Annotated in this window: 66 protein-coding genes (2 of these 66 cut by a window edge); 21 read left to right on the top strand and 45 right to left on the bottom strand. The window is 64.2% G+C overall.

What is annotated here, in order from left to right:
- Positions 1-2, bottom strand: partial view of an N-acetylmuramidase domain-containing protein gene (locus tag NKH37_RS29120; RefSeq protein WP_353042124.1) — a 2-nt sliver only. Its footprint begins 1,126 nt before the window's first position; just 2 of its 1,128 coding nucleotides fall inside the window; its start codon straddles the left edge of the window (only 2 of its three bases are visible, at positions 1-2); the stop codon falls past the left edge of the window.
- A gap of 113 nt (positions 3-115) precedes the next feature.
- Here NKH37_RS29120 and NKH37_RS29115 point away from each other — a divergent pair, with 113 nt between their 5' ends.
- Positions 116-2,077: an acyltransferase family protein gene (locus NKH37_RS29115; RefSeq protein ID WP_353042122.1), complete on the top strand. Its 1,962-nt coding sequence runs from the start codon at positions 116-118 to the stop codon at positions 2,075-2,077.
- Between the two features lie 37 nt (positions 2,078-2,114).
- On the opposite strand, the gene NKH37_RS29110 is transcribed toward NKH37_RS29115, so the two are convergent.
- The 32 genes from NKH37_RS29110 to NKH37_RS28955 form a co-directional block, all read right to left on the bottom strand.
- Positions 2,115-2,876, bottom strand: a complete 762-nt coding sequence (locus NKH37_RS29110; RefSeq protein WP_353042120.1) for a LamG-like jellyroll fold domain-containing protein — start codon at positions 2,874-2,876, stop codon at positions 2,115-2,117.
- Between the two features lie 6 nt (positions 2,877-2,882).
- The gene (locus tag NKH37_RS29105) at positions 2,883-4,967 is read right to left on the bottom strand and encodes an SGNH/GDSL hydrolase family protein (RefSeq protein ID WP_353042118.1); all 2,085 of its coding nucleotides are present in this window, start codon (positions 4,965-4,967) and stop codon (positions 2,883-2,885) included.
- Positions 4,957-5,319 carry a hypothetical protein gene (locus NKH37_RS29100; RefSeq protein WP_353042116.1) on the bottom strand — a complete coding sequence of 121 codons (363 nt, stop codon included), beginning with the start codon at positions 5,317-5,319 and terminating at the stop codon, positions 4,957-4,959. The genes NKH37_RS29105 and NKH37_RS29100 overlap by 11 nt, the downstream gene beginning before the upstream one ends.
- Positions 5,319-5,699, bottom strand: coding sequence for a hypothetical protein (locus NKH37_RS29095; protein ID WP_353042114.1), 381 nt, complete (start codon positions 5,697-5,699; stop codon positions 5,319-5,321). The genes NKH37_RS29100 and NKH37_RS29095 overlap by 1 nt, the downstream gene beginning before the upstream one ends.
- Positions 5,700-7,112, bottom strand: a complete 1,413-nt coding sequence (locus tag NKH37_RS29090) for a hypothetical protein (protein ID WP_353042112.1) — start codon at positions 7,110-7,112, stop codon at positions 5,700-5,702. It abuts the gene before it with no gap.
- Positions 7,113-7,221: 109 nt separating this feature from the next.
- Positions 7,222-8,028: a phage tail protein gene (locus NKH37_RS29085; protein WP_353042110.1), complete on the bottom strand. Its 807-nt coding sequence runs from the start codon at positions 8,026-8,028 to the stop codon at positions 7,222-7,224.
- Positions 8,029-8,040: 12 nt separating this feature from the next.
- Positions 8,041-8,787: a putative phage tail protein gene (locus NKH37_RS29080; RefSeq protein WP_353042108.1), complete on the bottom strand. Its 747-nt coding sequence runs from the start codon at positions 8,785-8,787 to the stop codon at positions 8,041-8,043.
- The gene (locus NKH37_RS29075) at positions 8,780-9,856 is read right to left on the bottom strand and encodes a baseplate J/gp47 family protein (RefSeq protein WP_353042106.1); all 1,077 of its coding nucleotides are present in this window, start codon (positions 9,854-9,856) and stop codon (positions 8,780-8,782) included. The genes NKH37_RS29080 and NKH37_RS29075 overlap by 8 nt, the downstream gene beginning before the upstream one ends.
- A complete protein-coding gene (locus NKH37_RS29070) occupies positions 9,828-10,367 on the bottom strand; it encodes a phage GP46 family protein (protein WP_353042105.1) in 540 nt (179 codons plus the stop codon). The genes NKH37_RS29075 and NKH37_RS29070 overlap by 29 nt, the downstream gene beginning before the upstream one ends.
- Entirely contained in the window at positions 10,367-10,816 is a 450-nt protein-coding gene (locus tag NKH37_RS29065) for a phage baseplate assembly protein domain-containing protein (RefSeq protein WP_353042103.1), read from the bottom strand. Before NKH37_RS29065 ends, NKH37_RS29070 begins: the two co-directional genes overlap by 1 nt.
- Positions 10,813-11,874 carry a phage baseplate assembly protein gene (locus tag NKH37_RS29060; RefSeq protein WP_353042101.1) on the bottom strand — a complete coding sequence of 354 codons (1,062 nt, stop codon included), beginning with the start codon at positions 11,872-11,874 and terminating at the stop codon, positions 10,813-10,815. The genes NKH37_RS29065 and NKH37_RS29060 overlap by 4 nt, the downstream gene beginning before the upstream one ends.
- A 141-nt stretch (positions 11,875-12,015) precedes the next feature.
- On the bottom strand, positions 12,016-13,152 hold the full coding sequence (locus NKH37_RS29055) for a DNA circularization N-terminal domain-containing protein (RefSeq protein WP_353042099.1): 1,137 nt from the start codon (positions 13,150-13,152) through the stop codon (positions 12,016-12,018).
- Positions 13,152-14,951 carry a phage tail tape measure protein gene (locus NKH37_RS29050; protein ID WP_353042097.1) on the bottom strand — a complete coding sequence of 600 codons (1,800 nt, stop codon included), beginning with the start codon at positions 14,949-14,951 and terminating at the stop codon, positions 13,152-13,154. Before NKH37_RS29050 ends, NKH37_RS29055 begins: the two co-directional genes overlap by 1 nt.
- Positions 14,952-15,090: 139 nt before the next feature.
- On the bottom strand, positions 15,091-15,396 hold the full coding sequence (locus NKH37_RS29045; protein WP_353042096.1) for a hypothetical protein: 306 nt from the start codon (positions 15,394-15,396) through the stop codon (positions 15,091-15,093).
- Positions 15,397-15,398: 2 nt separating this feature from the next.
- On the bottom strand, positions 15,399-15,764 hold the full coding sequence (locus NKH37_RS29040) for a phage tail tube protein (protein WP_353042094.1): 366 nt from the start codon (positions 15,762-15,764) through the stop codon (positions 15,399-15,401).
- Between the two features lie 36 nt (positions 15,765-15,800).
- Positions 15,801-17,315, bottom strand: a complete 1,515-nt coding sequence (locus NKH37_RS29035) for a phage tail sheath subtilisin-like domain-containing protein (protein WP_353042092.1) — start codon at positions 17,313-17,315, stop codon at positions 15,801-15,803.
- Positions 17,315-17,521: a hypothetical protein gene (locus NKH37_RS29030; protein WP_353042090.1), complete on the bottom strand. Its 207-nt coding sequence runs from the start codon at positions 17,519-17,521 to the stop codon at positions 17,315-17,317. Before NKH37_RS29030 ends, NKH37_RS29035 begins: the two co-directional genes overlap by 1 nt.
- Before the next feature lie 3 nt (positions 17,522-17,524).
- Positions 17,525-18,280, bottom strand: a complete 756-nt coding sequence (locus tag NKH37_RS29025) for a hypothetical protein (protein ID WP_353042088.1) — start codon at positions 18,278-18,280, stop codon at positions 17,525-17,527.
- On the bottom strand, positions 18,277-18,708 hold the full coding sequence (locus NKH37_RS29020; protein ID WP_353042086.1) for a hypothetical protein: 432 nt from the start codon (positions 18,706-18,708) through the stop codon (positions 18,277-18,279). Before NKH37_RS29020 ends, NKH37_RS29025 begins: the two co-directional genes overlap by 4 nt.
- Positions 18,708-18,944 (bottom strand): hypothetical protein, encoded by a 237-nt coding sequence (locus NKH37_RS29015; RefSeq protein WP_352859788.1) that lies wholly within the window; start codon positions 18,942-18,944, stop codon positions 18,708-18,710. Before NKH37_RS29015 ends, NKH37_RS29020 begins: the two co-directional genes overlap by 1 nt.
- Positions 18,945-19,003: 59 nt before the next feature.
- Positions 19,004-20,059: a major capsid protein gene (locus NKH37_RS29010; RefSeq protein ID WP_353042084.1), complete on the bottom strand. Its 1,056-nt coding sequence runs from the start codon at positions 20,057-20,059 to the stop codon at positions 19,004-19,006.
- A 69-nt stretch (positions 20,060-20,128) separates the two neighbouring features.
- Complete coding sequence (locus NKH37_RS29005; RefSeq protein ID WP_353042082.1) at positions 20,129-20,908, bottom strand: hypothetical protein; 780 nt, start codon at positions 20,906-20,908, stop codon at positions 20,129-20,131.
- 66 nt (positions 20,909-20,974) lie between these two features.
- A complete protein-coding gene (locus tag NKH37_RS29000; RefSeq protein ID WP_353042080.1) occupies positions 20,975-21,403 on the bottom strand; it encodes a hypothetical protein in 429 nt (142 codons plus the stop codon).
- Between the two features lie 117 nt (positions 21,404-21,520).
- Positions 21,521-22,444: a S49 family peptidase gene (locus tag NKH37_RS28995; protein WP_353042078.1), complete on the bottom strand. Its 924-nt coding sequence runs from the start codon at positions 22,442-22,444 to the stop codon at positions 21,521-21,523.
- Positions 22,435-22,722 carry a hypothetical protein gene (locus NKH37_RS28990; protein WP_353042076.1) on the bottom strand — a complete coding sequence of 96 codons (288 nt, stop codon included), beginning with the start codon at positions 22,720-22,722 and terminating at the stop codon, positions 22,435-22,437. The genes NKH37_RS28995 and NKH37_RS28990 overlap by 10 nt, the downstream gene beginning before the upstream one ends.
- Positions 22,722-24,320 (bottom strand): phage portal protein, encoded by a 1,599-nt coding sequence (locus tag NKH37_RS28985; protein ID WP_353042074.1) that lies wholly within the window; start codon positions 24,318-24,320, stop codon positions 22,722-22,724. Before NKH37_RS28985 ends, NKH37_RS28990 begins: the two co-directional genes overlap by 1 nt.
- A complete protein-coding gene (locus NKH37_RS28980; protein ID WP_353042072.1) occupies positions 24,317-26,431 on the bottom strand; it encodes a phage terminase large subunit family protein in 2,115 nt (704 codons plus the stop codon). The genes NKH37_RS28985 and NKH37_RS28980 overlap by 4 nt, the downstream gene beginning before the upstream one ends.
- Positions 26,428-27,066, bottom strand: a complete 639-nt coding sequence (locus tag NKH37_RS28975) for a hypothetical protein (RefSeq protein WP_352649862.1) — start codon at positions 27,064-27,066, stop codon at positions 26,428-26,430. Before NKH37_RS28975 ends, NKH37_RS28980 begins: the two co-directional genes overlap by 4 nt.
- A gap of 141 nt (positions 27,067-27,207) precedes the next feature.
- Positions 27,208-27,744: a phage tail protein gene (locus NKH37_RS28970; protein ID WP_353042070.1), complete on the bottom strand. Its 537-nt coding sequence runs from the start codon at positions 27,742-27,744 to the stop codon at positions 27,208-27,210.
- Positions 27,745-27,838: 94 nt separating this feature from the next.
- Positions 27,839-28,675 (bottom strand): hypothetical protein, encoded by an 837-nt coding sequence (locus NKH37_RS28965; protein ID WP_353042068.1) that lies wholly within the window; start codon positions 28,673-28,675, stop codon positions 27,839-27,841.
- Between the two features lie 354 nt (positions 28,676-29,029).
- Complete coding sequence (locus NKH37_RS28960) at positions 29,030-30,817, bottom strand: DNA primase family protein (protein ID WP_353042066.1); 1,788 nt, start codon at positions 30,815-30,817, stop codon at positions 29,030-29,032.
- A 20-nt stretch (positions 30,818-30,837) separates the two neighbouring features.
- On the bottom strand, positions 30,838-32,151 hold the full coding sequence (locus NKH37_RS28955) for a P4 alpha zinc-binding domain-containing protein (protein ID WP_353042064.1): 1,314 nt from the start codon (positions 32,149-32,151) through the stop codon (positions 30,838-30,840).
- A 68-nt stretch (positions 32,152-32,219) separates the two neighbouring features.
- On the opposite strand from NKH37_RS28955, the gene NKH37_RS28950 reads away from it, so the two are divergent.
- Positions 32,220-33,257: a hypothetical protein gene (locus NKH37_RS28950; protein ID WP_353042062.1), complete on the top strand. Its 1,038-nt coding sequence runs from the start codon at positions 32,220-32,222 to the stop codon at positions 33,255-33,257.
- 5 nt (positions 33,258-33,262) lie between these two features.
- Here the strand turns inward: NKH37_RS28950 and NKH37_RS28945 are convergent, their stop codons facing one another.
- The 5 genes from NKH37_RS28945 to NKH37_RS28925 are packed head-to-tail and all read right to left on the bottom strand — an operon-like array spanning position 33,263 to position 36,395.
- A complete protein-coding gene (locus NKH37_RS28945; RefSeq protein ID WP_353042060.1) occupies positions 33,263-35,320 on the bottom strand; it encodes a DNA cytosine methyltransferase in 2,058 nt (685 codons plus the stop codon).
- Entirely contained in the window at positions 35,321-35,569 is a 249-nt protein-coding gene (locus NKH37_RS28940) for a hypothetical protein (protein ID WP_353042058.1), read from the bottom strand.
- The gene (locus NKH37_RS28935; RefSeq protein ID WP_353042056.1) at positions 35,557-35,850 is read right to left on the bottom strand and encodes a hypothetical protein; all 294 of its coding nucleotides are present in this window, start codon (positions 35,848-35,850) and stop codon (positions 35,557-35,559) included. Before NKH37_RS28935 ends, NKH37_RS28940 begins: the two co-directional genes overlap by 13 nt.
- On the bottom strand, positions 35,843-36,142 hold the full coding sequence (locus NKH37_RS28930) for a hypothetical protein (RefSeq protein WP_353042054.1): 300 nt from the start codon (positions 36,140-36,142) through the stop codon (positions 35,843-35,845). The genes NKH37_RS28935 and NKH37_RS28930 overlap by 8 nt, the downstream gene beginning before the upstream one ends.
- Positions 36,135-36,395, bottom strand: a complete 261-nt coding sequence (locus NKH37_RS28925; RefSeq protein ID WP_353042052.1) for a hypothetical protein — start codon at positions 36,393-36,395, stop codon at positions 36,135-36,137. Before NKH37_RS28925 ends, NKH37_RS28930 begins: the two co-directional genes overlap by 8 nt.
- 98 nt (positions 36,396-36,493) lie before the next feature.
- On the opposite strand from NKH37_RS28925, the gene NKH37_RS28920 reads away from it, so the two are divergent.
- Both NKH37_RS28920 and NKH37_RS28915 read left to right on the top strand, forming a co-directional pair.
- Complete coding sequence (locus NKH37_RS28920) at positions 36,494-36,688, top strand: hypothetical protein (RefSeq protein WP_353042050.1); 195 nt, start codon at positions 36,494-36,496, stop codon at positions 36,686-36,688.
- Between the two features lie 66 nt (positions 36,689-36,754).
- A complete protein-coding gene (locus tag NKH37_RS28915; protein ID WP_353042048.1) occupies positions 36,755-37,192 on the top strand; it encodes a type II toxin-antitoxin system HicB family antitoxin in 438 nt (145 codons plus the stop codon).
- A gap of 26 nt (positions 37,193-37,218) precedes the next feature.
- Here NKH37_RS28915 and NKH37_RS28910 read toward each other — a convergent pair whose 3' ends face one another.
- The 6 genes from NKH37_RS28910 to NKH37_RS28885 all read right to left on the bottom strand — a co-directional run bounded on the left by NKH37_RS28910 (position 37,219) and on the right by NKH37_RS28885 (position 41,751).
- Positions 37,219-39,933: a DNA methyltransferase gene (locus NKH37_RS28910; protein WP_353042046.1), complete on the bottom strand. Its 2,715-nt coding sequence runs from the start codon at positions 39,931-39,933 to the stop codon at positions 37,219-37,221.
- Complete coding sequence (locus NKH37_RS28905) at positions 39,930-40,163, bottom strand: hypothetical protein (RefSeq protein WP_353042044.1); 234 nt, start codon at positions 40,161-40,163, stop codon at positions 39,930-39,932. Before NKH37_RS28905 ends, NKH37_RS28910 begins: the two co-directional genes overlap by 4 nt.
- The gene (locus tag NKH37_RS28900) at positions 40,160-40,666 is read right to left on the bottom strand and encodes a GcrA family cell cycle regulator (RefSeq protein ID WP_353042042.1); all 507 of its coding nucleotides are present in this window, start codon (positions 40,664-40,666) and stop codon (positions 40,160-40,162) included. Before NKH37_RS28900 ends, NKH37_RS28905 begins: the two co-directional genes overlap by 4 nt.
- A complete protein-coding gene (locus NKH37_RS28895) occupies positions 40,663-41,154 on the bottom strand; it encodes a hypothetical protein (protein WP_353042040.1) in 492 nt (163 codons plus the stop codon). Before NKH37_RS28895 ends, NKH37_RS28900 begins: the two co-directional genes overlap by 4 nt.
- Before the next feature lie 112 nt (positions 41,155-41,266).
- Positions 41,267-41,464 (bottom strand): hypothetical protein, encoded by a 198-nt coding sequence (locus NKH37_RS28890; RefSeq protein WP_353042038.1) that lies wholly within the window; start codon positions 41,462-41,464, stop codon positions 41,267-41,269.
- Positions 41,461-41,751 carry a helix-turn-helix domain-containing protein gene (locus NKH37_RS28885; RefSeq protein ID WP_353042036.1) on the bottom strand — a complete coding sequence of 97 codons (291 nt, stop codon included), beginning with the start codon at positions 41,749-41,751 and terminating at the stop codon, positions 41,461-41,463. Before NKH37_RS28885 ends, NKH37_RS28890 begins: the two co-directional genes overlap by 4 nt.
- A gap of 73 nt (positions 41,752-41,824) precedes the next feature.
- Between NKH37_RS28885 and NKH37_RS28880 the strand changes: the two genes are divergently transcribed.
- Together NKH37_RS28880 and NKH37_RS28875 are read left to right on the top strand one after the other, a co-directional pair.
- Entirely contained in the window at positions 41,825-42,211 is a 387-nt protein-coding gene (locus tag NKH37_RS28880; RefSeq protein ID WP_353042034.1) for a helix-turn-helix domain-containing protein, read from the top strand.
- A gap of 419 nt (positions 42,212-42,630) precedes the next feature.
- Positions 42,631-42,900, top strand: a complete 270-nt coding sequence (locus NKH37_RS28875; protein ID WP_353042032.1) for a hypothetical protein — start codon at positions 42,631-42,633, stop codon at positions 42,898-42,900.
- A 119-nt stretch (positions 42,901-43,019) separates the two neighbouring features.
- On the opposite strand, the gene NKH37_RS28870 is transcribed toward NKH37_RS28875, so the two are convergent.
- Entirely contained in the window at positions 43,020-43,355 is a 336-nt protein-coding gene (locus NKH37_RS28870) for a hypothetical protein (protein WP_353042030.1), read from the bottom strand.
- A gap of 155 nt (positions 43,356-43,510) precedes the next feature.
- On the opposite strand from NKH37_RS28870, the gene NKH37_RS28865 reads away from it, so the two are divergent.
- The 15 genes in view from NKH37_RS28865 to NKH37_RS28795 are tightly spaced (at most 29 nt apart) and all read left to right on the top strand, a layout consistent with a single transcriptional unit that may run on beyond the window.
- Complete coding sequence (locus NKH37_RS28865; RefSeq protein WP_353042028.1) at positions 43,511-44,029, top strand: hypothetical protein; 519 nt, start codon at positions 43,511-43,513, stop codon at positions 44,027-44,029.
- Entirely contained in the window at positions 44,026-44,760 is a 735-nt protein-coding gene (locus NKH37_RS28860; protein ID WP_353042026.1) for a hypothetical protein, read from the top strand. The genes NKH37_RS28865 and NKH37_RS28860 overlap by 4 nt, the downstream gene beginning before the upstream one ends.
- Positions 44,757-44,987, top strand: a complete 231-nt coding sequence (locus NKH37_RS28855; RefSeq protein WP_353042024.1) for a hypothetical protein — start codon at positions 44,757-44,759, stop codon at positions 44,985-44,987. Before NKH37_RS28860 ends, NKH37_RS28855 begins: the two co-directional genes overlap by 4 nt.
- A 10-nt stretch (positions 44,988-44,997) precedes the next feature.
- The gene (locus NKH37_RS28850) at positions 44,998-45,363 is read left to right on the top strand and encodes a hypothetical protein (protein ID WP_353042022.1); all 366 of its coding nucleotides are present in this window, start codon (positions 44,998-45,000) and stop codon (positions 45,361-45,363) included.
- 14 nt (positions 45,364-45,377) lie between these two features.
- Complete coding sequence (locus NKH37_RS28845) at positions 45,378-45,722, top strand: YfdP family phage-associated protein (RefSeq protein WP_353042020.1); 345 nt, start codon at positions 45,378-45,380, stop codon at positions 45,720-45,722.
- Between the two features lie 29 nt (positions 45,723-45,751).
- A complete protein-coding gene (locus NKH37_RS28840; RefSeq protein WP_353042019.1) occupies positions 45,752-46,696 on the top strand; it encodes a DUF2303 family protein in 945 nt (314 codons plus the stop codon).
- Positions 46,693-47,823 carry a DNA polymerase III subunit beta gene (gene dnaN / locus NKH37_RS28835; RefSeq protein WP_353042017.1) on the top strand — a complete coding sequence of 377 codons (1,131 nt, stop codon included), beginning with the start codon at positions 46,693-46,695 and terminating at the stop codon, positions 47,821-47,823. The genes NKH37_RS28840 and dnaN overlap by 4 nt, the downstream gene beginning before the upstream one ends.
- Before the next feature lie 2 nt (positions 47,824-47,825).
- Positions 47,826-48,659, top strand: a complete 834-nt coding sequence (locus NKH37_RS28830; protein WP_353042015.1) for a hypothetical protein — start codon at positions 47,826-47,828, stop codon at positions 48,657-48,659.
- Positions 48,652-49,206: a hypothetical protein gene (locus NKH37_RS28825; protein WP_353042013.1), complete on the top strand. Its 555-nt coding sequence runs from the start codon at positions 48,652-48,654 to the stop codon at positions 49,204-49,206. The genes NKH37_RS28830 and NKH37_RS28825 overlap by 8 nt, the downstream gene beginning before the upstream one ends.
- Entirely contained in the window at positions 49,199-49,384 is a 186-nt protein-coding gene (locus NKH37_RS28820; RefSeq protein ID WP_353042011.1) for a hypothetical protein, read from the top strand. Before NKH37_RS28825 ends, NKH37_RS28820 begins: the two co-directional genes overlap by 8 nt.
- Complete coding sequence (locus tag NKH37_RS28815) at positions 49,377-50,519, top strand: DUF5131 family protein (RefSeq protein WP_353042009.1); 1,143 nt, start codon at positions 49,377-49,379, stop codon at positions 50,517-50,519. Before NKH37_RS28820 ends, NKH37_RS28815 begins: the two co-directional genes overlap by 8 nt.
- A complete protein-coding gene (locus NKH37_RS28810) occupies positions 50,516-50,977 on the top strand; it encodes an ASCH domain-containing protein (RefSeq protein WP_353042007.1) in 462 nt (153 codons plus the stop codon). Before NKH37_RS28815 ends, NKH37_RS28810 begins: the two co-directional genes overlap by 4 nt.
- Positions 50,974-51,189 (top strand): hypothetical protein, encoded by a 216-nt coding sequence (locus tag NKH37_RS28805; protein ID WP_353042005.1) that lies wholly within the window; start codon positions 50,974-50,976, stop codon positions 51,187-51,189. The genes NKH37_RS28810 and NKH37_RS28805 overlap by 4 nt, the downstream gene beginning before the upstream one ends.
- Positions 51,186-51,437: a hypothetical protein gene (locus NKH37_RS28800; protein WP_352974493.1), complete on the top strand. Its 252-nt coding sequence runs from the start codon at positions 51,186-51,188 to the stop codon at positions 51,435-51,437. The genes NKH37_RS28805 and NKH37_RS28800 overlap by 4 nt, the downstream gene beginning before the upstream one ends.
- A protein-coding gene (locus NKH37_RS28795; RefSeq protein ID WP_353042003.1) for a hypothetical protein crosses the window boundary here: on the top strand, positions 51,430-52,286 show its 5' portion. 358 nt of this gene lie beyond the right edge of the window; 857 of the gene's 1,215 nt are visible here — the first part of the coding sequence; its start codon is at positions 51,430-51,432; its stop codon lies off the right edge, out of view. Before NKH37_RS28800 ends, NKH37_RS28795 begins: the two co-directional genes overlap by 8 nt.

Raw genomic sequence — 52,286 nt, 5'->3', positions numbered from 1 at the left:
ATGGGAAGTCCTTTCCGCCAGAGAGCGGCCGGTTGTTAAGATTTGCGCGGATAGATTGAAATTCGCGAGCGAATAGTGTGGAGTGCACGCCGCTTGGAATGGCTGTAGGGGTCAGATGAAATTTCGCGCCGATATCAACGGCCTTCGGGCCGTCGCCGTTTTGCCTGTCGTCCTGTACCATGCCGGATTTTCATGGATCAGCGGTGGCTTTGTCGGGGTCGACATCTTTTTCGTCATCTCCGGTTTTCTGATCACCTCAGACATTATCGACCGGATCGACAAGGGGGAATTCTCGCTGGTGGAATTCTACCACCGCCGCGTGCGTCGAATCTTCCCGGCCCTGTTCGCGATGCTCGGCGCCTGCTTCGTGATGGCGTGGTTTGTGCTGCCTCCCGGCGAACTGGTCGCGTTTGCAAAGAGCGCGATCGCAGCGACGTTTTCAGCCGCGAACCTCTACTTCTACCGCAACACCGACTATTTTACCGAAGCCGCCACGTCGCTGCCGCTGCTGCACACATGGTCGCTGGCGGTCGAGGAGCAGTTCTATCTGCTGTGGCCTCTGGCGCTCATGGCGCTGATGCGCTGGCTACGGCCCTGGTCCCTGATCATCGTTGCGGGGCTGTGTGTCTTTTCGCTCGACATTGCCCAACGCTTCCTGCCAGTCAGCCAGCCATTCGTGTTCTACATGCTGCCGACCAGAGCTTGGGAACTGCTCATCGGCGGCTTGCTCGCGCTGCCTGCAGTGCGAGCCGTGAAGCCCGGCCATGTGGCGGCAGAGATCCTATGTGCCGGCGGTCTGGCGCTGATCGTCGGCTCGCTGTTCCTGATCAACGATGACACGCCATTCCCTGGCCTGTATGCGCTCCCGCCATGCCTTGGCGCCGCGCTCATCATCGGCATTCATCGCGAAACGGTGGTCTCGAAGGCGCTATCGATCCGACCAGCGGCGTTCATCGGCCTGATTTCCTACTCGCTCTACCTCTGGCACTGGCCGCTGCTGGTTTTCGCAGGGATATACCAGAACCGCAGTCTGCTTATCTCGGAGCGGATCGGCATAGTCATTGCCGCGCTGCTGATCTCCACGCTCTCATGGCGCTTTGTCGAGCGCCCGTTCCGCCAGAAGCCTGGCGCGCATACCGCCCGCTGGAAATGGATGCTGCCGGCCGCCAGCGTCACGGTCGCGGCTTGCTGTCTATCCCTGGTCATCAAGGGCGCCGGTTTCCCCTCGAGAGGACCGGATGGTGGCCCATCTGTTCAGGCGGTCAGGGCAGAAAGCGCCAAGTTCCAAGCCTCTTCATGCCTCGAACGTGGCGCGATCATCCCCAAGACGGGCGAATGCATTCTCGGTAGCGGCAACGTACCCCCGACAGTCGTCTTGTGGGGCGATTCTCACGCCGCGCATCTGGCATCCGCACTGGACGAGGCCGCCAAGGCGGCGGGGGTCAGCGTCCGGCAGATTACCAAGGCGGGATGCGCCCCCTTCCCTGGAATGCAGTTGTTGCCTTCGAGCCAGATGCGCGCAGGTTGCCCGGCCTTCAACGCCGCTGCGCTGCAATCGATCATTGATGACCCGCACGTCTCGCTCGTGATCATGGCGGGCCGGTGGAACACGTATTCGGTAGGCCGAAGCCTGCTTTCGCAGGATGGCAACTGGCCTTCGGAAACGGCATCGAGGGCCAACTTCACCTCCTCGATCGCCGCCACCGCCGCCAAACTCGCCGCCTACGACATCAAGACCGCCGTCGTTGGGCCGGCGCCAGAACCGCCTACCGACGTTCTAACCTGCCTGATCCGCGCCAACTTCCTGAGAGAAGACGATGCGCCCTGCTCAACAATGCCAGCCGCGAAGCATTGGCGGAACAACCAGGTCTTGGCCGCCCTGCTCCCGCCAAATGTCGAGTTCATCCCGATCGTTCCAACGTTGTGCGGCCCTGGAGAGTGCCCGCTGAAAATCGGCAAGGATATTTTGTACCTCGATGCGACCCATCTCTCCAAAACAGGCGGGCACATTCTCGCCCCTCTCTTCAAGGATGCATTTTCCTCGTCGCTCAACCTTCTCGCCGCAGGGCCAGAGTAGCCAAGGTGGGGGATTACCCGTTGCAACTCCCAGTCAACTATCCGAATGCCGCGACGATATTCGCCACCTCGGCGGCCGTCACATAGCGACCGGAGAGCAGCAGAACCTTGCGAATATCGCAACCGGTCCAGCCGCCCGTTGGCGGCAACGCAGTGGACTTTGCCGCTCCAATCGCCGGCCCCACCGTCGTGACACACACCCCCGACAACGGCGCTGAGCCGATCAGAACGTTGTCCCTGTAAAGGTACATGTTGGTGTTATCATGCGTCATGGTGGCGACGAATGTCGTTGATCGGACATCAACGCTGCCTAGCACCGCGCTTGTGCCGCCGTTGCCATAAAGGCCCCAAAGATACCCGGAGGCATTCAACGTCAGCTGAAAGCGGTTAGACGACTGGAAGCCGAAAAATGACCTGCCCGCCGATGCGGCGTTTGGAGTGATCTTCATTGCGCATGTGTTGCCGCCCGATGCCGCGAAAAGGAAATTGGCGGTGTCCAGCCAATCGTTACTGCCGTCTCCACGCCACACCCCGCCACCAGCAGACTGGTAAGTGCCCAGTTGGCCAGCCGTTCCCTGAAAGGCGTAGCCTGTTCCGTAGGGACTGGATGCCTTCCCGATCAGATCACCAGAAGCCGTGACGAGATTTGTCCCCGCGCTTTCCTTCCACATGCGAGTGAGGTCGGCGAAGTCCAGATAGAGCGATGCTGGCGAGTCTGCGATGATAGACGGAATGAAGCCCAATGCCTGCGGCACGCCTGCCGGATTGCTGATAGCTTCACCAAGCTTTGCAATGAACATTTTGATCTACCATCCGTTCGGGGTGAAGAAACGACTGACCACTTGTGTCGCAACAAGATCGTAGCCAGTCGGTGTAAGGTGCAGACCATCGGCCAGCAGCGAGGACGGAACCACATCGTTGGCAATATTGGTCAAGTCCGTTGCTGTCGGTGTAATCGCCGCGTCGGTCAGTCCCTTATCGATGAGGTAGCGGCGGACATCGAAGAAATTATCCGGAAAGGCCGCAGCTAGTTCAGCGTTCGCCTTGTTAAGGTCGGCATAGTAGATTCCGCCAACCCACTCGTCCGGGTAGTTTGTCCCGTTGTGGATACCGAGGATGACGAAGCGCTTGGCTGCTGCTTTAAGCCTGGCCACCATAAGGCGAACATTGGCAACGACAGACCAGTTGTTGATACCTCGATCATTGCGGCCAACCCATATCACCTGTGTCAACGCAGCGTCGGCCTGAGATTGCACCACCACCGCCGTATCGGGCGGACATGTAACCGGCACGGTTTGCCCCGCATCCGGGGTGAACGTGTATGTTTCCGAAGTCGACGGCGGGCCGCCAGCGCCGTTCCGAGTGACGGTGCCGATCACGCCGGCAATCTCGGCTTTGATGGTGACAGTGGCGTTTGTGTCCCGCCTGGAAAGCAGTTGCGTGACATTTCCCGATGTGCTGTCGGTGATCGCGACACCATTCAAATGGGTTATCGTGTTCGCCCCCGAAACGATTTGATTGCCACTCATGCGAACAGTGGTGCCCAATCCGCCTTGCCTCATGGCGATTTGCGCTGACGTTTGCGATCCATAGCCACGGTTGGCGACGGCCCGCCCCGTCAAGTGGGTGGACAAGGCAGAGGCAAACCCGTTTTGCGTCAAGCTGTCCCCGTAGCAAGCAACGTCGGCGGATGGGACGACCAGTTTGCTGCGAAGAACTGCAAGCGATGGGGCCGCAATCATCGCCTCAGTGATGACTAGATTTGCCGAATCGAAGATCAGCTTGGGAGCATAAACCCTACCGTCGCGTAGGATCGCCAAAGGATATCGACCCGTGTCGTCCCTGAACCCACCGATCACCCGATTTCCAAGGTAATATTCAGGAACTCCGCCAGCGCCATCCAGTTGCAAATCTTGGGAGTTGAAGACCAGCCTTCCGATCCTGACCTCGCCGTCCTCCATGACGGCCAAGGGAAAGAGATTGTTGCTATCTGCGAAGCCACCCAGCACACGCTTGGTGCCAATGTAAAGAGGTGTTTCAGGGCCGATTTTCGCCAGCACTGCGTTAATCGATACCAACGCTGCATCAAGCGCGGCTTTGCTCGGATAGCTGGCAATCAGCGTCGCGACAGTGGCGACGTTCTTATACATCAGGGCATAGGTGTTTGTGCCGTCGCCCTTGACGATAAAGAACTGCCCATTGACCGTAGCCGCAATACCTGCGGCCGTTGTGTCGTAAATCACACCGCCTATCGCCGCGTTGGCAAGACCAACATCAGCATGGGTCAGGACAACATCAGCATGAGTTAAAACAACGTCCGCTGCCGTAGTGATGCGATCTAAAGCGGTCTGGCCGGCGTCAGCGCCGGTTGCCGTGCGATCGAGGGCGGTTTGTGCGCGGTCAGCTGTGGTGGCAATCCTATCATCGGCCGTCGCCATGCGATCGAGGGTGGTTTGTGCGCGGTCAGCGGTGGTGGCAATCCTATCATCGGCCGTCGCCAGCCGGTCGAGGCCGGTCTGCGCGCGGTCGGCGGCCGTCAGGCCGGCATTGCCAGCGGCCGATGCGGCGGCCTGCTGCGCCAGCGTGATGCCGGTCTCGAGGTCGCCGAACTGTTCAGCGATCGTTTCGGCTTGCGCCGCCGACGCGGCGGCCTGGTCGACCTGGGCGGCACCCTGCTCCAGCAACGTGCCCCAGAAATTTTCGCCGGTCGCGGCCCACGCGCCGGCCGTCTTCAGCCATTCGTCGCCGTTGGAACGGATGATGGCGCGGTCGCCGTCGCGGCCGAAATCGGCGGTCAACTGCGCGGCATCGTCGACCGGCAGGAAAGACTGGCCAGCCGGGCCGGAGACGACGACGACATTGGGGATTTCGAGGATCGCGTCATACGACATCGCGGGTCACCGTCTCCAGAACTGGCCAGATCACTTTGTCGAGCACGATGCTTCTGTCGTCGCCGTCGATGCGGGCGATATCGAACACGACGATGGTCGAGGCGACGAAAGGCTTGGTCGCATCCTCCGGCAGGAAGAAGGCCAGCGTGCGCGGCGCCTCGCGCTGGATCGTCAGATCAAGCGTGTCGGCTTCGAACAGCACCGGGCCAGGCACGGCGACACGGAATTGCGCCACCAGCCGCCCGCTGCCGATCTGTTCGGCATCCCACAGATCCTGCGGGAATTGCAGGCGAAACACGATGTCATAGCCGGGCCGGATCGGCTCGACATTGGGGAAAACGTACTTGGCCATCAGAGCCCCGCCGCCGCGACGAAGAAGGCGTCGACCTGGGCGCCGGTGAAATCCAGAGCGGCAAAGCCGGCCTGCATCGTCGGATCGGCGCGCACGAAGCTGCCGCTATTCTCATAGGCGATCTGGACGGCCGGACCTTGGGCCGCGATCCAGTTCTCGACTTCGGTCAGCAGGCCGGCATTGAGCAGCTGCAGCTTGAACTGTCGCGCCGAAACCCGGTCGGGAATGACCGGCTCGATTGGCGGCGCGGTGAAGATTTGGCCGTCGAACAGGAAGCCGGGGCAGACCGCGTCATCGGCTTCGATAAAGCCCTCGGGCTGGGCTCCAGAGCGGTCAGACTGGACGACGATGCCGTTTTCGACGAGGACGAAATTGCTCATCTAGTCTCCCCAATATTTCAGGCGGGCATAGACTTCGATCGAGCCGAAGCCGAAGGCGAGGCCGAGGCCGTTGGCGTGTGTGTGCGAAGTGCGCCATTCCAGGCGATAGGCGTGGCCGCCGATGACCATCGCCCCGCCGACCGCAATGCAACCGGTATCCGGAGACGTGTTGCCTGCGGCGCCCATACCGATGCCGACTTCGGCTCCGGCGGTCACGTCGAACAGGCGAACTTGCAGTTCGGTGCCATAGCCGACGACTTGCCATTCAACCTGGCCATCGTTCGCCGGCGTGAAGACGTTGCTGGCCAGCGCCATCAGATTGTAGGGATCGCGAACCTTGGTGTTCAGGATGTGCGTCGCCCAGGCGCCATTGCCGGGCGCCGAGCTGCCGCCATTGGTGCCGGAGGGCTTCTGGTCCTCCAGCACGGCGTCAGGCAGGCCATTGCCGCCGCCATATTCCGGTGCGGTCGCGGCGGCATTCATGCGCAGCGTGCGCCGCGCCGCGCCCTTGGGCACTCGCGCCAGAACCTTCGGCCCTGTGGCATAAAGCAGGTCGCCCGCTACCAGGCCGGCTGGCGCCGCCAGGAACAGCCTTTGCCCAGCGCCGTCGCCGATGACAAGGATGTTGTCGTCGGTATCCCAGCGGATATCGCCCTCGGCGGTCGGCAGCGGATTTGAGCCCTGCCGCAGAATGCTGCTGAGCGGCGCACCGCTGGCCCTGAAAAAGCCGAGCATGCGCCAGTTGCCGGAGCCGAGCGACTGCATCCATGCGGTATCGCCGGCCTCGATCGCAAGGTCGGCGCCGCCGAGCAGGATCATGCTGGTGGCGTTATGGGTCAGCGTCAGCGCTGAGGCAAAGGTCAGGCGGCGGATGGCGCCGTTTGGCGCCGAGCCGAAGGACGAGATCGCATCCGTGCCGATGATACGGACATTGATGCCGGTGGCGTCGCCGAGATCGGTGGTCGCCCCACTGGCCATGTCGGTGGACATGGCCGACAGATTGTCAGCGGCATCGATCAGGCTCGAGGCACCCGTGCCGCCATGGTCGATATCGATCAGCCCGTCATTGTTGGCGTCATAGATGGCCTTGGCCATCATGCCGTAGCCGCCGACATCGACGCCGGACAGGATGTCGGTGACCGCCGCGCCCAGATAGAGCTCCAGCACGGTCTTCAGCAGCGCCGGGTCGGCCGGGTCGAGGGTTGAAAGATTGACCCCGGAGGCGATCAGCACGACGCGCAGATTGGCGATGATGCGGTTCCAGTCGTCGGCGGTCAGCTTGGTCGAATCGCCATACGATAGGCCGTTGCGCGCCCAGGAAAAGCCATCGACATGGGCGGTGCCCATGCCCGCCGGCGGCGTCAGTTTCTTGACGACATCGAGTATCCCAAACAGGTCGGGTGCTGCGGCCATGTGTCAATCCAGTTGTAAGAAGAGCATTAAGGCCGCGACTGCGGCCCGCCGGTCGTCCGGCGCCCGCCGGAGCCGCAGGCCGCGAAGCGGCCGGTGCGCGGCGTGAGGCCTAAGTTTTGATTATGTAGAGCACGGCCCGGTTGCGCGGCCGCGTTTCGGCATCGCCTGTCGTGACATTGACGATGTCGACATAGGGGTTGCCGCCGCCGCCCGGGTCCCAGCCGTCATTAACGTTGCGCTCGCCGGTCTTGGCGACGCGGGCAAAGCCGACCTCAGACGGGTTGGTCGATGGTGTCGCATTGCCGGCTTGCCGAAGCGTTCCAAGCGACCCATCGCCATTGACGCGCGCGACATCGTCCGTCTGCGGCCGCGCCGTGGCATAATCCTGAAAGCTGCCGAAGACGCGTCCGGCGTCGATGCCGCGGCCGTCGTCAAAGCCGCGCAGGAATTCGCCGCGGAAGTCGGGCACGTTGAAGGTGGAGACCGCATCGCCGACGCCCCAGCTGGTGCCGATCGCCGCGAACAGATCGGCATAAGTGGCGCGGCTGACCGCCTGGCCATTGCATTTCAGCCAGCCGGTCGGCGCCGTCGCGGCGGCAAACATCGAGATCGAGCCGGGCGGCACCTCGATCGACGGGCATAATGGACCATAACGTATCGCTCTCGTCGCGTTCTCCGGGGTGCTGCCCGAAACAATGTCGGCGATCAGCGCCTGCAGAGCCTGCCAGAGCTGCGTCTTGTCCGCGGCATCGGGTGTGAGGCCGGCTTCGACGATCACCTTCAGGATCTCGTCCTGCGGATCGTTGAAGACATCGGCCGGCGGGATCGCGCCGGTCAGGCCAGCCGCGCGGTTCTCGTTCCAGTATGGGATGCGCTCGCTTGATACGGGCGCATTGCGCGGATTGACGAACTTCATGGCGGCCTCTTTTCAGACGGAAAAAACGATGGTGGTCCAGGCTGGTTTCAGCGCGTTGAACAGGCAGATCAGATCGTCCGGCAGGCCGAGCCGACCGAGCGGCGTCTCGCCGGCACGGCCGTCGCCGGCGCGAAAGAATTCGACCGAAACGCCAGGCACGCTGACGATCCAGACATATTCGACGACCTCGCCGCCGGCGATTGCCTCTGGGCCGCCGCAAGTTGATGCACCGGCCCGGAACGGCGTCGGCTCCTCGATCGAGATGGCATAGCCGGCATCGGCGGCTAGCTTGATGAAATCGGCCGGCGTGATGGTGCCGCCGGAGCGGATTTTCAGCAGCAGCGAGCGCATGCGCGCGTCGATCGTCTGGTCCGGCCCGAGGCAGGGATCGGGCAGCCCGTATTCGACTTCCCAGTCGTCCAGCGAAGTGACCAGCGTCACCGCCGTCGATTCCAGCACGACGCCGAACAGCGCCCGGTAGGCGTCGGCAAAGGCCGAGCCGATCGCGCGCCAGAACCGCGACAGCACCGACAGCGGATCGAGCGCCTGGTTGTCGGGCGTGCCCCATGCCGCCCCCTTCGGCAGCAGCGCCGTCAGAAAACCTTCTGCGGCCTCATCCGAAGGATCGGACAGGACATCGCCCTGCGGCGGCGCGCCGATGAACGGATCGTCCGGGGCGAAGTGGAAGAAGGCAAGCTCGTCCTCGCCCGGATAGCGCGGCCATCTAACGCTAGCAGGAATGGGCACAGCATCAGACATAGTTTACCGTGCCCAGCACCGGCATTTCGCCGCCGACATAGATGATGTCGCCGGACGGGTTGATCAGAAAATGCCGGTCCTCGCCGACCGCAAGGCTGATCGCTTCGGAAATCCACGAGCGCGACAGCGTGAAGGGTGCGGAGGCGACGCCCGGCCGCGCGCGCCTGACCAGCATGGCGGCGATCGAGGCGGCGATCGCCGCACGCGTCTGCACAGTGTCGACGACAAGATTGGCGATGGTGATGTCGAGCGGCGACGGGACCGGCGCGGAAACCGACAGGCCGGCGCGGATCAACCGCCGCGCTTCCAGCGCATCCTGGACCAGGGCGATGTCGCCCGCCTCCGGAATGCCGTTGACGCGGCCTTCGAACAGGAACCAGACGCCGACCGTCCCGGGCGCGTCGGCGAAAGGAAAGGCCCAGGCCTGAGTGACGCCGGGCACGGCACGGGCAAACTGCTCGTAATCCGAATAGGCGCCGCCCTGCGGCGGCCTGCGCTTGCGGTCGAGGATGCGGGCGCGGAGGCTGGCATCCGTCTCCGTGTCGGCACCGCCGCCAATGCCGCCGCTGGCCACGGTCGCTTCCAGCTCCAGGTTCGGGAACTGCGTCGGGTCGGCGCGCTGCATCGTCTCGCCGGCGGCGATGTTGGTGGCGACGCCATAATCGTCGGACAGGATGGTCAGCGCGAGTTGCCCGGCCAGGTCGGAGCGCGCATCGGAAACCGAGCGATAGAGCCGGTTGCCGGCGATGAAGGCTATGCCGGCCGGATAGATGGTGTCGGCATAGCCGTTGAGCGTCACCACGCCCTCGGCACGCGCCATCGGCCGGCGATAGATGCCAAGTTCGGCACCGTGCCGTTCCAGATGCTGGACGCTCGCCGTGGTCGCGAAAATCTGATCGTAAAGCCAGGCGGCGCGCAGATGCATGTCGTGCATGCCTGCGGCGACGGTCTTGACGATCGCGGTCAGATTGTTCGGCCAGACCAGCGCATCGGTGCCCGGCAGGTAGCGCCGCAATGTGCCGCGCAGCCGGGTCGAAATCTCAGTTGGCGAGAGGACGGTCCAGGCCACGCAATTGCTCCCAAAGGACGCCGAAGCGGCGATCGAAGACGACCGCGCCATCGCGGTCCTTCAAGGCGATTTTCAGATCGATGCGCCGCTGCGCCGGGTCGGCCATACCAGTCACCTCGACCGTCGAGACCGCGCCCTGGTCGATCAGCGTCTGCAGGGCGGCACGGGCATAGTCTTCAGCACGCAACGCGGTCGCGTCGTTTGCCGTCGAGCGGCGCAGCAGCCAGAGTTTTGAGCCGATCACCGTCTCGCCGAGATCGGTGCGCAAATCGAAACTGTCGCCCGGCCAGCCGCGGTTCTGCTCTTCGGGCGGCAGCTCGTCCGCCTCGACGCGCGCATCGGTCATCAGGCAGAGCAGCACGGCGGTGGCAAGTTCCGCCTTGGCGCGCAGGCCGCCGGCATTGGCCTTGTCGTCGCCGGCTATGGCCCAGTCACCCGACGTGCCATCCCAAAGGGTGTCGGGCGACAAAAGCGGTTCGCCGTCGCCGGTGAGTGGAACGATCCTGATCATCAGTGCGTGTGGTGCGGTGTGTTGCCGCCGGCGTCGATGATTGAGCCGGTGGCGGTGATGTTGCCGTCGACGTTAAGGTCGCCCTTCACATTCCATGTGCCGCCGGTCAGCGTGATGGTTCGCGAGCCGAAATCCATGGTCACGCCTCCGGCGAACAGTTTGATGATGTTTCCCGACGCGTCGTAAAGCGCCGCGGCACCGTCCGGCAGGTCGGGCCGATGCGAGGCGTGCTCTATGCCCATGAGCATCGCCTGTGTGCGGCGGCCGGGCATGACCATGGCCACGCCAATCGATCCTTTAGGCGGACGGCTGGCGGCGCCATGCGGCTGGACGTAGAGCAGATCCTTGAATGTCTCGCCGGCAAGACCGCGACCGGAGATCAGCAACTGGCCATTGTCGAAGCGCGAGCTGTCGATCTCGAAACGCGTCAGATGCGCGGAGGATTTCATTGCGCCGAATACTCCGCCTTCGGCTCCGGCACCGACCAGCCCTTGCCCGACTTCGAACCGGACGAAGAGCCGCCGAGCGCGCGCGGATCGGTCAGCGTCAAGGTCGCGCGCGTGCCGTCACTGTCGGCTTGTGTGTCCTGCGTCAGTTCCACAGATTTGATGACCATCATCTGATCGAGGAAGACGCGCGGATGGCGGACATAGACCAGAAAGTTCGGCGTCCATATCCTGCCGCCGGCATCGCGCCAGCCCGACACGGTGACGGCCGCGTTGACAGCAAGGCCGGCCGCCGCGCGCGCCTCCCATTCGACGGCATTCTTCATATGCTTCGACGTCGCCTCGCCATCGAGAACGACGATCTTTGGGCGGCTGCGGCCGACCGCGGGGTCGGACACCTTGGCCTCAGGCCGCAGCGCCTGGGGCGTCGTGCCCCGCGACTGCTGGCCGCGCACGATCACCGGGTCGAACCTGCCCTGCCCGGAAAACTCGGCGCCGGCCGAAATGATGTTGACCCCGGCAACCAGGCCGCCGCTATGCGAACCTTCCGGCTTCTGGACGATGCGCAATTTGCCTTCCGGCGTGTCGTGGATGATCGCCGCCTCGGCACGAGCCAGCGGCTCCAGTGTCGAATAGAGCGATTCTCCCGGCTCGATCTGATGCTTGGCGATGGTTTCGAATGATCCCTTCGCCTCGATGCCGATGCCGCAATTGTCGAAGGCCTCGCCGATGCCCTTGATGTCCTTGTTTTCGACCAGGCCGGTCTTGTGCAGGATTGAGGTCTCGACCGCGTCGACAGTGCGGGAGACCAGCGACAGCGAATATTTCCAGTCGTCGGACCCCTGGTCGGGCCGGAAGTCGCGGACATAGCCGGTCAGCAGCAGCGTGCCGTTCGCCGTCAGGCTGGCCCTGTCGTCCGGCCATGGCGGCGCCACACCGGGCGGGATGTGCCCGGTAACGACAGCCGTGCGCACTGCCTCCTCGGCCGAGATCGTAATGCTGATGTCCTGCCACGTGAGCAACAGCCCGCCCGCCTGGATGGCAATGGTCTCACGCGGCAAGGCACGATCCTTTCAGGCCGCCCCATGAAGGCAGCGTGTACACGGCGGCCCAATAAGGCCGCGACTGCGGCCCGCCGGTCGTCCGGCGCGCCGTCGCAGGGCCAGCCGCCGCAGGCGGCGGTGCGGCCCGTGAGACAAAAACTACGGGGCGATGGCCTCGAAGCTGATCGGCATGGCGGCAGGCGTGGCGACCCTGTTGCGCTGGACCAGCTCGCCGGCGCGACCAGCATCGCCATAAAGCGCGTAGGCCAGCGCCGACGCCGGCAGCGATATTTCGGTCTGAACGCTGACCAGCGGCGCCCGATTGGCGGCAACGGCGCTGAGGTCCGATGCCGCGGTCGCCGCGATATCCGACAGCCATTCGCTGACCGCAACGTCGAGGCCTGTCGACAGGGCCTCGAGGACGGGATCGACGACCGGCGCAATGCGGTCACGGGCACGGCGCGCATCCTGGCGCGAAACATAATCGCCGGCGGCAAGCGCCTGGCAAAAGCCGGCGGCGAAGGCGGCGGCCGACACCAATGCGAAGACATCGTTGCCGGAAGGTGCGGCCGCAACCGCAAAAGCTTCAGTGGCTTCGGTCGGGCTCGCCGCATCGGCAATGGCGCTGACCGTGGAGACGATCGCCGCGGCAATCGGCCCGGCCTGGGTAACCGGCTCGGCCGACAGGCGCGTAATCGTCGCAATCTGATCGGCAATGACAGGCCGCGTCTCGGCCGGCATCTCCGCCGCATCGGCGACCGAGGCCATCGCCACCGCGGCAGAAGCGGCGGCAAGCGCCGAGGGTGCCGCCTGACCGGGCGCGACATCGCGCATGCGGAAAGCGGCGGCAGACGCGATCATGTCAATGGCGGCAGCGATCTTGCCGGCAATGGCAAAGGCGCCGGGCACCGCAGCGAAAGGCAGTGCCGGCAGCCCGGCCGAAACGAACTCGACTTCGAAGCCTACATATCCGGCTCTCGCCCGTTCGCGCGACAGCGACCAGCGCGGCACCCGCACCAGCACAGGGCCGCCCATCGGCAGAACCAGCGTCGCAGCGCCAGGCGTGTTGAGCGCAGCGGTGAAGTTGCGCGCGGCGGCATCGGCAATGTCGCCGACGACATAGGCCGACAGGCTGAAACGCCTGACATCGCCGCCCATGTCTTCGGTGACATGCAGGTCGGAATAGGCGATCGGCGAGATGGCGACACGCCGGCCGCCTTCGGCCGTCTCGTATTCGACGAAGAACGGGACGCCGCGGAATGACGCAGGACGGAAGGCTTTCAGCCAGTCGCGCATCAGCGTGGCCCCATCAGATGGCCGGCATTGGACTTCCCGGTGTCGGCGCGCACCGCCTTAAGCGAGCCGATAGGCCGCGACAGGTCGGCGGCAGCACTGCGGGCGGCCCCGGCAAGGGCATTGGCGCCGGCGACAATTGCCGCCTCCAGCTTGCCCGCGACCGATGCCAGAGTGTCGGCACCTGACTTGATGCTGTCGCCGGCTTGCTTGCCGCCGTCAGCCACGGACGATGCCGTCTCGACGCCGGCACCCTTCAGGTCGGCGGCTGCGGCGTCCGTAGCTCGTTCCATCGCGCTGAAATCGATTTCGTTGCCGAAGTATCCGGCCGGCTTCTCGACCTGAACGCTGTTGCGCATGGCGGCAGCGTGGCCGCGACCGTAGAGCCGATATTGCTCGGCCACGCTCGGCGCTACCGGACGTGGTGTCGGGATCGGCGTGCGGCCCGGCTGGTCCTGACGGCGCGACGGCAATTCCGGGCTGGCGCTCATCGGCCCCTTGGCGGCGACCAGGCCTTCGGGCGAGCGCCATCCGCCCTTGAATGCGGTCAGCCCCTGGTCCTGGTTGTCGAAGCCATTGCGCAGCCACCACATGCGCTTCTCCCACCAGCCCATGCCCTGCTTGTCGAGCTCGGCGTTGATGAACTGCGCCTTGTCCATGTTGGAGCTGACGAAGTCCATGGCGCCCGTAGCGGCGGGTGCAATGCCCGACCCGATCGCGCGCACCATGCGCTCCCACGATGCGCCCATGCGGTCAATCTTCGACTGGTTGTCATCAAGGACGCGGCCGAGGTCGCGCATCGTCGCGCCGTCGACATTTTCGAGCGCCTTCTGGAAGCCCTCCATGGCGTCGCGGCCCTGCAAAAGGGCGCGCATGCCTTGCTGGAACTGGGCATCGGTGAACAGCTGCGGGATCTTCGACAGGTCGCCTTTAAGGGCGCGCTCGGTCAATTCGATAAACACATCGATAAGGTCGCGGCCTTCCTTGCGTGCCTTGGCCATTTCCTTGCGCAGATCGACGCCGAACTTTTTAAAGCTCTTCGCGGTCTCGTTCGATTCCATCTTCTGCAAGACGTTCTGCAGATTGGTGGCGGCCGAACTCGCGTCACCGGTCTGCAGCCGCACCGTCTGCAGCATGGAGGCGAGCTTGCCCAAGCCCTTCTCACCCTCATAGCCGAGCGAAGCCATGGCCGGCGCCAGCGACGGCAGGTACTGGGCCATGTCCTTCAGCTCGAACTTGCCCTGCTTGCCCGACGTCACAAGGATGTCGAAGGCGCGCTGCATGTTGTTGCCGGCGAAGTGGAAAGAGTTGCCGATCGCGTCGGCCGTAGTGGCTATGTCGGCGATTTCAGCACCTGCCGCCTGCGCCGTGGCGGCGACGGAGGGCAGGAACGAAAGCGCATCGTCGAGGCTGCGGCCAGAAGCGACAAGCGATTCGAGACCGTCCGTGATGCTGTCCTGCGTCATCGAATAGTCGAGCGCAGCACGATCGACCGTGCGGAACATCTCGTCAAGCTTGTCCTTGCCCGCATCGGCGTTGATGGCGATTCTGTTCAGCCGCCGTTCGGCGCCGGCGAAGTTCGTCACCATTTGCCCGGCGCCGCGCACCAGGCCATAGGCGACGAGCCCGCGGACGGCGTTTGCCGCCAGCATGCTGTTGCGCGCCATCAATCCTTGCGTGCGGTTGAACGCCAGAGCCTTCTGGTTGACCTGGTTAAGCTTGCTGGACAACTGGCCGAAGGCACCCATCGGGCCGAGCTTCGCCGACAGGCGCAATATGGCCTCGATCGTGCGGTTGCTCATGTCTTCGGCCTACGCTTCAGGAATTCAATGCCGCGCCTGTGCAGCATGGCGATGTCGGAAAACGGCATCGGCAGCACCGTGCCGGGCTGCCAGTTGAAGAAGAACATCAGATCATCGGCCTGAATGCCGATGACATCGCCTACTCGGTGACCGCCGGCGCGGTACGCATAAAAAAACCGATCACCGCATCGCGCACCTGCCTGGCATCGGCCAGCTCAAGCACGCCCAGCTTCTCGATCCCCGGCGCCACGACACAGCGGCGAACATAGGCAGCGACGGTGTCGACGTTTTCGATGACGACATTGTTGCCGGCGGCGCGCTGTATTTCGTAGGGCTCGCCCAGCGCCAGCAGATCTTCGAAGCGCGGCTCGCGCACCGTCACCTTGTCGAAGGCTTCGCCGTGCGCCTCATAGCGCTTCGACAGCGGAACAACCGTTTCCGCCATCGTCAGATCTTCCGGTAGACGCGGGCAAGCAGGGCCACGCCGGTGACTTCACCGGTTGCCCGGTTGACCGTCGGCGTGCCGGTGAAGCCTGCTTCGGTCCACAGATGCTGGACCCCGGTGAAGCTTTCGTTGAGCGTAACGTTGAAGCCCGAGGCGCGCATCAGCCGGTTCCAGTCGTCCGTCGGCAAATCCTCGAAGGTGAGATTGGCCTTGAAGCCGGTCGGCTCGACCGTGCGATAGGGCGAGCCGTCCTGGTTGGCGTTGCCTTCGATGTTGACGTTTGACGGCATGATCTCGGCGGCACCGCGCACCACGATCCGCTCCCCGGTCGAAAGACCGAACGTCATTTCTCCGCCGAAATTCTGCATCGGTTTTTCCTCTCAGTTGAATGGATGGCTGGACGATCAGGCGGCGCGATATTGGCTGTAGAGCATCGCGTTCGCGGCGATCACGTCGAGCGGGTTGACGCGGTCGATCGGCGCCATGATGTCGACGCGGTTCGGGCTCTGGCTGTTGCGCTGGACGATGAGCCGGTCGGCGAAGCCACGGGCGTTTTCCAGCACGCCACGGTTTTCCAGCGTGTCGGCGGCGTGCACAAGTGTCGCCTTGATCGACTTCGGCGTCGAGATGGCGCCGAGGCCGCCGGGGTTTTCGTCGGCAAGCGACTTCTGCCCGTGCTCGTAAGAAAGCTGCGCCCTGAAATAGCGCAGGATGGCGACGAGCTGGCCCATTGCCTGGATGTCGCGGAAGGTCTCGTCCGGCTGCGAATTGGCGTCCTTCTGGTAGGTGGTGACGATCTTGTCGATCGCCACGCCGCCATCGGTGTTGACGATGACGCTGGAAATGCCGGAGCGCAGCATGGTGTTGCGGCCGGCATAGGTCGGCACCAGCGAGCGGTCGCGCGGCGGCCGCTCGCCCTGGACGACCAGGCCCTTCTGGTTGCGCGAGACATTGCCCGTGGCATCGTCGGACAGCCATGGCACGATGCGCGCCGTGCGGGCAGCGGCGGCCAGCCATGCGGGCGTCGGATTGCCGGCGGCGGCAGGCAGGCGCGGATGAATGGTCAGATGGCGGTCGTTGAGCGCCAGGCCGATCGTGGTCAGCGCCGACAGCGTGCCGGCCGCGGTGGTGAAGACGTGGCCGTAGACCTGGCGATTGTAGGCCCAGCGGCCGGAGACATCGTTCATCGCCGTGGTGTAGCGGGTGATGTTGGTCGCATCAGAAAAGGGCGAGACGATCCAGTCGAAGGGATCGTCGCCGAGCGCCGCCAAGGCCGCCGACAGGTCCGGGCTGCCGGTCGGAACCACGGTGTTGGTGATGGTGACGGCAGCCCCGGCGAAGCCGTTGCCGGCGACAACAGTCGGCACATAAAAATCATAGTCGACATAGATCAGGCCGAGATGGCGGGCGGTGACGGTCACCGTGTCGGTTGCAACGGTTGCGGTGACCGACAGCGAGGCGCCGGTCAGCGCGTTGAAATAGGCGTTGATGGCGGCAGCAAGGGCGGCGGCCACGGTATTGACGCTGTCGCCCGCCGCGATCTGCACCTGCACCGGCTCGCCGCCGATTTCGATCGTGGCGACGCCGCCGCCGGCCGGAACCGAATTGACCTTGATCGTATCGACGCGCGCGGTGCCGGTCGCCGGCACCGCCAAGATCCAGGTCTCCTGCGTCGGCGCGTTCAAGAACGCGACGCGGGCCATTTCGGCCAGCATCGAACCGGCGCCGGCAAGCGCGACAGCCTCCTGCGCCGAGCCGACCGGCGTCGGGATATTGTCTGCAATGAGCGCGCCGGTGTTCTTATGGCCGATCAGCAGCAGGCGCGAGGCCGACTGATAGGAGCCGCCGGAGGTGACCTCGAAGGCAAACAGCGGCGCGACCAGGCCGGCGCCCGGAATGTTGTTGAACAGGATGCCCATCAGTACTTCTCCTTGCGCTTTCCTGCCGAGGCAGGCGCTTCGATTGGTTTGTCGATGATCAGCGAGCCGTCATTGATCAGCTGCAGCCAGGCCGGGTCCTCACGGTCGACGGTCAGGCCTTCGGCCGGAAAGTCGACGCTCGGGTTGAAGGGGTGCGGCATGCGGTGGCCGGCATCGGCGAGCTTGACGTGAACAAGATTAGCCATGGTCTAATCCTCGATTTCCGGAAACGGCTGCGCGATCGACGCTGCAGGCCCCATCTCGCCGGACAGCCCGGCCTGCTTCACTTCGAAGGCGATCGTATCGATGATCGGCAACGGTGCGGCGGCCGCGAACTGCGCGGCCATGTTGTCGAGCGTCGCCTTGGCGTAGGAGTTCGCCGGCAGCAGTGCCGCGATGCGTGCGGCCGGCTGCGGCAGCCCTGCCCCGCCGGAGAAATCGTCGTCCGGTATCTGGCAATCGAACAGCATGGTCGTGCGCTGCCAGCGCAGGCCAAGTTCGGGGACGGCAAAGCCCTCCTCGTCGATGCTCTCGACAGCCATGACGATCTGGCGAAACAGCGCACCGGTCGGCCCTTGCGTCAGCACGTAGCGCACCTGGGCACAGAGCGCCGACAGCACGATCCGCGCTTTCGGATCGGAGCCGACCATGGCGTCGGTATAGGGCGAGCCGTCCTCGTCATTGGCCGAGACGCAGAGCTCGGCCACGACCTCGAGCATGGTGCGGCCGTTCCTGGCGACGCTGCCCTGCCCCTGGCCGCGCCGGGGCGATTCCGACTTGCGGGTGAACAGCGACAGCACCGGCGTGTATTCCTCGCCGGCGTCGAGCTCGTCGATCGAGGGCCGGCGGCTGTCGAAGACGCGATGGCGCGCCAAGGTCGGCAGCGCCGTTTCAGCGAGCATGGCAGGCGTCGGGCACAAACTCTCGACGGCGGCCAGCCGGGTGATTTCGGCTGCAATGGTCATGGCCGGCCCTTGGTGCGGTTGACGAAGATGGCAAGCCGCTTGCCGCCGTCGACCGGAATGGCCGCGATAATGAAGCGGCCCTTCTCCACGCCGGTTTCGAGGTCAACCCAGACGATCTGGTCTTCCACCTTTATCGGCTCGGGCCAGTCGATCGACAGCGCAGTGACGACAGCCTCATGCGCCGGCATTTCACGCGCGCGGTCACGGTCCGATGACAGCGTCGAGGGATGCGAGAAACCCGGCGCAAGGGCGGCAGGGCCGAAATCAATCGAACCGAGGAAGGGAAACCCGACGCGATCCGGATCGGCCATGCGGGTATCGTTGACGCCGACGCGCCGCGCCGTCGGTACGACGCGGAAGCTTTCGCGGTCGAAGACCTCGGCGACGGTGGTTTCAACCGCCGCCAAAGCCTCGTTCCAGTCGATCATCAGGCCGTTCCGAGGTCCATTTCGGCGGCCGTATCCGCGCGGGCAAGGTCGACCTTGGTGGCCGAGCGAACCGCGCCCTTGGCGACAAGATCCTCGAACTGCTTCTTGTCGAGGTCGAGGATGGCCCCTGGCGCCTTGATTTCGATTTCGGCGCGTTTGGCCACCTTGCCTTCCGGGGTCTTCTCGCCCGGCGTCTTGCACAGGTGGACCGTGTTCAAAGCGATGGCTTTGACCATGATAAGTCTCCAGTTCGGTTTGAGGATTGCCGGACGAACGAGGGCGGACCCGGTGGCTATTAGGCCAGGACGGTCGCCTTCAGCGTGGCATTGGGGTTGACCGGCACCATCAGCGGCGCCGACTGGGTGAGGATTTGCTCGATGGCGACATCGCCTTCCGGAACATAGTTACGCGGGAAGATCGGCAGCGCCTCGAATTGGGCATGCAGGTCGACGATCGTGCCAAAACAGCGATAGCCCTGCACATTCGGGCCAGACAAGACCACGTCCTTCGGCGACATGAACGGCGTGACGACGCCGTTTACGGTGTAATAGTCCTTGTAGACCCACACCTCGATGCCGCCGCCGAGCGTGCCGCCATAGCGAACCTCGCCGCTGGTCATCAGCCCGGTCTTGATCGTCAAATCAGCATTGCCGCGCCGGGTCAGATCCATTTCGCCTAGAATTTCCGGGTCGCGGCGCATGACGCCCCAGGCATCGGTGCCAACGGTGATGCGGTTCGGAGCGCCGCCGAACTCGGCCGAATGCATCATGTCGGCCCAGCTCTGAATGTCGTCCAGGATAGAGACGCCGGCGTCGCCCCAGCGGGCGCCAACGCCGAGCACGACGGTGTGGCCGCTGGCGCGGCCGAAATCGACCAGACGCTGTGGCATATCCTTGCCTTCGATGACGACCTTGCCGTCGATGATCGCCTTCGCCGCCATCCATTCCCACAGCCGTTCGACCGCGACGCGATGAAACTGCAGGATGTCGGCTTTCACCGCATCGTAGCGGGCGGCCGGGCTCTGGGCGTTGGGACCGAGCAGCGTGCCCGGACGGCGGGTCAAAGCGCGCAGCGGCGAGACGGGATCGCTGGCCTTGACATAGCCAGGCTTGAAACGCTCGACGCGAGCGCCCTCTTCGTAGATCGCGCGGCCCTGCGCCATCGGCGCGACGAAGGGCGCGAGCTTGCGGCCAGAGCGAGGGATCTTCTCCAGGTCGATATATTCGTCGGTCGACGACATCTGGTTGGGGAAGAGGAGGTCGAGCCAGTAGCTCGGCACGATGTCGAGTTCGCGGAACACACCCAGCAGAGTATGCGTGTCCCAGAGTTCATAGTGGTCGAAGTCCGCCATGGTCGTGGCCCTTTGTGAAAAGAGGCGGCATCAGCCGCGATTGCGTGGAAGGGGATGCTGTTTTTCGCGTCAGAGACGCTTGCGGACGACGATATTGGTCGGGGTGGGAGCACCGCGGAAGGCGGCTTCCCTCTTGGCGTCCGTGTCGAAGGAGGCATGCCAGTTGAGCGCATCCGGGTTGAAGTTGCCGGCGCGATAGATGGCGACACGCTGCGCGGCATTGGTGTCGACCACAGGAGCCGTGGTGATCCCGATCGGTGCGACGCCGACCTGATCGACACCGCCGACCAGCGTGGCATTGGCAAAAGCCGTCGCCGTTCCGCTCTCGGTGGTGGCGATCGCATTGCCTGCCGCGCCAGCCACCTTGGCGACGAGGCCGACGATGCCGGCAGCATCGGACTGCGCACTGACGTCCGGATGCGCCACGGTGAGAGAGCCATAAACGGTACCGGCGCCTGCTCCGGCATTGATGGCCGCGATCAGGTTGCTGGCGGTCTCCGCCGCCGTGGCGCCGATCTTCACCTGGCCGGCAACAGTGGTCGGCGCCGCCTTCAGCGTGTAGACGGTCGCGCCGATGGTGATGGTGTCGTCGACGGTACCAACGCCGGAGAAGACCAGCCGGCCGGTGGCCTTGCTGCCGGCCGCATACAGCAGCGTCGCCATGGCGAGGCTGAGGCCGGATGCCGCGAGCCCTACCACCGAGAAGGCCGGCAGAACCACATCGGCAGCCACCGGAAAATCTTCGGTAACGGGATGGGGAATGGCCGAGTTGAAGATCTCGGCCGAAGTGAACGTATCGGACACGTCGCGGGCCGCCATGCCCGGCTGTGCAAAGGGAATGCTGGTCATGATCAACCCTTTCGGTGAGCTGTGGTTGTCGTTTGGGAGGAATTGAGCCGTCGGCCTGTCTGGCCGTCAGCCCTGTTTGGCAGGAGCGCCGGTCGAGGCGCGATAATTGCCGAGGATACGGCTGGTCGCGTCCTGAGACGCATCCTTGCCGCCGGGCTGCGCCAAACCCGAGGCTGCCAGGCGGGTCTTCTCGTAAGCCGCCGCATCCGCGCTTGCTGCCGGCTTAGCCGCCGCAACATTTGCGACGACGAAGGCAGCGACATCGGCGCCGCTCATGCTGGGCGACTTGGCCGCCAGGTCGAGCGCCGCCGACATGCGGCCGGCGTCACCCTTGACGCCTTCGGCACCGAGCGCCGTCGACAGGCGATCCGTGGCTTCCTTGGCGCCGGTCTCCTTGGCGGTCTTTTCGGCGTTGGCGACGGCGGCATCGTGCTCCGCCTTGGGAATGCCGGCTTCGGTGTTGCTGCCGCCGGCGGGCTGCGCGTCTTTCGACATGTCAGTCTCCTTGCTGTGAGGCGCATCGGCGCCGGTATCTTCCCCTTCGGGGGAAAGCTCATCCGCTGCCGCGAGCGTTGCTGCGCGGACCGCGGCCAACATGCTGTTCGCCATGGTTCAGGCCTTTCCGTTGACGTCCTTGATGAAGGCAGCGAATGCCTCCTGGCTGTCGCCGACGGCATCGGCCAGGCCGAGCTCGACGGCTTCGGCCGCCGAATAGGCTTCGGCCTCGGTCTTCAGCGCCGCGGTCTTCGACATCCGCTTGCCGCGCCCTTGAGCGACGACGCCGGCAAACCGGTCGCGCATCTGCTCGACCTCGCTCTGCCATTTCTCCTGCACGCTGGCGGCCAGCGGCTGGTAGGGATTGCCGTCGACCTTGTGCTTGCCGGCATGGATGAAGGTGACCTTGATGCCTTCCTGCTCCAGATTGCCGGAGAAGTCTGCATGCATCATGACGACGCCAATCGAGCCGGCGCCGCCGAATTCCGGCATGATGATCTGCCGCGCCTGGCTGGCGAGGAGATAACCGGCCGAATAGGCGAAGTCGGTCAGAATGGCGATCGTCGGCTTGGCCTTGGACAGAGAGCGCAAGGCGGCTGCAGCCTCGAAGGCGCCGTTGACCTGCCCGCCGAAACTGTCGATCTCGACCACGGCTCCCTTGACGGCAGTGCTTCGCTCGGCCCGCGCGAATTGCGTGATCAGGCCCTGGTAGGACGTTTCACCCGACGACGCCCCTATCCATGCGCCCTTCTGGACCAAGGTGCCTTCGACCGGAATGACAGCCACGTTCTCGATCATTTCGAACGGGACGATGCCGCGCTGGTCAAGGCGGCGGCCCATGCCGTCGCCAAGCACTCCGGCGGACGGCCGGCCGTTGGCGAAGGCGACGTGGTCAACCGCGCCCGGGGCGTTGACGATGGTGATCGGGTGCCCTGTGAGGCGCGGGCCGAGCATCTGCAGCAAAGTCTCGGCCTTGCCAGCATGGTAGAGATGCGGCCTGTCGAAGAGGGCGCCGCAGATTCGTTCAAAGGCTATCGACATGGACCGCCTCCAACAAAGCGTATCGTCTTGGCGTAGCGGGAACGCTTGCCTTGTTTGGCCGAACAGGCGGCTGCGAGCCGCATCAGCTCGGCATCGAGTGCGGCGACGCTGCCGGCCGATATGCGAACTCGACGGTGGGTGACCGGCGATCGGACTTCGGTCTCCTCGACCCGCTCACCGGCGATCAGTTTCAGCTTTGCCGCATAGAGAGCCTGATAGAGCGCGCACGGATCCTCTGCGTCGACAGTGACGCCGGCGATCTTGATCAAGGTTGGCATTATGCTGCCGCCTTCTTGGCCGGCTCTACTTCGGCCGCTGCGTTTTCGGGCGGCCCGGCATTGCGTGGCACGAAGGGCGAAGGCATTTCGGCCTTCATGTATTTCTGATGCTCCCGCACGCGCTGCTCGAAGACTTCGTCAGGATCGTAGCCGAGTTCGGCGCATTCGCTGGCCAGCGTCGATGTGCCGTTGACCAGACGCTCGGTCGCAGCCTTAGCGCTTTTGCCGTCGTCGGCCGAGGGCTTGGCCGGTCCCTGCCAGAGAGCCCAGGTGACGCGGTCGCGGTTAGCGGCGAATGCCTCGTAACCACCCTTGAATTGGATGCGGCCTTCGCCGATCTCTTCGTCGAGCCAGGCCTCGTAGATCGACTGCGCGATCGGCGCAGCGATCCTTTCGCGACGGCGGGTGACGACCGGCCAGATCGATGAATTCTCCATCCGAACACTCGAATAGGTCGCCGCCGTATGGTTCATCGTCAGGCCACCGAAGGTGATGCCGATGGCGCGGGCCATATCGCGCGAGAGTTCGTCGGACACCGGCAGAAATTCGGGCCCCGGCGTCTGCGTGGTCAACAGTTTGAGTTCTTCGCCGGGCGCAAGATGCGACACCTGCGGATCGCCGCTGATCGAAATCTTGCCTTCCGCCGCGCGGCTCAGAGCTCCGGCGAAATAGTCGTGGAAATCCGCCTGAAGATCGCTGTCGTCTGGCAGCGCCTCGATCGCCTCGAAGGCTTCCTTCGACGGATTTGGGCTGGTCAGGGCGGCGGCGAAAACCGTCTGCAGGATGCCAGTCTGGATCTTGGCGTCTACCAGGATTTCGTGCTGGATGTGCTTGCGGAAGGCCGGCGCGATGCGGGAGATGCCGCGCACGTCTGTTGCGTCCCATGGATCGAAGACGTGCATCACCTGCAGCCGGCCGGTCGCATCGTAAGCGCGGTAATCGCGCTTGGTCCTGATGCCGCCCTCTTTCTCCTCGAAGCGGTAAGCTATCGGCCTGCCGTTCGCTTCATGGATGACGCCCTGATAGAGGCCTTCATACTCGTTGGTGTCCTGCACAAGCGCCGTCGGCGGCACCATGCAGACCTTGGTTCCCGTCGAAATGCCGTAGCCGCGGCGTTGGGCAATCGGCATGTAGGAGATCACGCCGGTCGCCTCGCCATAGGCCATATCCCAGCGCAGTGCGATGTCGATCATCTGCGGCACGGTGAACTTACCGCGCATATCGCATTCGCGCGGGTTCCAGGCATAGCGCTTCCAGCGGCGCTTGATGATCCTGATCAGTTCCGCCGCCTCGGCGTCGTTGTAGCCGAGGCCGGACAGGTCGGGCGTCGGGTTGAGTATCAGCTCGACGCCGACCGTATCAGCAAGAACCTGGTCGGCTGCACCTTTCAGGCGACCGGAATTCTGGATCAGGTCAATGGCGATGCCGGCGGCGCGACGCCACGCCAGGCGTATTTCATCGCGGCTGTCGCGCAGGATAGCCGGACGCGTGTTGATGATGGCCGAGCGCGAATCGCGCAAGAACGCCGCACCCGGCAGCGGGCGTGCGGAAGCCTGCACATCCGCCTTTCGCCCCAGAAGCCGGTCGATCAGTTTCACGTGCGCTTTGCCCATTTCTCGATGTTTGCCTTGCGGCGCGCGTCGCGCTCCGGATCGGCCTTTCTGGTCTTGCCCTTGAACGGCCCGTCCTCGGCCGCTTCGAACAGATCAGGTTCGGCCGGCTTGCCGTGCACGGCGGTCAGCAGATCGGCCCAACGCTCGGCGTTGAGACGGCGCTTATGCTTCAGGTGCCAGGCCAGCGCGAAGGCGTAGACCGTGGTGTCGAACCAGTCATTGGCGCGGCCGAGAATCTTCTTCCACTCACGCGGCGCCTTCGGGCTGATCAGGTTGCGGGCCCGCCGCGAGACCGTGGCGCGCGCTTCCTCGTCCGGGTCGACCAGCCGCTCGGCCGTCATCTCCTTGGCGAACTCGTCATCGCAGAGTTCGTTCGACAGATGGATCGTGTTGCGCGGCCAGCTGCCCCGCTCGTCCGGACCGAGCACGAAATTGGCAAGTGCCGCCATGACCGAGGTCTTGATGTCGTAAAGCCCGACCGGATAGAGCATCACCTTGGCGACGATGCGCTTGCGCTGGTCTCGAATATCCTTCTTCACCGGCGTGCCGAGCCATGGCAGGCCGATCGGGTGGCGGCCGTCGAGCGCGTAGACGTTCGGCCGTGATGCGCAGAAGCGGTAGACGCGGTCGGTGGCAAAGCCCGAATCGACACCGGAAAGATCGATGCCCTTCTCGCCGCCGCCGGCGGTGCGGTAGGTCTTGCCGAGCGCATCGGCCAGTTCGATCCAGGCATCGTCGACCTGGTCCGGCGCGCCCATGAACACCTGGCGGTCGATCAGCCAGGCGCGGTCGCGCGGCCCGATTGCCCAGACCGACCATTTGATGCCGTAGCCCTGGACGTCGGCGGCCGAGACGATCAGGCCGGCCTCGGCTGGGATGACGCCGCGCGGGAACGGATTTTTGCGCCCTGCCTCGACGATCTTTTCCCATTCGACGGCGACGCCGCCGGGGTCATAGGGCAGCGCCAGATCCTGCTGGTAGAAGGTACGCAGCTTCGTGGTGTCGCCTTCCGCGTCCTTGAAGCGGTTCCAGATGTCGGCGAACCGCTCGCGCGGCGCGTAGGCGGCCCACAGATGATAGCTTGGCTGCCAGTCGCGGCAGCGGCCCTCGCACGGATCGCAGCGCCAGCGGTCGATGTCCGCAGGCGGAATTGCCTCCGGCACCGGCTCCTCGCCGTCATGGACGCGGCGGGCGATCCAATAGGCCCGGGCATTCATCTCGGCCTTGTGACCGTCGAGGATGGCTCCGTTGCAGGAGATGCAGGCCATGTGGACCGGAAGGTTCCGGGCCGGGTCTGCCTCCTGCATGTGGTCGAATTCGAGCGCCTGATAGATGCCGCAATGCGGACAAGGCACGTAGCTATAGCGCTGGTCGCCGGCTTCGAAGTCGCCGGAGATCGCGCATTCTCCGGTTATGCCGGGGGTCGAGCCCTCCCATTCCTTGGCGAGATCGCCATACATTTTCTGACGCGCCCGAGCCTGGTCGCGCGGGCTGCCGCGGCCGTCGACATCGCGCGGGTAGCCGGTGACCTCGTCCATGGCGAGATATTTGATCGACACCATCTGCAGGCCCTTGGACGAGCCTGCGTTGACGATCTGGCAGAAGCCGCCGGCGTAGCGCTTGAACGAGGTGGTCGACCCCTGCTCGTCGCGGCTGTTGACCGGCATCACCTTGTGCGCGATGCGCGGGCTCGCCTCGATGGTCGGCTGCAGCTTGACCCGGTTGAACTTCGTTGCTTCCTCGAGCGTCGGCAGAACGATCATCATCGAGCCCGGCGCCTGGTCGACGATATAGCCGAACCAGTTCTCGATCGCCGTCGACTTGCCGAGCTGCGCCGCCCAGCGGCAGGTGACGCGCCGCGCCGGATGGTCGGGATGCAGGCAATCCTGCGGTTCGCGCAGGTAGGGAACGCGGTCGGTCTTGAACGGGCCGGGCCAAGGTGACCCCGATTCCGGCGAGACGACGCGGTATCGGTCCGCCCATTCCGAGATCGTCAGGTCTGCGACGGGCCGGCTTGCGGCCTCGAGGCCGGCGAACAGGACTTCCGCGCCATGCGGCAGCTCCGGAAAGGAAAGCCGCGCGTCGTGATAGCTCATTGCAGGGGCGCCTGGTCGAACGGACCGACATCGCCTGCCGCCCGCTCCCGCTCTCGCTGGTCGAGACGCTCGCGGATCTCTCGATTGAAGTCGTCGAGGCCGACGCGGACAAAGCCCTTCAAGGCAATGCGCGCGACGCGCTCGTCCCAGCCATACTTGACCGAAAGGCTCGCCGCCTCACTCTCGATCGCCCGGTCAAAGGCGCTTTGCATGAGCGCGATCGCGTCGCGGCCGGCCTTGTCGACCTCCGCCGTGGGCGTCAGTTCGCCGCGGCGCTTGGCGAGGTCCATTTCGCGCATCTCGGCATCGGCCTGCGCCTTGCGGGCGAAGCCGTCCGACTGGCTGCCGGCGAACCTTGAAGGCGGCTTGGCTGGCAGCCTGCCGACACCCGGCGGCTGACCAGCAATCGGCGGTACAGTGCGAAGGCGGATGTTCTCGCCGCGGTGCGCCACCAGCGCGCCGAACTCGACCAGGTGGGACTTGCCCTCCTCTCGCGTCGGCAACGCTTGCGCGTGCTGTTTGAGGTAGCGCGACAAGGTCGAGCGGTCGATCCGGTCACCGGCCGCGCTCAAACGCGCCGCAGCATCCGTGATCGAAATCCACTCGCCGGCGTCGGCGTCGGTCTCGATGTCCATGCGTGCAGTGTCCCGTGCGGCACGCGTGCATCACACGTTCTTGCGTGTACCGCTTTCCGACGCGCCTACTAGAAAAATCCCGGGCTCCCCCGGGCCCGTATGGGTCGGAGACGCTGGTACGGTCCCTACACCGGGGTGGGGTCAGCGGGGCAAGAGGCGATCGACCTCATGCAGGTACCGAGGCATCAGGTTCTGTTCGATGATCTCGGTCAGCACTTGGAGGTAGACCTCCGGGTTGTTGGTGATGTCGTGGGCCGGGTTCGGCCCGAACAGCTCGCGGATGGGCAGCCTTGCCTTGCCCTGCCGTTTGAACACGCCCTCATGTCCACTCTTCATGCCGGCGATGAAGGCGGAGCGATATGATCCTCTCAATCGCACGCGCACGCCGGTGGCCGTCTGGGTCGCGCCGAGCTTATAGAGCGGTATCCATCCAGAGCGGACGATCACATCCGACGTGTTGCCGCCGGCATTGAACTGCGCCGTGGTCACCGCCCTGACCCGCGATGGCGGGATGTCGATGCGCTCGGCATCGCGCTTGATGATGCGGCTGCGCGCCATTTCGGTGACGCGGCGCATGGCGCGAGCAGCGGCCTTGGCCTTGATCTGCTCGGGCAGGCGCGCAATGGCGCGTCCAAGATCCGCAAAGTCGGACGCATCGACATGAAGCTCGACGGTCACGTGGCTTTTCCCAATGAAAAACCCCGGTCGCTTGTGGCGCCGGGGTGATTTCTTTTTTACCGTGTTCAGATGTATGTCAAGTTTCTCCCGCACGTCAACAGACAGCAGCAGTTTTTTTCGCGGGCCGTTCTGCCGCCCTTTCGACGATGGCTACACCCGGTCGATCTGCATCCAGCCACGGCGTCATCGAGCGGTTCGAGAACACCAGCCTGTGCCCGGTCAGCTGCAGCGCGATCTCGGCCTCGAGGCGGCGCAGCGCGGCGACCCAGATCTGGTAGTCGAGCCGGCCGAGGATGTCACCGGTCGGATCGGTCGAGAACTCGAATTTGCGATAGGCACCCTTCACCGGCCTTTGCTTGCGCTCATCATAGCCGTGGACCTCGAGATCGTATGTCTGGCCATTGATGTCGGTTACCCGCTTGGTCACGAACCAGGCGGGCTTGCCGCCGCGCTCGATCATCCGGACCTTGGACGGCTCCGCGACAAAGTCCGGCTCGCGGCCGAGGATGGCGGTGCCAACGACGAGGCTGATGATGCCGGCGGCGCGACGCTGCGTCGTTCTGATCATGTAGCGCTCAACGGCCTTGCCGACGGCCGCCTCGGCCATGCCTTCGGTGTCCGGCCAGTCGGCCAGGCAGTTCCAGCCTGCCGGCACCGCCACGTCGCAGCGCGACAGGCCGGCCACCGCGCGCCCGACCGCCACCGCATCGTCATGCGGCTCGCCCTGCTCGATCCAGTAATTCTCGGTATCGCCCCTGCCCCGGTCGATGATCGCGCCCAGCTCGGCAAAGCTGGTGATCTTGCCCCATGACGAGGCCTCCAGCATCCGCCATGCCGAATTGGCGTTGTCCAGCCCGTCGACCCCGCCACCTTTCGGCAATTCATGGACAAAGGCCCAGGTCAGCAATTCCTCAATGGTCACGGTTTTCATCTTCTTATCCCTTGCGACAGTTTTCGAGAGTTTTGCGATAGTTTAGCGATAGTTGCAGAGGGTAGTTTATTGAGGGATTTCAATTCGTTGTGTGGATGGTGCGGGAGTTGCGACAGTTATTGCTGCCCATAGACGCGAGAAATTCGTTTCCCCGCTCCCCTTCCCCACCTCTATAGGCGGCGGAAAACTGGTGCAAACTGGTGCAAGCGTTTGTTTTCATTGACCTATTCTCGCTGGCTAGACTGTCGCTAAGTGTCGCGGACTATCGCAACTGTCGCGGCTTAAAACGTAATGATTTCAAGGCGCGCATGGGTTTGCGGACACGCTCAACACGTCTCAAAGGGGTTGCGGGGATCATCGCAAATGGCCCTCGAAATCGCTGGAGCCGGAGCCAAGGTTGCCCTGTCTGGAGGCCGGCACGTCGACCAGCCTGACGCCGCGGTAGACGACGATGCGGCCGTCGATGCGGTCGTATTTCTTCTTCATGATCAGGCCGAAGGCGGTCAGCGAGATCGGCTTGCCGCCCTCGTCGACGGTGAAGTCGACATAGGCCTGATAGAACTCCTTGGCGGTCAGCTCGGCCGCGCCGTCGGGCACGACGCAGCGGGCGCAGAAGGCCGAGGTGCGGTCCATCTCGTCGCGGTATTCCTGCGTCTTCAGCCGCACCGCGTCCGGGATGACCAGGCCTTCGCGCAGGAAGATCATCACCCCTTCGATCAGCCAGTTGAGAATGCCCGGATATTCGGGCACGAACTCGGCCACCACTTCCTCGAACTCGCGCTGGTCGGCCTCGGCGATGATCTTCGACCAGTGGATGACGGCCATGCGCCGCCAGATGCCGTTGTCGGTGCCGGTGATCTTGGGATAGCCGTTGCCCGACATATGGCCGGTGAACACCGGCTTGAAGTCGAAATAGCCCTCGAACAGGTCGCGCACGGTGAAGTGCTCGCCGCCGGTCAGGTCCTTGACCAGGTTCTCCCGGAGATCCTCGCCCTCCGGCAGTTCCTTGACGCGCAGGAAGCGCCGGCCATAGAGCCGCGCCATGTCGGGATTGGCGGCACCGCCCGCCTTACCTTCGCCGATGAACGATTCCGATGGCAGCGTGACCGCGACCTCGCCGAGCAGCCGGCACAGCGTTTCCATATAGACCGACTTGCCGTTGGCGCCCTTGCCATAGTGGAAGAACAGTTTTTGCACGGTGACGCCGACCAGGCCGAGGCCCGAGGCGACCTGGACCATGCGGCGCACTTCGTCGAGCGGCAGCTTGTCGCGCAGGAATTCATCCCAGCGCGGGCATTTCGCCTTTGGGTCATAGGGCACCGGAACGCGCTGCGTGATCATATCCTGCCGCCGATGGCCTTCGACCACCTTGAGCTCGGCATCGGCAACATGGATGAACTCTGGCAGCTCCTCGCGATCGTCGTCGGGATCGTCGAAGGCAGGATTGCGGACGCGCTTCATGGTGCGCCGGAAACACAGCGTGTGGCCGGCAAGCGCCACCTTCAGCGGATCGGCGTTGAATTCGTCGGGCCCGCGCTGGATGTGCGGCGCGGCACAGGCGAGCATCGCCTCGAGGCGGCCCTTGTTTTTCGAGGAAACGGCATGGTTCATGCGCCGGCTGACGCGCTTGGCGAGGTTGGCGTTGGCGGTCGCGGCCAGCTTGGCGAGCTTGCGCTGCACCGGCGTGCGCTCCTCCTCGGCGATCTTCAGCGCCTCGGCGCCGCGCTCGATCGCGTGCTTCTCCGCCGGCGTGTGATCGATATAGTCTACCTCCAGCGCAATGCGGCCTCCGACATTCTGCGCCACCGCCAGCGCCCGCGGCTCGCCGGTATCGATATCCCAATGCGTGCCCGTCCACACCGCATAGGCGGCCTTGCGCGCCTTGGACTGGGCCCGCACCAAGAGATCCTCGCCGAAATGGGCGAGCAGCCGCTCGGCATTGTCGGTATCAGAGTGATCGAGGCCGGCACAGGCCTTGACCACTTCGAGATCGACCTTGCTGCCTTGGCGCGGGGCAGTACCCGGCTCGCCATCCTCCAGTTCGGCGACACCTGCATCGAGATCGAGCGGGGTGCGGGGCAGGCCGGCAGCCGCCGCCTGGCGCGCAGCTTCCTCGAGAAGGGCGGCCACCTCTTCAGGCATGCCAGTCTTTTTCTTGCCCACTATTCCCCCGTCTCGACTGCCATGCGTGAAAAGTCATATCCGGCGCGCGGCCAGACGATCGGGATCAGCCGTCCAGGCCGCGCATGTCGGGCTCGCGCCCGGGCCATAGCGGCCGCCGTCATCACCGGCTCGGAATCGCCGTCGGCAAGCAGCACCAGCTCGTCGACGTGATCGGCAACCCACATGGCATCGTCGGCGCCCTGGTCGCGTTTCGGTTTCGGCCCTTGCACCATCAAGGCGCGCAGAACGCCCTTTGCGTCGGGTTTCTTCAGCATCGGATGCGCGAAGCGCGATGACGGCTCGGCCGGGCCCGTCAGATTGCCGAGATCGCCGGCGGCAAAATAGAACGTGTCGGCGCGAAAACCTTCCCATACACCGAAGGCGACGCCGTTCTCGATGCCTTCGCCGCCGACCCAGCGGCTGCAGTCCGGATGGCCGGCGATCGGGATCAGGCCGCCCTTCTTCGAGCCGCGCATCTTCTTGGCCGGCAACTGCTCATAGAGACCGTCGGCAAGATCGATGGCTAAAGGAGGAGCGTCACTGAATGCCCAATCGAGCAGGCCGCATGCGAGGCCTTTCTTGGTGAGGCCGTAAAGCAGCGGCCGGTACTTCGGCGGCTGCCGCAGGTCGATCCAGGTGATGTGGCAGCCGATCTCGACCAGGTCGGGGCCAATGAAGGGCGCGACGATCGCCGGGCCGGAGAACAGCTCCAGCGGGGCGCCGCGCTCGTCCTGGCCGTGCCAATAGGGCACGCTGGCGCCGAAGCGCAGCCAGGAGGCGTCGGGAAAGCCGTTGCAGCGATATTCCAGGTAGTGGCGGCCGCGCGGGTCAACTGATGTTCTAAGCCCCGTCGCCGTCTTGATGATGCCGCGCGCCTTGGCGCGTTCCTTCTCGCGAAACTCGTCCTGGCTGGCCGCGCGCGCGGCCGCGTCTGCCTCGTTCTGCAGCCGGCGCTCTTCCAGCCGCTTCTTGCGCGCTTGGCGATCCTCGTCGCTTTCGCGCTCGCCCTCGTCAGGAATGTCACGGCCGAGCACGATCGAACAGGCCTCGAGGAGGCCTTCGCGGCTCTTGACGTCCAGCCCTTCGCAATGCGCGACCATGCCGATAGCATCGTTGCCGCCGATGCCCCCGGCGCGGCAGTTCCATTTTTCCTTGCCGGTGTTGAAGGCAAAGGTGTCGGTGCCGCCGCAGTGCGGGCATGGCTGCGGATGCTCGACGCCGGAGCGCTTGAACTTGAGGTTGAGGATCTTGGCCGCGGCCTCGATCGACACCGCGCGCGCATCTTCGACGAAGAGTTTTATGGCTTCGCTCATGTCAACGCTGGCGTAGCTTGCGGGAGAAGAGGCGAACCAATACGAATCGGCCGAGGGGAGAGATCAATATGTCCAGTCACGAGAAGTCTGCGAATAACCTGCGCAAGCAGGCCTGGGAGCAAGAAGAGAACTGGCTTGGCCTGGCTATAGCAGGGGCCGTCATCATCGCTGTCGTCGGTGGATTTCTGGTGTGGTGGATTATGTCTGTCGCCTCCGCCGCAGATCGCCTTCAAAGGGTGCAAACCGTCTCGCCGCTGGGCCTCCTTGCTGTCGCGGCGATCACCTTCTTTACTGTAGTTTGGCGCGGTCTTATTTCTGCCAGACAGGCAAACACTAGCCTTCAACAATTGGATGGTCTTACCAAGCAGATTGCTTTGGCCGAAGAGACCAGCCTCGCGACACTGCTGCAAAAGGGTGCGGAACTCTTGGCAGATGAGAATTCTGCGAAGCGATCGGCGGGAATAGCCACCCTTGAAGCCGTAGCCATCGCAGGCAGCGACAAGTTTACCGATCCAGCGAGAAAACTTCTCATCGATTTCGTAAGGGCCAATGGGAGCGAAGCTCACGGTGGCAGGCTGATCAAACAAGCGATCAGCGGTATCAATGCCGGCTTTGCCAAAGAGAGAACCTTCATTGACGATCGCCTCTATTTTGAAATGAATGATGAAATCGCCATGCGTCATGATGAATATGAGACGAACTGGCGTATCGTCGAAGGCATATTCACTGTCAGCTATATTGGCGGGAACATGGATGAGCAGCGAATAATCAGGGACAATATCGGGGACGCCAATTTTTCCCATGTGCGTTTCGGAGAATGCATTTTTGACAATTTCTATGCCATGTCGTTCAACAAATGCAGATTTGGCGGCTGCACCTTCGGGCGAATTCGTACCTCTGAACTCGACGGCTTGGACGTTAGCGACTGTAATTTCTCCGGCGCCAGCATCGTATTCGATCAGGGGATGCCTGATTTGCGGAAAGGGAAGAACTTCTTCCTTTCCGGCACGCCACCCGTTGCCGTTGGCAATACGGGCCCAACCGTTAAATGGAACGAAGTGCTGCTCGAATTTGCCGAGATAGGAACGATCGACGATATTGCGTAAAGTTCTCACTCCGCCGCCTCCTGGTAGCGCATCAGGTGACTGCAGTTCGCAGCGACCAGCGCCGCCGCCATCGGCGGCGACACGCTGTTGCCGCAGCAGGCGATCTGGTCGCTCTTTGGCAGCGGCTTGCCGTTGAAATCGAGGTCGATGATGTAGTCGGGCGGAAAGCCTTGCGCCGAGAACAGCTCGCGCGGCGTCAGCATGCGCATGCCGATGTCGACGATGGTGAAGGTTTCGCCAGCGATATCTACTGTGACGAACTCGCGCTCGTCCCAGAAACCGTGCGCACGCATGAAGTCGGCGACCTGACGCGCCCTCGCCGCCTGCGCTTCCGTGAAAGGCGGCCAGCCGATCTCGCCTTCGACAAAGCCGAAGCGGTCCTTGGTCGTCACGGAATGGCAGGGATCATCGACCCGTGCACCGTCGCCGGTGCCGTAATATTTCTGCATGAATGGCGCGATCAATGCCGAGTGGCCACCGCCCGCCAGGATCGTAGGGTGCGGCGCAACGACCTCACTGTCGCGACGGTCGCTGCCCTTCATGTTCATCAACGAAGCGGCGACGACACTTTGCGTGCTGCCCTTCTGGACGATGGTCGACAGCGGCTCGCGCGCGTCGTGGCCGGGTTCCTGGTAATTGTTCTGGGCAAGGAAAGCCGCCGTGACGCAGACGTCGGCCTTGGCCGTCTGCGTCGCCATCGGCTCGTCGCCGCCGCGTGGCCTGCTCTGTCCGGCCCGGCCGCCGCAACCGATCAAGGTCGGCACCGCCAAGGCATGCTTGACGCCGCCGGCGACGACGGTGCCCATCGGCGCGCCGATGTCGAGCGCGCGCGGCGCTTGGCCCTCACGTTCGCCATAACCCATCTGGATCAGCGTCGGCGCGATCACCGCATTCTGGTCTTTCTTGCTCGCGGTGATCGTATGCGCCGGATCCTCGACGCTGCGGTTCGCGCCGCCTTGCTGGCCATAGGTCAGCACCGGCGCGACGACGCCGAGCGGCGCGGCTCCGCCTGGGCGCTTCTTGAAGCTGTTGGCGGTCACCGTTGCCAGCGGCTCGCGCGCATCGTGGCCGGTGGCGCCGGTGTTGAAGCGGATGACCGATGGCGCGACCACCGCCTTTTCGCCGCGGTGCGCCCCGGTGATGGTGTTGAAGGGATCGTCGACCGTTTCCAGCCGCACGCCATGCGTCAGGTTGACCAGAAACGGCTTCTTCGCCTTCAGCACATAGCGGTCGACGCCACGCGCCACCCGGCTCATGGTCGCATCGGCGAGCGGCCGCACGGCGCGCAGCCCGAGCTTGTCCATGATCTCCGCCGACGTGCCGAAGATCGACGGGCATGGCAGCGACCAGTCGATGATTTCCGCAGCCGTCCGCCACGGCAGCTTGCGGCCGGCAATGACGTCCGGATCGTCCGGCTTGCCATGCGTCGGCTTCGGCCAGACGATCTTTTGCCCGTCGAAGCGGACGATGACGAACAGCCGCTTGCGGATGGTCGGCGCGCCGAAATCGCAGGCGCGGAGCTCGCGATGCTCGATCCGTCCGCCAAGCCGCCGGAGAGCACGACACCACTTCTGGAAGGTCAGCCCGCGCGCTTCGGGATCGGGCATGAGGCCGCGCTCGGTATCGAGCAGCGGTCCCCAATCCTGAAATTCCTCGACATTCTCCAGGATGACGACATCGATGCTGCCGCCGCTTTCCTGAATGCGTTCGACCCAGCCCGGAATGATCCAGGCGAGATCGCGGATGTTGCGCTCGACCGGCTTGCCGCCCTTAGCCTTCGAGAAGTGCTTGCAATCGGGCGAAAACCAGCCGAGCCCGATATGCTTGCCGGCGACATGGTCGAGCGGGTCGACCTTGTAGACGTTTTCCGACAGGTGCAGCGTCTCGGGATGGTTCGCCGCATGCAGCGCGAGTGCCGCCGGATTGTGGTTGATGGCGATGTCGGGCGAACGGCCCAGCGCCATCTCGATGCCGGTCGAAGCACCTCCGCCACCGGCAAAGCTGTCGAGGATCAAGGGCGGATAGTCGATCTGGGCAAGCGGCGCCTCGAAGTCGAGTAGCATTCACATGCCCTCCGCGACGACGTTGACGTCACCGCCGCGCGTGAACGGGCGCGCCTTGTCCAGGATCTGGTCGATCGTGCCGCCGGACAGGCCGAGCCGCGCCTTCACCTGGTTCGGGCTAAGCCCCATCTCGTACAGCAGCCGGATGCCCTCCGCCTGCATGGCGAGCGGCAGCTTCATGAGGCCTTTCGGATCGATGCTGCCTGGCTTACCGAAGCCGGGTTGCGGCACTTTGGTCATAGCGGCCATTCGTCGGGCTCCCAGCATGGTTTGTGATAGGTCTGGATGGTGCAGAGGCCGGCGACGCCGACCATGAAGCCGTCGCGCCTGCGGATCAGCCTGCCGCCTTTGCCATCGTCGATCGTGTCGAGCTTCGAGCCGGCGACGACACCGTTGTGACGCAGCTCGCGTTCGATATCGGCAATGGTCGGGTGCTCGCATTCGAACACGACGGCGAAGGAACGGGATGTCGGGCCGAACCCATTGACCATCTGCAGCCAATAGACGTAGCGCTTGGGATCATCAGCCATCGGCCCGCCCCTCTGTTTCAGTGCTCTTCCCGTGAAACACATCCGGTGTTTCACGCTCCGGATCGGCGGTTTGCGGCGGGTCGTAAAAGGCGCGGAAGGAGAGCTTCAGCCAGTCGCAGACGGCGATAGCCTTGGGCGCCGACACGCTCTGGCCGTTGCAGATGCGCGACAGGTCCGACGCGCAGACGCCGATTTCGGCGGCGCAGACGCGCCAGCCGCGCCCGTCATCCTCCAGCCGGGCGCGCAGCAGCCTGCCCAGCCCGCGATAGTCGTAGGCAGCTAACCTAGCCATGCCGGAACTCCCGCTTCAGGAAGAGCGCCGGCTCCTCGCCGATCCAGTCGCACAGCGCGAAGAATGCGTAGCTGCCGGGGTTGCGCCCGCGGGCGGCGCGCAGCACGGCGTCAAGCTCGACCTCGGCCTCTTTGGCGACGCGCCGCTGCGTCTTGCCGCGGTGGACGCGGCGCGCCTCGAGGAACATGGCGAACACGTTGAAATCGACATGGCTGGGATCGAAGGCGTCGGTGACGATCGGCGCGAGGTTCATAGCCGCACCTCGCCACGATTTCGCACATGTATGTGCGAACTTTCCTTGCTATTCGCACATGAATGTGCGAGATTGATCCTGCAGAAAGGAGTTTGGGAATGAAACGCGATGCCTTCATTCGGGAGCTTCGTGCCCTCGCCAGACAGATGGGCAGGGATTTCGAAGTCTTCACCGACAAAGGGAAGGGTTCGCACTACAGAATCAAGTTCGGGGACAAGATCACAACGATCCAATCCGGTGAGCTTACCAACCTGCGAGTTCGGACCATAAGGAAGCAGCTGGGGATCGACTGATCCCCAGTTCCTTGGGTCAGTTAAACCGAAACAAACCAACCCAAATCGAACCGAGAGTAAAATCCAATGTCCAAGCCCTATCGCTATTTTGCACGAATGGAGGCCGACCCGGAGGGAGGGTTCCAGATCACCTTTCCCGATGTACCGGAGGCCATTACCGGCGGCGCCAACGAGGCCGAGGCGCGCGTAAACGCTGCCGAAGCGCTTGGCCTTGCCTTGCGAGGGATACTTGCGATGGATCGGCCGCTGCCGAAGCCATCCGCGAAGGAAAAAGGCCTGGTGCCGGTCGCTGTCGAACCGGACACGGCTTTGAAGCTGGCTGTGATCGAGGCCTTCAAGGCGAGCGGCATGTCCAAGTCGGAACTCGGCCGCCGCATTGGCCGTGGCGAGACCGAGGCGCGCCGCATTCTTGACCCAGACCATCCGACCGGCCTGCCGCTGATGAAGGCGGCCCTGGCGGTGCTCGGCAAACAGGTCGTCGTGTCCGTGATGGACATGGCTTGACCTTATAAGGGCGGCGGAGTGAGCGATCATTCCGCCGCCTCGTCCGCCGCTTCTATGTCAACAGTCTCGGCCTCGAGCAGGTCGAACATCCCAGGCCCCTGCCCGCCGCCTGCGGCGATCTCGGCATAGGTGACGCCGTCGGCGAAATAGTCGGGATTGAGCTCGACAGCCACAGCCTTGCGGCCCATGCGCAGCGCGCAATAGGGCACGGTCATGATGCCGCCGAACGGATCGAACACCGTCTCGCCGGGCATCGAATGCTGCTCAATCTCGCGCTCGACGATGTCGAACTGCAGCGGACAGAGGTGCATCTCGCGGCCCTTTCTCTGCTGCAGCATGTTGAGCGTGCGCATGCGCGCCACGTCGGTCCAGATCTCGTCATGCTCGACATGCGGCGGCACCAGCATGAATTTCGACGGCAGCCGCCCTTCCGCCGCCAGCACTTCGGTGAACTCGACATGGACGGCATGGTCGTAAGGGTTTTCCTCCGACCATTTCTTCCAGCCGCGATAGATCAGCTTGGGATGCAGATGGATCAGCCGGCGCAGCTCGTCCGGCAGCAGCGGCCGGTCGCCGCTGGAGCGCCACACTCCATGCGCATCGACCTGCCAGCGGCCGCGCGAATAGCCGGCACCTGGTGCGGGCCGCAGCTTCTTGTCGTGCGGCACCAGCCGGACATTGTAGCCGATCGGCAGCGCCTTGTCGGGCTGCTCGGTCGGGTCGACGAAGGACAGGTTCTTTTCCTTGACCACGGGATGGTCGGCATAGCCGTTGGAACGGTCGGTCGGCGGCTTGCGAAGCCGCAGCACATATTCGGGCATGCCGTTGCCCATGCGCGTGCCGTCCTTGCATTGCTCGGTCCAGCCGAGCCGATAGGAGCCGTTGTTCTCGCGCACGACATCGGTGCCGACCGTCACCCGCGACAGCAAGGCGAAGCCGTGCTTGCGGAAGTGCGCCGCGCAATCGTCAGAAAAGGGATTGATGGTCTGGAAGCCGTAGCCGTTGATGCCGCCCGGCACGATGCGGTCTTTGACATGGATGCAGGCGACGCGGCCGGGCTTCAGCACGCGCAGCAGCTCCGGCGTCAAAAAGTCCATCTGCGCCCAGAAATGCGCGTCGTCGTCGGTGTGGCCGAAATCGTTGAACGACGGGGTGTACTCGTACTGCGTCGAGAACGGGATCGAGGTGACGATCAGGTCGACGCTGTTTTCAGCCATCGACCGGGTTTCCTCGACCGTGTCGTTGTGCACGACCAGGTAGTTCTCGCCGCGCACCTCGCGCCTGGTCACACCCATCGAGCGCTTCAGCGCGCCCTCGATCGCCTGCTCAGCCAGACCGAAACGGCGGATGATCTCCGCCATCTTTTCCGACTGCTCCTCGAACTGGCGCCAGCGCCGTTCCAGCGTGACGCGCATCTCGCGCTCGGCCTCGGTGTAGATCAGGTCGAGGCGGACGCCGAACATCTGACCGAATCGCTGGATGCGGAACACCGACTGGATGAAGTCGTGGAACTTGAAGCCGATGCCGGTGTAGATCGCCCAGTAGCAATAGTCCTGGAAATTGCAGCCCGAGCCGTTGATGACCGGCTTGGTCGCCAGCTCGGCGATTTCACCCCTGGCGAAGCCGACGACGCGCTCTTCCTTGGTCTCGGGATCGAGATTGCCCCACACCGATTTGACGGTCGGGATCGCTTTTTCCAGCGCGTGCCGCTCGGCCTCCAGATCGTGCCACAGGATGCGATGCGCGCCAGGATCCTCGGCGCGGATTTCCATGACCTTGGCGATGCGAGCGTCAAGGCTGCGCTTCTTTTCGCGCGCGGCCTCGGTCACGCCATGCGCGGAATTGGCGAACAGCCTGCCCTGCCCGTCGCGCTCCTCGCCGGCGGCGCTATGGTCGGACGGGATTTCGTGCCAGCGGATATCGAGCGGCGGCAGGTCGTAGCCTTCGTCGGAATAGCCGAGGTCTGACGGCTTCTGGACGAACAGCGCCCAGCTCGCGACCCACAGCCAGAACTCTTCCTCCTTGTGCGGATGCAGGGTGAGCGCATCGGCCTTCTCGCTGTCGCGCTTGAAGAACCGGGTCTTGGCCTCGCCGACATCCATGACGCCGAGAAAGGCGGCATAGGCGAGCAGCTCGATATATTCGTTCGGATCGGGCACGGCGGTGGCGACGAAGCGATAGCGCACGCCGGCGTGCTTGCGGCCGGTCTTACGATCGTCGCCGGCGAAGGTCGCCATGAACTCGCGGAAAGTCTTGGTGCCGCCGAAGCCGCGCAGCACGGCAGCCTCGTCGAGCGAGGCAGCGGTGAACAGGCAGGGGTCGAGCTTGCCGTCGCGGATCGTCTCGTAATTGGTCAGGTGGATCAGCACGGTCTCGGCGCCGATCTCGTTCGGCGCTTCCATCTGCCCGGGCCGGTTGATGAACTTCAGCCGGATGTTCGGATGGCGCTTTTCGACCTCGAGGAAGAATTCATGGCGCACGCCAAGCGGCACGACGATCAGCCCATGGCCGCCGGCATGCACCAGGCATTGCCGGATCACCTCGAGCTGCGTCGACGTCTTGTGCAGGCCGAAGCGCAGGAACAGCGCGCGCCGGCCGCCGCGGCAGGCCCATGGCACGATCGCCTGCGTCATCGGCTTCAGCAGCGGATTGATCGAAGCCGGGTCCACATCGAAGCCGAGCGCCGGCGCCAGGCGCACCTTGGCCTTCAGGAATTCGGCATAATCGGGATGCGCCGTCATGCCGATTCCTCAACACGCGAAAGATCGGCGAGGTAACCAGCCTGGGTGACGCGCACACGCCGCCGATCAAGGTAGAATTCGATCAGGCCGCGGGCCTCGAGCTTGTTCCAGGTGGCCCGCATGACCGGCGCGCGATCGCCGCCCGCGACCAGCACCTGGTTGCGGTCGAAGACACCGTCGCCATTGCGGTTGCGCAGCCATTTGAGCGCAGCGAGCATCGCAGTGCTCATGCCGCCACCCTCGGCTGCCGCTCGCTGATCAGGTGCCGCCGGCAGTAACGCGTCTCCAGCACGTCCGCGCGTTCGGCCCCGCAGACCGGCATGTCGGGACCGCCCGGCGCGAACCAGTCGCAAGCAAAGTGCAGGCAGCGGTTCGTCATCACCGCGTCGAGAAAAGTCATCGGCAGCGTCGCCGGCAGATTGGCGACGGCGACCGGCTCGGCCTTGAACAGCCGCTCAACCGGCGCTTCGATCGACGGCGCGTTGACGGTGCGACGGACCGGCCGATACTTCCGCTTTGGCGGCGTTTCAGTCTTGGGCGTCGCCCGCCCGATCGCCTGGTTCTTCGGCTGGCCGAGCAACTGGCCGAGCCTGCCCTTGCCGCGCTTGAGCTTTCCGATGACGGCATTGCGGCTGCGATCACCCGGCAGGCGAGCCGCAATCTGCGCGGCGGAAAGCCCTTGGCCAGCCAGATCGCGCAGCGCCTGCAGGTCTTCGGTGGACCAGTCGCTCATGCCGCACCACTAACAATGCTGAGGCCGCCGGCGCCGCGCGCTGCAGCCGCCGCCTTGCGCAGTTCGGCAACCGCGACTTCCAGTTTCGAAGCGCCCCGGTCGATGCCGGCAAGCTCGGCCGGGGTCAGCCTGCCGTCGGCAAAGGCCATGGCGGCGGCGGCGATCAGCTCGCCGAACTGCACGACGACATCGGCATGCGCCGCCATCATCGTGGCGTTGGCCGCACCCGGCGCATCGGCATCCGCAAGACGGCGTCCGTTCAGTTCCGCCATGACGCTGGTGACCAAGGGCGTGCCGCACTCGGCTTCGAGCAGAAGCACCGCCGAAAGCGGCATCAGCTCGGGATCGCCGGCATTGTTGAAGCGGCCCATCTCGCTCTTCGACAGCGAGGCGATGGAAGCGGCGCGCTCGATCGTGCCGCAGCGCTCGATCAGGTCGCGCTGGGCTGCCTTGAGGCGGTAAAACCACTGACTGGAAATTTCGGCCATGTCTGGCTCCGGGCACAGTTTTCCCGGCGTGGGAAATGCGGGCTGCATTTCCCATGGCGGGACGAAGCGGAAAGGGTTCAACTCACGGGCATGAAAACCCGCATTCACAGCCTCACGGCGGTTCTCTCGGCAGGCGCAGCATCCGCCTCGCTTCGTCGCGCAACAGGCGCGCCAAAAGATCGGCAGGGTGCTCGCGGGCAAAGGCGGACAGCAGCTTCAACAGCCGCAGCGTTTTTGGCGGCAGCCGGCGCACCGGTTCTGCCGGCGGCGGCAGCAAGGTCAGCGAAGGCGAGCAGCGGAGCGCGGTCATTCGGCCGCCTCGCTGCAATGGGGGTGGCCGGTCCCGGCTTGGGGGAATTTTTCGGGACCGGCCGCGACGCCGCCGGGGCGAGCAGCATCGGAAAGCGACGCCTGGAGCTGGCGCAGAAGGATCAGGGCCGGCCCCTTGGCCGGCGGCCGCGTCTCCCAGGTGGAGACGGTCGAACGATCGACGCCGCAATGCTCCGCGAGCTGCTGCTGCGTCCAACCGAGCGCGCCCCGCAGGGCGACCACATCGACTGCTTTGTCCGTCTCTAGTTCGAACGAATGATCCAACATGATGGATAGTGTGAGAAAGTCACATCGATCTGTCAAGTAGAAACTCACAGCGGAAATGTGAAAAAGTCACGCCATGACGGATGTAACCCGAATAGACGAGCAGGCCGCGCGCCTACGCCAGGCCCGCGAGATGCGCGGCTTCGACAATGCGAAGGCCGCCGCGAAGCGTTTCGGCTTTAACTACAACACCTATATCCAGCACGAAAGCGGCAGGACCGGCATCACCCGCGCCGCCAAGGACTATGCCCGCGCCTATAAGGTCAGGGAGGCCTGGCTCATCACCGGCGAAGGTCTACCGCATGATATCGATGGCAGCGACGAGTTGCGCGAGGTTTTTACGCGTCTGGCGGCAGCGCCGCGGGAGGTCCAGGCCGCCGTGCTGACCTATGCCAGATTCGCGCTTGGCGAGCCGAGCGGCGCCGAGAAATCCCGCGAAACCGCAACCACCCCGGAATCGTGATCGATCAGCACGCGCCAGCGACCGCCGTGGATTTCCCGCATCGCGGCGGCGATCGATCGCGTATCCCTGTCGATCCGCTTGGCTATGAGCGCCGCCCTTGATTGCGGCGATTCCGCAATCGCCCGCAACTTCGCCATCGCCTGCTCGCCCGCCGCTTCGCGCGATTCGTACTGGATCACTTTCTCTCTTCTCCCAAACCGAACGGCGCGAAAATAGGAACAATTTCCTCTGACCTTGTCAAATCAGTTTTTCAAGCCGTCCGGTTGTCCCATTTTGATACGTACACAACCGTTGCCGTTTCATCACCAGAATATTTCAACCTGTAACCATGCCCTGTGAATAGCGGGGAAAGTAGTACCAGTTTTCGGCTAAATCTGGAACCATTTCGAAGGCTTGACCTTTCGGCGATAAGTCGGGGCATGTCACGACCGCCACGCCCCAGTTTCCATGTCCGCCTGTCGCCAGAACTCAAGTCGAGGCTGGAAGAGGTTCGGGGGCGCAAGAGCCTCAACCGCGAGGTCAATGACAGGCTGGAGCGGTCCTTCGGCGAAGATCTGGCCATGCAGTTCGGCGAGATCATCGCCGCCTACCTCGCACCGCTCGATGAAGAAGACCGCACAAAGGCAGTGAGGCTGGCCAGCGAACTGGCGGCCGTGCTTGCGGCCAAGCCGCGCAAACGCGCTCCATAAGCTCTAGCTGATTCTCACTCCCGCTTCGTGCAGTGTGAGTTTATCACATTTCTGCTTGACACTGTGATGTGAGTAATTCACACTTTGCCCCATCGTCTCAACGGTGGAGCGCTTTCGTGTCATCGCAATCCAAGATCCTCGTCGGTCACAAAGCCACGACAGCCCTTCTGCTCCCCGTCAATGACCAGAATGGTCTTTGCGGCAACGCCGGCACGCCCGACAATGACCGCATGGTCGCCCGTCTTGGCGATGCAGGCCATCAACCGAAGGACCATGTGCGGATCGGTCTCGTGCACACCGGCCCGAACGAGCGCCAGCCCCTCGCTCCACGAATCGTAGTCCCGCCACACGTAAACCTGTTCCATGCCGGCGCGGCCGAGCACGGCCGGGTCATCTGCCAACCCCTGCCCGGCCCAAGCCGTCACCAGCGCCGCCGCGATTATCGATCGTCGCATCCAGCCCCTCCACGCAATCTCGGCGTCATCGAAGGTGAACGCCTGCAGCGAGCGCGAGGCTACCACGAGGATTACTCACTGGCCAAGAACCTCGCCTCGCTGGCGGCGGTGACGGCCCTCCTGTTCTGCGCCGCAATCATTTTTGGAGCACTCTGATGCTGAACCAAGCTGACTTCCGTTCACGACAGACGCGGCCGGTACTCCCCGAGGATGCCGACGACACACATCCGCGCTGTCGCGAAATGGCGGAGACGATGCGCGATTTGTTCGCTGTCGGCGGTGGCGTCCGTTCGAAAGACCTGATCGGCGCCGGCTTCACCTGGGCCGAGATCGTCGAGTTTAGGGATGCGGCGGCAAAGCTCGCCAATGCATCGAGCGTGCGCCAAGTCAACGCCCGGCCGGACCTGATGGCCGACATCATCGAGAAAGCGCGCGCGCCGATGCCGAACCGGCCGCCGCTGCCGCGCGACACCAAGGAAACGCAGGCGCTGCTGGTCGCCTGGGGGCGCTATTGCACGGCACGCGCCGCGCTGGTCCTCGACCCGTGGTCCGGCCAGCGCGAGCGCTGCCTGAAACTTCTGTCGATCTACCTCAACCGCCTGCCGATCTTCCCGGCCAACCGCGAGACCGTGATGCGCGCGGTCGAGCAGACGCTGCCGCAGGTGGCGCAATGAACCAGGAGGTGCGGCACATCTCCAAGGAAGCGCGGCGGGTCGACCAGCAGGCGGCCCGTCGCGCCGGTGCGGCGACGCGCAAGCCGAAATGCCCGATCGTCATGTTTGACGGCCAGATCGCCGACCTTGCCGACATGCAAGCCGGCCAGATCGATTTCGCCCACATTGCCGGCGCCCTGTCGAAAACAGCGCGGTTCACCGGTCGCCATCGCGGCGGAGCGATATCGGTGGCGCAGCACTGCGTCATGGGTGCCGATGCGCTGTTTCGCGAAAGCGGCGACGGCGTGCTCGCCGGCTATTTCTTGCTGCACGATGCCCACGAATATCTGCTCGGCGACATCGGCCGGCCAGCCGTTCTGGATATCGATCTCAAGACGGCGGAATATCTGATCGAAAAGGGCGTGCCTGCCGCCATCGCTCATGGCGCCGTGGCGGAGGGCACGAAGCGCTCGAAGCGCGCTCTCGACATCCCGATCATTGAGGCGGCGCAACTGCCGCCAATCTCGCGCATGCCGCTCTACGCCCGCCAGGTCGCCGAGATGGATGAACGCATGTGCATGGCGGAAGCCCGTGCGCTTTATGGCGCCAAGGGCGATTTCCCGCTCGTTCGCTGCGATCTGCCGCCACCGAGGCTCACCGGCACGATCGAGCCATGGGGTGCGATGAAGGCCGAGATCGCCTTCCTCGACCGGCTGGAGCGCTATCTCGGCATAGTCGTGAGGGCAGCGTGAGCGAGCCCGCCATCCGCCCTTGGCATGACATGGTCGGGCGCCTGCGCGGCAACGAACCGCTGCGCCTGCTGATTGGCGAGCGGCTCTACAGCTCAAGCGAGATCGTGCCGGCGCGCAGCCCTGACGATTACGGCACCCAGCGCGGCGGCTCCAGCCGGCAGGAGCGTGGCCCAGACCAGCAGTCGCCCGGCCTGCGCGAAACGCTCGACGACGAAATCCCGTTTTGAGGAGTGGACGATGCAGACGCACGTCAAGCGTAAGATCAATGGCAGAACGCTTATGGTTACAGTCGCCAAGGCCAAAGCGATGGACCGCGCGCGCAAGCTAGCGGGCAATGACCGCGCCGCGAAGGCCGCGGTGACATCCGTCAGAAAGACCGTCACCGGCAAAGGCATGCCGTTCTACCAAAAGCAGATCATGCAGCTTCAGTCTCAGGTCTCGTTCCTCGAAGGCCGATGCCAGCAATATGACCGCGAACTGACGGCCGCGCTCGACCGAAGCGTTCGCCTACAGGAAACCATCAAGGTGATGAGCGGTCTGCTGACCGAACTCGACGCCCAGTCGCTCACGCGCCGCCAGCTCGACGACGAACTCCCCTTTTAGCCCGTGAGGACACAATGAAGAAAATACGCGATGCACAGACCATCATCGGCATGCTGGAAGGCGGCGAAGTCGCCGCCGCCATGTCGACCGAGATCACCGAGACGCTGGCCAAGCTGAAGGAGCTGTCCGGCGACCGGCCGAAAACCAAGATCAAGGGCAACGTCACCCTCAAGCTCAATCTCGAGGTCGAGGCCGGCACGGCGACCATTTCATGCGAGATCGATTCGAAGCGGCCGAAGCCGGCGCGCGGCTCCTCCTTCTACTGGGTGCTGGATGACGGCTCGCTGTCGACCGAGCATCCGCAGCAGACCGACATGTTCGGCGGCCCGCGGGCGGCCGCCGAACGCCAGCAGTCCTGACCCCAAGGCCCAACCCGAGAGGAACCGAAATGACCGACAAGAACGCCATTGCCGCCGACCCCAAACATGCCTTCGACCTCAACACCGCTGCCTGGCTCGGCGCCAAGGCGGAAGGCGTCGAGATCGCAACCCTTGCCAACAGCGCCAAGGTTCCAGGCCTGCCCGAAGCCATTCCGGTGCTGCTCAAGCGCGGGACGGTGCCGGGCATCGAAGCTCTCGACCGGCTGTTCGAGCCGTACCGGCAGCATCCTGCCCGCAAGACCGGCCAGGCGGTAGCGCAGACCTTCGAGGCATTCTGCAACTTGACGGTCCGCCACCAGACCGAGCACAGCGCCATCTTCGCCAACATGGATTGGCACAAGCCGACCCTGACGACGATCATCGACTATCACGAGCTTGCCGAAGGCCATCCCAATTTCGGCAAGCACCGGGTGCACTATGCCTTCCCGCTGTCGGAAGAATGGCAGAAATGGGTGGCCGGGGATGGCGCCAAGATGGACCAGGCCGACTTCGCTTGGTTCCTCGAGGATCGCGTCGCCGAGCTGTCGTCGCCAACCGAAGACGAGAAGCTCCAGTACGAGCGCGACTTCGCCACCACGATCGCCACGCCGGCGCAGCTGGTCGAGTTGTCGCGCGGCCTGCAGGTCAATGTCGAGAGCAAGGTCAAGGCCTCGACGACATTGCAGAGCGGCGAAGGCCAGATCGCCTGGGAGGAGACGCATAACGGAGCCGACGGCAAACCGCTGAAGGTGCCGGGCATCTTCATGCTCAACATCGCCCCGTTCTTCATGGGCGAGAAGGTGCGCATCCCGGTGCGCCTGCGCTACCGGCCGGCGGGCGGCAAGGTCGTCTGGTTCTATCAGATCTACCGACCCGACCAGTTCATCACCCAGCATGTCCGCGACGTGCTCGGCGAAGCGCGGGAAAAGACGGGTCTGCCGACCTATGAAGGCACGCCGGAGATGGCGGCGTGAGCAAGCCAAACACCATCATCGCGGCGCGGGAGGCATTGCTTCCCGCGCTCGGCCTCGTCAACAAGGCGGTCGAACGGCGGACCACCATTCCGGTGCTGGCCAACGTCCTGCTCGCGATCGACGCCAAGGCGGGCCGGCTTACCATCACCGGCAGCGACATGGACTGCGAGCTGCGCGCGTCGCTTGCCTGCCAGGCCGGCAAGGACGAGACTTTCACCCTGCCGGCGTCGATCCTGCACGACGCCGTGCGCAAGATGCCGGAGGGCGCGGAGATCGCGCTGCTGGCCGAGAAGGATTTCGCCACGCTGACCGCCGGCCGGTCGCGGTTCAAGATCCAGGTGCTGCCATCGACCGATTTCCCGACGATGAGCGAGGGCACCTTCAGCCACAATTTCGAGCTGGATGCCGGCCTGTTAGAGCGCATGCTCGACACCGTCTCCTTCGCCATATCGAGCGAGGAGACGCGCTACTATCTCAACGGCATCTATTGGCATGCCGGCGAAACGCTCAACGCCGTCGCCACCGATGGCCACAGGCTGGCCAAGTTCACCGCGCCCCTGCCCGAGGGCGCCGCCGGCATGCCGGGCATCATCATCCCGCGCCGGACGGTCGGGCTGATTCGCCAGCTGCTCGGCGACAAAGGCGCCGTCAAGGTCAGCCTGTCGGACACCAAGATCCGCGTCGAGACCGGCAAGGCCGCGCTGCTGTCGAAGCTGATTGACGGCAGCTTCCCCGACTATGTCAGGGTCATCCCGACCGGCAACCAGAACCATTTCACGGTCGAGCGGGAAACACTTGCCGGCGCCGTCGACCGGGTCACCACAGTGTCGATCGAACGCGGCAGCGCGGTGAAGTTCGCCTTCGAGGCCGGCGGCAACCTGGTGCTGACCACCAACAACCCTGACGCCGGCAGCGCCAACGACGAAGTCACGATCGAGCATGGCGAAGGATCAAGCGTCGAGATCGGCTTCAACGGCCGCTACTGCCTCGACCTGCTCAACGCCAGCGAAAGCAAGCGCCTGGTGTTCAGCCTCGGCGACCCAGGCTCGCCGACGCTGATCCAGCCGGAAGATGCCGACGAGACCGGCCTGAAGCCGCTCTTCGTCCTGATGCCAATGAGGGTATGATGATGGCAAACGTGATTGATGACCATCCTCGCGCCGAAGGCGATCCGCGAGACGATCTAGAACTGTTCCTTCGCGATGCTTATGCGGCCGGCTGCAGTGCGGCACAGCAGCGGTCGCTCTATACCGCAATGGAATATGCTGCAAACCATGCGCCGAAGCTGCGCGAGAAAACTAAAGCGCGCGAACGCGAGCTGCTCGAAGCCAACAACCGCTACCAGCAGGAAGCCCGAGACGCCCTTGCAGCGCTTAAGCGAACAGTTGGCGGATTTCAGGATCGCGTCCGGTCTTTCATGCTCGCCTGCTTCGGCGCGGATATCGCCGCCGACGGTATGGAACGCAACCACCGCTTCCTCGAGGAATCGCTCGAGCTGGTCCAGGCGCTCGGCTGCACCGCCAGCGAGGCGCACCAGCTGGTCGACTATGTCTTCGGCCGGCCGATCGGCGACCCGCACCAAGAGACGGGCGGCGTCGAGGTGACGCTTGCGGCGCTCTGCAACGCCCATGGCCTCGACAAAACGCTCGCGGCCGAGAATGAGCTGACCCGCTGCTGGGGCAATGTCGACAAGATCCGCGCCAAGCATGCGGCGAAGCCGAAGCATGGGCCGCTGCCGGAGCACACGTCTGGCATTGATATCCCTCGCCTGCCCGTCGGCACGAATGTCGTGAAGAAGCTGGGTTATCCCTACCCCGGCGAAGTGCGGGCCGCTTTCACGACGATCAGCGGCAACGAGCGTTTCGTCGTCGAGGCGACCGGCATCGAATATTGCGGGATGCTGCACATCTTCAACGGCGACCAGCTTTCGGCCGTGCAAACGGGAGGCCAGGCGGATGCTTGATCTCCCGACCTTCCGCCCGTCGCGCAAATGGTGGCCTGCCGCCCTGTTCGATGAATCGATGCCGCCCGGCCGCGTTCGCGCCGAGGACTGGCTTTCGCCGACCTTGTCCGGCGTCACCATGATCCGCAATGAAGACGATCCGGAAGGCGGTGTCGTCGCCACATTGGAGCCGTGCGAGGTCGTTGAATTCGTCTGGCACGAGGAGCGCGGCTCCGTCGAGATCACTCTGATGCCCGACGGCACCTGGTTGCTGGACGATCCCCGCGACGACAGGACGGTCGACATGTTCCGGCCTGCGGCGCTGCCGGCCGAGCCCGTCGACCTGCCGCCATCCGCCCGCATAGCCGCATCCAACTGGTTCGCCTGGGACGAAGACTACGAAACCTGCATGGACACGATGGACGAATTCGCCAAGGCGCTCGCCGACATGTCCGCCCCGGTCGCCGCCGATGGCGTGCGGATCACCGTCGACATGGGATACTGGTCGCAAGGCGTGAAGTTCCGCGTCTCGGCCGACGGGAAGACACTGGAGGCGCTAAATGGCTGACGCTCCCAAAGACACCGGCGCTTTCGCTGAACGCGCAATTGCAGCCGCCCGCGCCGCCATGCCGCCAGACCTCTTCGAAGCGACTTTGCAACTCTATGAGCAGGGCAGGATCGAGCCGCGCCTGGTCGACGGCGAGTATGGCTGGGGCCTGGTCGATCAGGGAGGCAAGAATGGCTGACGGCACTTCGATCGAGTGGACGCAGCGGCCGGGCACCAAGGGCGCGAGCTGGAACCCGGTTCGGGCGCGCAACCGCGCCACCGGCAAGGTCGGCTGGCACTGCACCCACGATTCCGAAGGCTGCCGCTTTTGTTACGCTGAAGGCTTCAACCTGCGCCTCGGGACCGGCCTGGCCTACAAGCCCGGCCACGAGCGCGACATAGAGGTATTTCTCGACCAAAAGACGCTGCAGGATCCTCTACGCTGGAAAACGCCGCGCACCATCTTCTGCGGCTCGATGACAGACCTGTTTGCGGCTTTTGTCAGCGACGCCCAGCTGGACGATATCTTCGCGATCGCAGCCCTGTCGCCCCACCACACCTTCATCTTCCTCACCAAACGCGCGTCGCGCTTACGCGCCTACATGGCGAATGTCGAGCGCGAAGCCTTTTGGATGAATGCGGTCGCACGACGCCTCGATGCCACCCCGGAATTGATGAAGGTCTGTCATCCGATCCTCGACCGCCGCGCGCCATGGCTGCCTCTGCCGAACGTCTGGCTGGGCGTCTCGGCCGAGGATCAGGCGTCCGCCGACAAGCGAGTGCCCGATCTGCTTGCGACGCCGGCGGGTGTGCGCTTCGTCTCGGCCGAGCCGCTGCTCGGGCCGATCAATCTCGAATCGAAGCTTGGCGGAACGCGCTGGGTCGGCGGTCAACGCGGCTGCGATGGCCGGCACCAGCACGCTGGCGCGGCTGGTGAGATCATCCACGGCATCCTGCACAACGCAGATCCTCGGCAGCTTCATCATCACCACGACGATCGCTGCCAGCGGGGCCTCGACTGGGTAATCGTTGGTGGCGAAAGCGGGCGCCATGCCCGTCCTATGCATCCTGCCTGGGCTCGCGACATAGGCCGGCAGTGTTTCATCAACCGTGTATCTTTCTTTTTCAAGCAATGGGGGGCTTGGGCGCCGACGATGGCGCCGGGCGCCGATGGCCCGACGCATTGGTATTTTCCAAACGGGTCAATCCGACAGATCAAGAACGCCGAGATCTGGCCGCTCGATGGCGCGCCCATTGCGAAACTCGGCAAGAAGGCCGCCGGCCGGCTTCTCGACGGCGTCGAGCACAGTGATTTTCCAAAGGTGTCGGCATGAAAGCGCTGACCATCTGGCAGCCTTGGGCGACGTTGATCATCGCCGGCGTCAAGCCCTACGAGTTTCGCGGCTGGCCCGCGCCTGTGGCGATTCGCGGGCAGCGGATTGCCATCCATGCCGGCGCCCGGCCGGTGAAGAAGGCGGAGATCGCCGACCTGATCATTCGCCTTCGCTCGACCGAGGCCTGGTCGACGGCGCTGAAGCCGGAAGCGCTGGCCATGCTCGAGCGCTGGCATTCCAACCCGTTCGCCCTGCCGCTCGCCTCGATCGTCGGCACGGCCGTGCTCGGACAGCCGCGGCGCGCCTTCGAGATCGTCTCGGAATTCGGCGCCAGGCTGAACGACAGTGACCGTCAGGAGCATAGCAACTGGGCGTGGCCGCTGACCGCGATCGAGCCGCTGGAACCGATCCAGCCCGCCAAGGGCGCGCAAGGCTTCTGGGACTGGAGGCCGGCTTGACCGCCCTTCCCTACCTCTATCGCTGGGATCGTCACGGCCGCAAAGGCCAGCCCTGCCGCCTCAGCGCGCGCAGCCGCGCCGGTACCGCCTCGTTCGCCCTGCCGGGCTTCGGGCTGCCAAGGCCGGCCCGCTTCAACTCGATCCGCGTCGAGTTCGCCGACGGCGCTGCGATGATCACCAGCGGCAACGCCATCAGGAAGGCGAAGCCATGAAGCTGGACGAGCGATTCGTGCCGCGCTTTATGACCGACCAGGAGCTGAGGGCATGGTTCGGCCTCTCCGAGCGCGCGCTCGACCGGCTGCGCGCAACGCGCCATTTTCCGCCCCGCGACCAGCTTGTGAACAAGACCGATCGCCGTTCCGTCGAAGTTTTCTTTGACCGCCGCGCCGGTTTGGACTCTCCTTCCCGTGCCGGCGGCATTCCCGCCGCCGTGGACGGAGAGGAAAATTTTAATGACTGAACAGCGAAAGGACCGGCCGGGCTACAAATACCGGCCGAGGGCGGACGGCAGCCGCGCCCATTACTGGGTGCCGCAGCGGGCTTGCAGGAAGGCGCCGAAGGCGCTCGGCCCGCGGCCGATCACCGATGAAGCGATCGCCCAAGCCATGCTTGAACATCCGGACGTCACAACAGACGATCATGCCATCTCGAAAATCTGCCAGAGCTGGACCGATGAATTGCTCGCCGATCTGGAAGGCCACGGCAAGAGCCCGGAATATGACGGGTCGGTCACGTCGGCGGTCCTGGTCTACAAGACACATCCGCAATCGCCTTATCAGGCGCTGAAGCATTCGACCCGCATCCGCGACTATGATCCATCGTTGAAGCTCATCGTCGACACCGTCGGCAAGCGCCTGGTGCCCAACCTGGTCGGCTCGGATTTCCGCCGCTGGTTCGAACAATGGGGCTCGAAAGGCCGCAGGCGCCGGGCGCATGGCGCCATCCGCAAGCTGCGATCGGTCCTGTCCTTCGGAACGACGGAGCGCCTGGCCGGTTGCGCGCAGGCGCGAGAGATCCTGTCCTTGATGGAGTTCGCCACGCCTGACCCGCGCCGCGTCAAGATGGAATACAGGCACGCGCTCGCCATCTGCGCCAAGGCGATCAGGCTGGAGCGGCCGTCGATCGCGCTGACGCAGGCGCTGCAATGGGACACCGCACTGCGCCGCATCCACATCATCGGCGAATGGCTTCCCCTCGAGGCAGGCGATGCCGGCGGCATCGTGCGTGGCAACACCAAATGGCGCGGCCTGACGGTGGCCGACATCTCCGCCAACAATGTCCTGACGGTGCCCATCACAGCCAAGAACAA

This window comes from Mesorhizobium sp. M1217 (genome assembly GCF_040318275.1).
Classification (GTDB): Bacteria; Pseudomonadota; Alphaproteobacteria; order Rhizobiales; family Rhizobiaceae; genus Mesorhizobium.
The sequence above is the reverse complement of the archived record's forward strand: the minus strand, read 5'-3'. Positions and strand labels throughout refer to the sequence as shown.

What these genes read in the sequence shown, in the direction of transcription:
- NKH37_RS29115 (WP_353042122.1), top strand. Translation starts at nt 116, where the DNA reads ATGAAATTTCGCGCCGATATCAACGGCCTTCGGGCCGTCGCCGTTTTG.
- NKH37_RS29110 (WP_353042120.1), bottom strand. Translation starts at nt 2,876, where the DNA reads ATGTTCATTGCAAAGCTTGGTGAAGCTATCAGCAATCCGGCAGGCGTG.
- NKH37_RS29105 (WP_353042118.1), bottom strand. Translation starts at nt 4,967, where the DNA reads ATGTCGTATGACGCGATCCTCGAAATCCCCAATGTCGTCGTCGTCTCC.
- NKH37_RS29100 (WP_353042116.1), bottom strand. Translation starts at nt 5,319, where the DNA reads ATGGCCAAGTACGTTTTCCCCAATGTCGAGCCGATCCGGCCCGGCTAT.
- NKH37_RS29095 (WP_353042114.1), bottom strand. Translation starts at nt 5,699, where the DNA reads ATGAGCAATTTCGTCCTCGTCGAAAACGGCATCGTCGTCCAGTCTGAC.
- NKH37_RS29090 (WP_353042112.1), bottom strand. Translation starts at nt 7,112, where the DNA reads ATGGCCGCAGCACCCGACCTGTTTGGGATACTCGATGTCGTCAAGAAA.
- NKH37_RS29085 (WP_353042110.1), bottom strand. Translation starts at nt 8,028, where the DNA reads ATGAAGTTCGTCAATCCGCGCAATGCGCCCGTATCAAGCGAGCGCATC.
- NKH37_RS29080 (WP_353042108.1), bottom strand. Translation starts at nt 8,787, where the DNA reads ATGTCTGATGCTGTGCCCATTCCTGCTAGCGTTAGATGGCCGCGCTAT.
- NKH37_RS29070 (WP_353042105.1), bottom strand. Translation starts at nt 10,367, where the DNA reads ATGATCAGGATCGTTCCACTCACCGGCGACGGCGAACCGCTTTTGTCG.
- NKH37_RS29065 (WP_353042103.1), bottom strand. Translation starts at nt 10,816, where the DNA reads ATGAAATCCTCCGCGCATCTGACGCGTTTCGAGATCGACAGCTCGCGC.
- NKH37_RS29055 (WP_353042099.1), bottom strand. Translation starts at nt 13,152, where the DNA reads ATGCGCGACTGGCTGAAAGCCTTCCGTCCTGCGTCATTCCGCGGCGTC.
- NKH37_RS29050 (WP_353042097.1), bottom strand. Translation starts at nt 14,951, where the DNA reads ATGAGCAACCGCACGATCGAGGCCATATTGCGCCTGTCGGCGAAGCTC.
- NKH37_RS29045 (WP_353042096.1), bottom strand. Translation starts at nt 15,396, where the DNA reads ATGGCGGAAACGGTTGTTCCGCTGTCGAAGCGCTATGAGGCGCACGGC.
- NKH37_RS29040 (WP_353042094.1), bottom strand. Translation starts at nt 15,764, where the DNA reads ATGCAGAATTTCGGCGGAGAAATGACGTTCGGTCTTTCGACCGGGGAG.
- NKH37_RS29035 (WP_353042092.1), bottom strand. Translation starts at nt 17,315, where the DNA reads ATGGGCATCCTGTTCAACAACATTCCGGGCGCCGGCCTGGTCGCGCCG.
- NKH37_RS29030 (WP_353042090.1), bottom strand. Translation starts at nt 17,521, where the DNA reads ATGGCTAATCTTGTTCACGTCAAGCTCGCCGATGCCGGCCACCGCATG.
- NKH37_RS29025 (WP_353042088.1), bottom strand. Translation starts at nt 18,280, where the DNA reads ATGACCATTGCAGCCGAAATCACCCGGCTGGCCGCCGTCGAGAGTTTG.
- NKH37_RS29020 (WP_353042086.1), bottom strand. Translation starts at nt 18,708, where the DNA reads ATGATCGACTGGAACGAGGCTTTGGCGGCGGTTGAAACCACCGTCGCC.
- NKH37_RS29015 (WP_352859788.1), bottom strand. Translation starts at nt 18,944, where the DNA reads ATGGTCAAAGCCATCGCTTTGAACACGGTCCACCTGTGCAAGACGCCG.
- NKH37_RS29010 (WP_353042084.1), bottom strand. Translation starts at nt 20,059, where the DNA reads ATGGCGGACTTCGACCACTATGAACTCTGGGACACGCATACTCTGCTG.
- NKH37_RS29005 (WP_353042082.1), bottom strand. Translation starts at nt 20,908, where the DNA reads ATGACCAGCATTCCCTTTGCACAGCCGGGCATGGCGGCCCGCGACGTG.
- NKH37_RS29000 (WP_353042080.1), bottom strand. Translation starts at nt 21,403, where the DNA reads ATGTCGAAAGACGCGCAGCCCGCCGGCGGCAGCAACACCGAAGCCGGC.
- NKH37_RS28995 (WP_353042078.1), bottom strand. Translation starts at nt 22,444, where the DNA reads ATGTCGATAGCCTTTGAACGAATCTGCGGCGCCCTCTTCGACAGGCCG.
- NKH37_RS28990 (WP_353042076.1), bottom strand. Translation starts at nt 22,722, where the DNA reads ATGCCAACCTTGATCAAGATCGCCGGCGTCACTGTCGACGCAGAGGAT.
- NKH37_RS28980 (WP_353042072.1), bottom strand. Translation starts at nt 26,431, where the DNA reads ATGAGCTATCACGACGCGCGGCTTTCCTTTCCGGAGCTGCCGCATGGC.
- NKH37_RS28975 (WP_352649862.1), bottom strand. Translation starts at nt 27,066, where the DNA reads ATGGACATCGAGACCGACGCCGACGCCGGCGAGTGGATTTCGATCACG.
- NKH37_RS28965 (WP_353042068.1), bottom strand. Translation starts at nt 28,675, where the DNA reads ATGAAAACCGTGACCATTGAGGAATTGCTGACCTGGGCCTTTGTCCAT.
- NKH37_RS28960 (WP_353042066.1), bottom strand. Translation starts at nt 30,817, where the DNA reads ATGCCTGAAGAGGTGGCCGCCCTTCTCGAGGAAGCTGCGCGCCAGGCG.
- NKH37_RS28955 (WP_353042064.1), bottom strand. Translation starts at nt 32,151, where the DNA reads ATGAGCGAAGCCATAAAACTCTTCGTCGAAGATGCGCGCGCGGTGTCG.
- NKH37_RS28950 (WP_353042062.1), top strand. Translation starts at nt 32,220, where the DNA reads ATGTCCAGTCACGAGAAGTCTGCGAATAACCTGCGCAAGCAGGCCTGG.
- NKH37_RS28945 (WP_353042060.1), bottom strand. Translation starts at nt 35,320, where the DNA reads ATGCTACTCGACTTCGAGGCGCCGCTTGCCCAGATCGACTATCCGCCC.
- NKH37_RS28940 (WP_353042058.1), bottom strand. Translation starts at nt 35,569, where the DNA reads ATGGCCGCTATGACCAAAGTGCCGCAACCCGGCTTCGGTAAGCCAGGC.
- NKH37_RS28935 (WP_353042056.1), bottom strand. Translation starts at nt 35,850, where the DNA reads ATGGCTGATGATCCCAAGCGCTACGTCTATTGGCTGCAGATGGTCAAT.
- NKH37_RS28930 (WP_353042054.1), bottom strand. Translation starts at nt 36,142, where the DNA reads ATGGCTAGGTTAGCTGCCTACGACTATCGCGGGCTGGGCAGGCTGCTG.
- NKH37_RS28925 (WP_353042052.1), bottom strand. Translation starts at nt 36,395, where the DNA reads ATGAACCTCGCGCCGATCGTCACCGACGCCTTCGATCCCAGCCATGTC.
- NKH37_RS28920 (WP_353042050.1), top strand. Translation starts at nt 36,494, where the DNA reads ATGAAACGCGATGCCTTCATTCGGGAGCTTCGTGCCCTCGCCAGACAG.
- NKH37_RS28915 (WP_353042048.1), top strand. Translation starts at nt 36,755, where the DNA reads ATGTCCAAGCCCTATCGCTATTTTGCACGAATGGAGGCCGACCCGGAG.
- NKH37_RS28910 (WP_353042046.1), bottom strand. Translation starts at nt 39,933, where the DNA reads ATGACGGCGCATCCCGATTATGCCGAATTCCTGAAGGCCAAGGTGCGC.
- NKH37_RS28905 (WP_353042044.1), bottom strand. Translation starts at nt 40,163, where the DNA reads ATGAGCACTGCGATGCTCGCTGCGCTCAAATGGCTGCGCAACCGCAAT.
- NKH37_RS28900 (WP_353042042.1), bottom strand. Translation starts at nt 40,666, where the DNA reads ATGAGCGACTGGTCCACCGAAGACCTGCAGGCGCTGCGCGATCTGGCT.
- NKH37_RS28895 (WP_353042040.1), bottom strand. Translation starts at nt 41,154, where the DNA reads ATGGCCGAAATTTCCAGTCAGTGGTTTTACCGCCTCAAGGCAGCCCAG.
- NKH37_RS28890 (WP_353042038.1), bottom strand. Translation starts at nt 41,464, where the DNA reads ATGACCGCGCTCCGCTGCTCGCCTTCGCTGACCTTGCTGCCGCCGCCG.
- NKH37_RS28885 (WP_353042036.1), bottom strand. Translation starts at nt 41,751, where the DNA reads ATGTTGGATCATTCGTTCGAACTAGAGACGGACAAAGCAGTCGATGTG.
- NKH37_RS28880 (WP_353042034.1), top strand. Translation starts at nt 41,825, where the DNA reads ATGACGGATGTAACCCGAATAGACGAGCAGGCCGCGCGCCTACGCCAG.
- NKH37_RS28875 (WP_353042032.1), top strand. Translation starts at nt 42,631, where the DNA reads ATGTCACGACCGCCACGCCCCAGTTTCCATGTCCGCCTGTCGCCAGAA.
- NKH37_RS28870 (WP_353042030.1), bottom strand. Translation starts at nt 43,355, where the DNA reads ATGCGACGATCGATAATCGCGGCGGCGCTGGTGACGGCTTGGGCCGGG.
- NKH37_RS28865 (WP_353042028.1), top strand. Translation starts at nt 43,511, where the DNA reads ATGCTGAACCAAGCTGACTTCCGTTCACGACAGACGCGGCCGGTACTC.
- NKH37_RS28860 (WP_353042026.1), top strand. Translation starts at nt 44,026, where the DNA reads ATGAACCAGGAGGTGCGGCACATCTCCAAGGAAGCGCGGCGGGTCGAC.
- NKH37_RS28850 (WP_353042022.1), top strand. Translation starts at nt 44,998, where the DNA reads ATGCAGACGCACGTCAAGCGTAAGATCAATGGCAGAACGCTTATGGTT.
- NKH37_RS28845 (WP_353042020.1), top strand. Translation starts at nt 45,378, where the DNA reads ATGAAGAAAATACGCGATGCACAGACCATCATCGGCATGCTGGAAGGC.
- NKH37_RS28840 (WP_353042019.1), top strand. Translation starts at nt 45,752, where the DNA reads ATGACCGACAAGAACGCCATTGCCGCCGACCCCAAACATGCCTTCGAC.
- NKH37_RS28830 (WP_353042015.1), top strand. Translation starts at nt 47,826, where the DNA reads ATGGCAAACGTGATTGATGACCATCCTCGCGCCGAAGGCGATCCGCGA.
- NKH37_RS28825 (WP_353042013.1), top strand. Translation starts at nt 48,652, where the DNA reads ATGCTTGATCTCCCGACCTTCCGCCCGTCGCGCAAATGGTGGCCTGCC.
- NKH37_RS28820 (WP_353042011.1), top strand. Translation starts at nt 49,199, where the DNA reads ATGGCTGACGCTCCCAAAGACACCGGCGCTTTCGCTGAACGCGCAATT.
- NKH37_RS28815 (WP_353042009.1), top strand. Translation starts at nt 49,377, where the DNA reads ATGGCTGACGGCACTTCGATCGAGTGGACGCAGCGGCCGGGCACCAAG.
- NKH37_RS28810 (WP_353042007.1), top strand. Translation starts at nt 50,516, where the DNA reads ATGAAAGCGCTGACCATCTGGCAGCCTTGGGCGACGTTGATCATCGCC.
- NKH37_RS28800 (WP_352974493.1), top strand. Translation starts at nt 51,186, where the DNA reads ATGAAGCTGGACGAGCGATTCGTGCCGCGCTTTATGACCGACCAGGAG.